This window comes from Micromonospora sp. DT47 (assembly GCF_049844475.1).
Lineage (GTDB): Bacteria > Actinomycetota > Actinomycetes > Mycobacteriales > Micromonosporaceae > Micromonospora.
The window spans coordinates 1-56,506 of record NZ_JBNCLC010000019.1; the positions used below are offsets into that span (position 1 = coordinate 1).

General features: G+C 74.5%; 49 protein-coding genes (1 of these 49 cut by a window edge). 29 read left to right on the forward strand and 20 right to left on the reverse strand.

What is annotated here, in order from left to right:
• Positions 1 to 99 precede the first annotated feature (99 nt).
• Positions 100 to 2,295, forward strand: a complete 2,196-nt coding sequence (locus tag ACLQ2U_RS24000; protein WP_425753002.1) for a bifunctional polysaccharide deacetylase/glycosyltransferase family 2 protein — start codon at positions 100 to 102, stop codon at positions 2,293 to 2,295.
• Positions 2,296 to 2,337: 42 nt separating this feature from the next.
• Here ACLQ2U_RS24000 and ACLQ2U_RS24005 read toward each other — a convergent pair whose 3' ends face one another.
• The 6 genes from ACLQ2U_RS24005 to ACLQ2U_RS24030 form a co-directional block, all read right to left on the reverse strand.
• Positions 2,338 to 3,375, reverse strand: a complete 1,038-nt coding sequence (locus ACLQ2U_RS24005; protein WP_425753003.1) for a glycoside hydrolase family 6 protein — start codon at positions 3,373 to 3,375, stop codon at positions 2,338 to 2,340.
• Positions 3,376 to 3,418: 43 nt separating this feature from the next.
• Entirely contained in the window at positions 3,419 to 3,598 is a 180-nt protein-coding gene (locus tag ACLQ2U_RS24010) for a DUF6104 family protein (protein ID WP_425753004.1), read from the reverse strand.
• Positions 3,599 to 3,689: 91 nt separating this feature from the next.
• Positions 3,690 to 7,409, reverse strand: a complete 3,720-nt coding sequence (locus tag ACLQ2U_RS24015) for a multifunctional oxoglutarate decarboxylase/oxoglutarate dehydrogenase thiamine pyrophosphate-binding subunit/dihydrolipoyllysine-residue succinyltransferase subunit (protein WP_425753005.1) — start codon at positions 7,407 to 7,409, stop codon at positions 3,690 to 3,692.
• Positions 7,410 to 7,667: 258 nt separating this feature from the next.
• Positions 7,668 to 8,480, reverse strand: coding sequence for an ABC transporter permease (locus tag ACLQ2U_RS24020; RefSeq protein WP_425753006.1), 813 nt, complete (start codon positions 8,478 to 8,480; stop codon positions 7,668 to 7,670).
• On the reverse strand, positions 8,477 to 9,409 hold the full coding sequence (locus tag ACLQ2U_RS24025) for an ABC transporter ATP-binding protein (RefSeq protein ID WP_425753007.1): 933 nt from the start codon (positions 9,407 to 9,409) through the stop codon (positions 8,477 to 8,479). Before ACLQ2U_RS24025 ends, ACLQ2U_RS24020 begins: the two co-directional genes overlap by 4 nt.
• A gap of 151 nt (positions 9,410 to 9,560) precedes the next feature.
• Positions 9,561 to 10,232 carry a hypothetical protein gene (locus tag ACLQ2U_RS24030; RefSeq protein ID WP_425753008.1) on the reverse strand — a complete coding sequence of 224 codons (672 nt, stop codon included), beginning with the start codon at positions 10,230 to 10,232 and terminating at the stop codon, positions 9,561 to 9,563.
• Positions 10,233 to 10,379: 147 nt separating this feature from the next.
• Here ACLQ2U_RS24030 and ACLQ2U_RS24035 point away from each other — a divergent pair, with 147 nt between their 5' ends.
• From ACLQ2U_RS24035 to ACLQ2U_RS24110, 16 genes are all read left to right on the forward strand, one after another.
• On the forward strand, positions 10,380 to 11,159 hold the full coding sequence (locus tag ACLQ2U_RS24035; protein ID WP_425753009.1) for a GNAT family N-acetyltransferase: 780 nt from the start codon (positions 10,380 to 10,382) through the stop codon (positions 11,157 to 11,159).
• Positions 11,156 to 12,073 carry a lysophospholipid acyltransferase family protein gene (locus tag ACLQ2U_RS24040; protein WP_425753010.1) on the forward strand — a complete coding sequence of 306 codons (918 nt, stop codon included), beginning with the start codon at positions 11,156 to 11,158 and terminating at the stop codon, positions 12,071 to 12,073. The genes ACLQ2U_RS24035 and ACLQ2U_RS24040 overlap by 4 nt, the downstream gene beginning before the upstream one ends.
• 104 nt (positions 12,074 to 12,177) lie before the next feature.
• The gene (locus ACLQ2U_RS24045) at positions 12,178 to 13,014 is read left to right on the forward strand and encodes a DUF4097 family beta strand repeat-containing protein (RefSeq protein ID WP_425753011.1); all 837 of its coding nucleotides are present in this window, start codon (positions 12,178 to 12,180) and stop codon (positions 13,012 to 13,014) included.
• Complete coding sequence (locus tag ACLQ2U_RS24050; protein WP_425753012.1) at positions 13,011 to 13,631, forward strand: PadR family transcriptional regulator; 621 nt, start codon at positions 13,011 to 13,013, stop codon at positions 13,629 to 13,631. The genes ACLQ2U_RS24045 and ACLQ2U_RS24050 overlap by 4 nt, the downstream gene beginning before the upstream one ends.
• 67 nt (positions 13,632 to 13,698) lie before the next feature.
• Complete coding sequence (locus ACLQ2U_RS24055; RefSeq protein WP_088646020.1) at positions 13,699 to 14,400, forward strand: response regulator transcription factor; 702 nt, start codon at positions 13,699 to 13,701, stop codon at positions 14,398 to 14,400.
• Entirely contained in the window at positions 14,397 to 15,956 is a 1,560-nt protein-coding gene (locus tag ACLQ2U_RS24060; RefSeq protein ID WP_425753013.1) for a sensor histidine kinase, read from the forward strand. The genes ACLQ2U_RS24055 and ACLQ2U_RS24060 overlap by 4 nt, the downstream gene beginning before the upstream one ends.
• Before the next feature lie 62 nt (positions 15,957 to 16,018).
• Positions 16,019 to 17,587 (forward strand): trypsin-like peptidase domain-containing protein, encoded by a 1,569-nt coding sequence (locus ACLQ2U_RS24065; RefSeq protein ID WP_425753014.1) that lies wholly within the window; start codon positions 16,019 to 16,021, stop codon positions 17,585 to 17,587.
• Between the two features lie 180 nt (positions 17,588 to 17,767).
• Positions 17,768 to 18,439 (forward strand): BON domain-containing protein, encoded by a 672-nt coding sequence (locus tag ACLQ2U_RS24070; protein WP_425753015.1) that lies wholly within the window; start codon positions 17,768 to 17,770, stop codon positions 18,437 to 18,439.
• Between the two features lie 151 nt (positions 18,440 to 18,590).
• Positions 18,591 to 19,646, forward strand: a complete 1,056-nt coding sequence (locus ACLQ2U_RS24075) for a glycosyltransferase family 4 protein (protein WP_425753100.1) — start codon at positions 18,591 to 18,593, stop codon at positions 19,644 to 19,646.
• A gap of 343 nt (positions 19,647 to 19,989) precedes the next feature.
• Positions 19,990 to 20,820 carry a patatin-like phospholipase family protein gene (locus ACLQ2U_RS24080; RefSeq protein ID WP_425753016.1) on the forward strand — a complete coding sequence of 277 codons (831 nt, stop codon included), beginning with the start codon at positions 19,990 to 19,992 and terminating at the stop codon, positions 20,818 to 20,820.
• On the forward strand, positions 20,820 to 21,881 hold the full coding sequence (locus ACLQ2U_RS24085) for a 1-acyl-sn-glycerol-3-phosphate acyltransferase (protein ID WP_425753017.1): 1,062 nt from the start codon (positions 20,820 to 20,822) through the stop codon (positions 21,879 to 21,881). The genes ACLQ2U_RS24080 and ACLQ2U_RS24085 overlap by 1 nt, the downstream gene beginning before the upstream one ends.
• A 10-nt stretch (positions 21,882 to 21,891) precedes the next feature.
• On the forward strand, positions 21,892 to 22,212 hold the full coding sequence (gene cutA, locus ACLQ2U_RS24090; RefSeq protein ID WP_425753018.1) for a divalent-cation tolerance protein CutA: 321 nt from the start codon (positions 21,892 to 21,894) through the stop codon (positions 22,210 to 22,212).
• Between the two features lie 47 nt (positions 22,213 to 22,259).
• Positions 22,260 to 25,883, forward strand: coding sequence for an SCO7613 C-terminal domain-containing membrane protein (locus ACLQ2U_RS24095; RefSeq protein ID WP_425753019.1), 3,624 nt, complete (start codon positions 22,260 to 22,262; stop codon positions 25,881 to 25,883).
• Between the two features lie 118 nt (positions 25,884 to 26,001).
• Positions 26,002 to 27,054: a fatty acid desaturase family protein gene (locus tag ACLQ2U_RS24100; protein ID WP_425753020.1), complete on the forward strand. Its 1,053-nt coding sequence runs from the start codon at positions 26,002 to 26,004 to the stop codon at positions 27,052 to 27,054.
• A gap of 118 nt (positions 27,055 to 27,172) precedes the next feature.
• Positions 27,173 to 27,466, forward strand: coding sequence for a 4a-hydroxytetrahydrobiopterin dehydratase (locus ACLQ2U_RS24105; RefSeq protein ID WP_425753021.1), 294 nt, complete (start codon positions 27,173 to 27,175; stop codon positions 27,464 to 27,466).
• The gene (locus tag ACLQ2U_RS24110) at positions 27,463 to 28,614 is read left to right on the forward strand and encodes an FHA domain-containing protein (RefSeq protein WP_425753022.1); all 1,152 of its coding nucleotides are present in this window, start codon (positions 27,463 to 27,465) and stop codon (positions 28,612 to 28,614) included. Before ACLQ2U_RS24105 ends, ACLQ2U_RS24110 begins: the two co-directional genes overlap by 4 nt.
• A 78-nt stretch (positions 28,615 to 28,692) precedes the next feature.
• Here ACLQ2U_RS24110 and rocD read toward each other — a convergent pair whose 3' ends face one another.
• The 3 genes from rocD to ACLQ2U_RS24125 form a co-directional block, all read right to left on the reverse strand.
• Positions 28,693 to 29,907, reverse strand: coding sequence for an ornithine--oxo-acid transaminase (gene rocD, locus ACLQ2U_RS24115; RefSeq protein WP_425753023.1), 1,215 nt, complete (start codon positions 29,905 to 29,907; stop codon positions 28,693 to 28,695).
• A complete protein-coding gene (gene ddaH, locus ACLQ2U_RS24120; protein WP_425753102.1) occupies positions 29,904 to 30,719 on the reverse strand; it encodes a dimethylargininase in 816 nt (271 codons plus the stop codon). Before ddaH ends, rocD begins: the two co-directional genes overlap by 4 nt.
• A 330-nt stretch (positions 30,720 to 31,049) precedes the next feature.
• The gene (locus ACLQ2U_RS24125) at positions 31,050 to 31,790 is read right to left on the reverse strand and encodes a thrombospondin (protein ID WP_425753024.1); all 741 of its coding nucleotides are present in this window, start codon (positions 31,788 to 31,790) and stop codon (positions 31,050 to 31,052) included.
• Positions 31,791 to 31,923: 133 nt separating this feature from the next.
• Between ACLQ2U_RS24125 and ACLQ2U_RS24130 the strand changes: the two genes are divergently transcribed.
• Complete coding sequence (locus ACLQ2U_RS24130) at positions 31,924 to 32,733, forward strand: Fpg/Nei family DNA glycosylase (RefSeq protein WP_425753025.1); 810 nt, start codon at positions 31,924 to 31,926, stop codon at positions 32,731 to 32,733.
• Between the two features lie 57 nt (positions 32,734 to 32,790).
• Here the strand turns inward: ACLQ2U_RS24130 and ACLQ2U_RS24135 are convergent, their stop codons facing one another.
• The 3 genes from ACLQ2U_RS24135 to ACLQ2U_RS24145 are packed head-to-tail and all read right to left on the reverse strand — an operon-like array spanning position 32,791 to position 36,225.
• Positions 32,791 to 33,657, reverse strand: a complete 867-nt coding sequence (locus ACLQ2U_RS24135) for an aminoglycoside phosphotransferase family protein (RefSeq protein ID WP_425753026.1) — start codon at positions 33,655 to 33,657, stop codon at positions 32,791 to 32,793.
• 12 nt (positions 33,658 to 33,669) lie between these two features.
• Positions 33,670 to 35,052 (reverse strand): FAD-dependent oxidoreductase, encoded by a 1,383-nt coding sequence (locus tag ACLQ2U_RS24140; RefSeq protein ID WP_425753027.1) that lies wholly within the window; start codon positions 35,050 to 35,052, stop codon positions 33,670 to 33,672.
• A 24-nt stretch (positions 35,053 to 35,076) separates the two neighbouring features.
• On the reverse strand, positions 35,077 to 36,225 hold the full coding sequence (locus ACLQ2U_RS24145) for a carboxylate-amine ligase (protein WP_425753028.1): 1,149 nt from the start codon (positions 36,223 to 36,225) through the stop codon (positions 35,077 to 35,079).
• Between the two features lie 209 nt (positions 36,226 to 36,434).
• Here ACLQ2U_RS24145 and lysX point away from each other — a divergent pair, with 209 nt between their 5' ends.
• The 5 genes from lysX (at position 36,435) to ACLQ2U_RS24170 (ending at position 42,498) form a co-directional block, all read left to right on the forward strand.
• Positions 36,435 to 39,794, forward strand: coding sequence for a bifunctional lysylphosphatidylglycerol synthetase/lysine--tRNA ligase LysX (gene lysX, locus ACLQ2U_RS24150; RefSeq protein WP_425753029.1), 3,360 nt, complete (start codon positions 36,435 to 36,437; stop codon positions 39,792 to 39,794).
• The gene (locus tag ACLQ2U_RS24155) at positions 39,791 to 40,492 is read left to right on the forward strand and encodes a DUF998 domain-containing protein (protein ID WP_425753030.1); all 702 of its coding nucleotides are present in this window, start codon (positions 39,791 to 39,793) and stop codon (positions 40,490 to 40,492) included. Before lysX ends, ACLQ2U_RS24155 begins: the two co-directional genes overlap by 4 nt.
• On the forward strand, positions 40,489 to 41,337 hold the full coding sequence (locus ACLQ2U_RS24160; protein WP_425753031.1) for an alpha/beta fold hydrolase: 849 nt from the start codon (positions 40,489 to 40,491) through the stop codon (positions 41,335 to 41,337). The genes ACLQ2U_RS24155 and ACLQ2U_RS24160 overlap by 4 nt, the downstream gene beginning before the upstream one ends.
• A gap of 10 nt (positions 41,338 to 41,347) precedes the next feature.
• A complete protein-coding gene (locus ACLQ2U_RS24165; RefSeq protein WP_425753032.1) occupies positions 41,348 to 41,662 on the forward strand; it encodes a DUF6412 domain-containing protein in 315 nt (104 codons plus the stop codon).
• A 92-nt stretch (positions 41,663 to 41,754) separates the two neighbouring features.
• Positions 41,755 to 42,498 (forward strand): YidC/Oxa1 family membrane protein insertase, encoded by a 744-nt coding sequence (locus ACLQ2U_RS24170; RefSeq protein WP_425753033.1) that lies wholly within the window; start codon positions 41,755 to 41,757, stop codon positions 42,496 to 42,498.
• Between the two features lie 146 nt (positions 42,499 to 42,644).
• Here the strand turns inward: ACLQ2U_RS24170 and ACLQ2U_RS24175 are convergent, their stop codons facing one another.
• The gene (locus ACLQ2U_RS24175; RefSeq protein ID WP_425753034.1) at positions 42,645 to 43,316 is read right to left on the reverse strand and encodes a DedA family protein; all 672 of its coding nucleotides are present in this window, start codon (positions 43,314 to 43,316) and stop codon (positions 42,645 to 42,647) included.
• 149 nt (positions 43,317 to 43,465) lie between these two features.
• Positions 43,466 to 44,080 (reverse strand): DUF1349 domain-containing protein, encoded by a 615-nt coding sequence (locus tag ACLQ2U_RS24180; RefSeq protein ID WP_425753035.1) that lies wholly within the window; start codon positions 44,078 to 44,080, stop codon positions 43,466 to 43,468.
• Positions 44,081 to 44,189: 109 nt separating this feature from the next.
• Between ACLQ2U_RS24180 and ACLQ2U_RS24185 the strand changes: the two genes are divergently transcribed.
• Complete coding sequence (locus ACLQ2U_RS24185; protein WP_425753036.1) at positions 44,190 to 45,842, forward strand: alpha-amylase family protein; 1,653 nt, start codon at positions 44,190 to 44,192, stop codon at positions 45,840 to 45,842.
• 162 nt (positions 45,843 to 46,004) lie between these two features.
• Complete coding sequence (gene fabG, locus ACLQ2U_RS24190) at positions 46,005 to 46,763, forward strand: 3-oxoacyl-ACP reductase FabG (protein ID WP_425753037.1); 759 nt, start codon at positions 46,005 to 46,007, stop codon at positions 46,761 to 46,763.
• A gap of 107 nt (positions 46,764 to 46,870) precedes the next feature.
• Here fabG and ACLQ2U_RS24195 read toward each other — a convergent pair whose 3' ends face one another.
• Positions 46,871 to 47,287 (reverse strand): hypothetical protein, encoded by a 417-nt coding sequence (locus ACLQ2U_RS24195; RefSeq protein WP_425753038.1) that lies wholly within the window; start codon positions 47,285 to 47,287, stop codon positions 46,871 to 46,873.
• Positions 47,280 to 47,675, reverse strand: a complete 396-nt coding sequence (locus tag ACLQ2U_RS24200; protein ID WP_425753039.1) for a hypothetical protein — start codon at positions 47,673 to 47,675, stop codon at positions 47,280 to 47,282. Before ACLQ2U_RS24200 ends, ACLQ2U_RS24195 begins: the two co-directional genes overlap by 8 nt.
• A 213-nt stretch (positions 47,676 to 47,888) precedes the next feature.
• Here ACLQ2U_RS24200 and ACLQ2U_RS24205 point away from each other — a divergent pair, with 213 nt between their 5' ends.
• A complete protein-coding gene (locus ACLQ2U_RS24205) occupies positions 47,889 to 48,788 on the forward strand; it encodes a Gfo/Idh/MocA family protein (protein ID WP_425753040.1) in 900 nt (299 codons plus the stop codon).
• Between the two features lie 353 nt (positions 48,789 to 49,141).
• Positions 49,142 to 49,972: an ErmE/ErmH/ErmO/ErmR family 23S rRNA (adenine(2058)-N(6))-methyltransferase gene (gene erm, locus ACLQ2U_RS24210; RefSeq protein WP_425753041.1), complete on the forward strand. Its 831-nt coding sequence runs from the start codon at positions 49,142 to 49,144 to the stop codon at positions 49,970 to 49,972.
• A gap of 13 nt (positions 49,973 to 49,985) precedes the next feature.
• Here erm and ACLQ2U_RS24215 read toward each other — a convergent pair whose 3' ends face one another.
• A complete protein-coding gene (locus ACLQ2U_RS24215) occupies positions 49,986 to 50,177 on the reverse strand; it encodes a DUF2795 domain-containing protein (RefSeq protein ID WP_425753042.1) in 192 nt (63 codons plus the stop codon).
• A gap of 80 nt (positions 50,178 to 50,257) precedes the next feature.
• On the opposite strand from ACLQ2U_RS24215, the gene ACLQ2U_RS24220 reads away from it, so the two are divergent.
• On the forward strand, positions 50,258 to 51,514 hold the full coding sequence (locus ACLQ2U_RS24220; protein ID WP_425753043.1) for an erythromycin esterase family protein: 1,257 nt from the start codon (positions 50,258 to 50,260) through the stop codon (positions 51,512 to 51,514).
• Positions 51,515 to 51,536: 22 nt separating this feature from the next.
• On the opposite strand, the gene ACLQ2U_RS24225 is transcribed toward ACLQ2U_RS24220, so the two are convergent.
• From ACLQ2U_RS24225 to ACLQ2U_RS24235, 3 genes are all read right to left on the reverse strand, one after another.
• Positions 51,537 to 53,726: an MMPL family transporter gene (locus ACLQ2U_RS24225; RefSeq protein WP_425753044.1), complete on the reverse strand. Its 2,190-nt coding sequence runs from the start codon at positions 53,724 to 53,726 to the stop codon at positions 51,537 to 51,539.
• Positions 53,727 to 53,739: 13 nt separating this feature from the next.
• On the reverse strand, positions 53,740 to 54,300 hold the full coding sequence (locus ACLQ2U_RS24230) for a TetR/AcrR family transcriptional regulator (protein ID WP_425753045.1): 561 nt from the start codon (positions 54,298 to 54,300) through the stop codon (positions 53,740 to 53,742).
• Between the two features lie 145 nt (positions 54,301 to 54,445).
• Complete coding sequence (locus ACLQ2U_RS24235; protein ID WP_425753103.1) at positions 54,446 to 55,852, reverse strand: PLP-dependent aminotransferase family protein; 1,407 nt, start codon at positions 55,850 to 55,852, stop codon at positions 54,446 to 54,448.
• Positions 55,853 to 55,904: 52 nt separating this feature from the next.
• Here ACLQ2U_RS24235 and ACLQ2U_RS24240 point away from each other — a divergent pair, with 52 nt between their 5' ends.
• Positions 55,905 to 56,506, forward strand: the 5' portion of a protein-coding gene (locus ACLQ2U_RS24240) for an isocitrate lyase/PEP mutase family protein (protein WP_425753046.1). The gene runs 160 nt beyond the window's last position; the window shows 602 of its 762 coding nt (coding positions 1-602); it begins with the start codon at positions 55,905 to 55,907; its stop codon lies off the right edge, out of view.

The window sequence follows — 56,506 nt, forward strand, 5'->3', positions numbered from 1 at the left end:
AGGAACCATGATCACTGATGTCTGTGCCCGTCTCCTACCCGCCCGATCCTCACTGACCTATTTGCGCGGCCTCTAAGCCGGGAACCGGCCCCGTAGCGGATGCCCACCACCTCTCCCACCGGTCAGCCCCGGGTGACGGCCCGGCCTGCGGGCCGGGGCCGACGCGTCGCGCCGCCGCCGAGCTGGACCGTGCTGGGCGTCCTGCTCGTCGTCCTGGCCGGTGTGCTCCTCGTCGGGGCGTACGCGAACGCCGCCTTCGTTCCGGACCGCCAGCAGGTCGAGGACGGTCAGGACCGGGTGCCCGCCGAGGTGGTCAACGGCGGTCCCATCATCAGCGCCGCCGCCGGGCAGACCCGCTCCTACCGGCTGCCACCGCGGACCATCGCGCTCACGTTCGACGACGGGCCCGATCCGACCTGGACCCGCGAGGTGCTGCGGGTCCTCGACGCCCACCAGGTCAAGGCCACCTTCTTCGTGGTCGGGTCCCAGGTCGCCCGGCATCCCGAGCTGGTCCGGGAGATGGCGGCCGGCGGGCACGAGATCGGCGTGCACACCTTCACCCACCCGGACCTGACCAACCTGCCCGGCTGGCGGCGACGGCTGGAGTACGCCCAGACCCAGCTGGTGGTCGCGAACGCGGCGGGGGTGCAGACCTCGCTCATCCGACCCCCGTACTCCTCGCACGCCGACGCGATCGACGACCGGGACTGGCCGCTGGTCACCGAGGCCGGCGAGCTGGGCTACCTCACGGTGCTCAACGACACAGACAGCCAGGACTGGGCGCTGCCCGGGGTGGACCGGATGATCGCCAACGTCATGCCGACCGGCTACTCCGGCGCGATCACCCTCTGGCACGACGCCGGCGGTGACCGGACGCAGACCGTCGCCGCCCTGGACCGCTTCATCCCGCTGATGAAGCAGCGGGGCTACCGGTTCACCACCACGACGGAGGGGCTGAACCTGACGCTGGCGGCCGCCGGGGTCGACCACCGGGTGACCGGGAACCCGGCCGCCTCGCGGTCGAACCGGTGGCAGGGGCAGATGCTGGTCTGGGCGGTGCAGGGCTCCGACCGCACGCTGACCGTGTTCGGGGCCCTCTTCGTGCTCGTCGGCCTGCTCACCATCGGGCGTACCGTCCTGCTGTTCGTGCTCGCCGGGCGGCACGCCCGCCGCCGTCGCTCCCCGGACTGGGCGTGGGGGCCACCGGTGACCGAGCCCGTGTCGGTGATCGTCCCGGCGTACAACGAGAAGGAGGGGATCGCCGCGGCGGTCCGGTCGTTGGCCACCGGCGATCACCCCGGGGGGATCGAGGTCATCGTCGTCGACGACGGCTCGACCGACGGGACCGCCGACATCGCCGAGGCGCTCGGCCTGCCGAACGTCCGGGTGGTCCGCAAGCCCAATGGTGGCAAGCCGAGCGCCCTGAACACGGGCGTGGCGCTGGCCCGCCACGAGCTGATCGTGATGGTCGACGGCGACACGGTCATCGAGCGCGACTCCGTCCGGCGGCTGGTCCAGCCGTTCGCCGACCCCCAGGTGGGGGCCGTCGCCGGCAACGTCAAGGTGGGCAACCGGGACAGCCTGATCGCCAAGTGGCAGCACATCGAGTACGTCATCGGCTTCAACCTCGACCGCCGCCTCTACGAGACCCTCCGCTGCATGTCGACGGTGCCCGGGGCCATCGGCGGGTTCCGGCGGCAGGCGCTGGTCTACGGCGGCGGGATGACCGACGACACCCTGGCCGAGGACACCGACATCACCATGGCCCTGGGCCGGGCCGGCTGGAAGGTCGTGTACGAGGAGACGGCCCGGGCGTGGACCGAGGCGCCGGCCACCCTGGGACAGCTGTGGAAGCAGCGCTACCGGTGGAGCTACGGCACCATGCAGGCGATGTGGAAGCACCGCCACTCCCTGCTCGACCGGGGCGCCTCCGGCAGGTTCACCCGCCGGTGCCTGCTGTTCCTGAGTCTGTTCGGGGTGCTGCTGCCGCTGCTGGCGCCGGTGATCGACCTGCTGGCCCTCTACGGCCTGTTCTTTCTCGACCGGACCGCGACGGCGGTGGCCTGGCTGGCCATGCTGGCGGTGCAGATGGTGACCGCAGTAGTGGCGTTCCGGCTGGACCGGGAGAAGCTGGGTGTGCTGTGGGTCCTCCCGCTCCAGCAGTTCGTCTACCGGCAGCTGATGTACCTGGTGATGATCCAGTCGGTGGTCACCGCCATGACCGGCGGCCGGCTGGGCTGGCAGAAGCTGCGGCGTACCGGTCTCCAACCGGCCGCGCGGAGCGGCCCGAGCTGACCGACGTCGGGTTCACCGGTCCGCGCCCGGCGCGTCAGCGGGTCAGCCGGCGCGGCGGGCGAGGTCGAGGGCGTACTCGGGCCACCAGACGCCGCTCTCCGGCTCCCCGGGGCGGCAGGCCCCGTCGGACTCGCCCGGGTACTTGATCCAGAGCAGGGCGTCCACCCGCGCGTGGCCGGGGTCGGCCGTCGGCTCCTCGCCGAGGACCCGGCCCGGCGGATTGCACCAGCTCGGCGCCCCGCCCACGGTGGCGCCCCGGTACGGACCGTTGCCGTTGCGGCTGGTGTCGATGACGAACCGCGTGTCCCCGCCGAGCGCCTCGGAGATCCGGTGACCGTAGCGGACGTTCTCCTCCGTACGCACGAAGTTGGCCACGTTCAGCGCGAAGCCGTCCGCGTCCGCGATCCCGGCCCGACCGAGGGCCGCCGCGAGCCGGGCGACGTCGGAGATCCAGGCGGGATGTCCCGCGTCGAGATAGACCCGGGCGCTGCCGGTGCTGCGGAGCACGGTGACCGCGTCGCGCAGCAGCGCGAGCCGTCCGTCGACGTCGCGGACACAGCCCTCGACGGCGTCCGGGACCGCGCCGGGTTCGAGGACCACGGTGACCGGCCGGCCGGCGACACCGGAGGCGAGGTCCCGGATCCAGCGCTGGTAGTCCGCCGCGCTCTCGGCGCCGCCGGTGCCGCGCCGCCCGCAGTCGCGCTGCGGCACGTTGTGCACGACGAGCACCGGCATCTGACCGGCGATGGTCGCCTGGTCCAGGAACGCGGCCACCTCGTCGCGGACTTCGACCGGCCCCCCGGTCAACCACTTCGCGCTCGGGCGGCTGCCGATCCGGCGTAGCGCCGCGGCGTCGGCGGTCCGCCCCTCGGCCTCCCAGCGGGTGGCCTGTTCGTCCGCCGGGTTGGCCGGATCGACGTAGAAGACGGGCGGCAGGGGCGGCGCGGACGCGTCGGCGCCGCCCTGCGCCGGCGTCGGCCGCGGCGGGGGCTCGCCGCCGCAGCCGGCAACCAGGAGCGCCAGGACGGCGCCGGCCGCTACGGCCGATCGGCGTACGGGCCGGGTGAGATGCGGCAACAACAGGGACGTCCGTTCTCGCAGGAGGGGTGTCGGAGCGGCCGGCTCAGTCGTCGTCCTCGTCGTCGAGGCGGGCCAGCCAGGTGGCGAAGCGCTCGATCGGGGTCTCGAACTCGGGGTTCAGGTCGACGAAGTCGCGGAGCCGCTCGCCGAGCCACTCCAGGGTGATCTGCTCGTCGCCCCGGCGCTCGACCAGTTCCTCGATGCCACGGTCGGTGAAGTACATCCGTACGTCCTTGTCAGGTCGCCGCCGACGGAACCGGGGCAGAGCCGTCGTGCTGACGGTCTCTGCCCCGGTCCTCGGCGGTGCGGTCAGGTCACGGGCGGGGGAGGGCCGCCTCGATCAGCGCGGTCTGCTCGACCTCGTGCATCTTGGCCGAGCCGACCGCCGGGGCCGCCGCGGCCGGGCGGGAGATCCGCCGCAGCCGGACGTCCGTCAGGTGCTCCAGCAGGTTGAGCGCGACGAACGACCAGGCGCCCTGGTTGGCCGGCTCCTCCTGCACCCAGGCGAAGTCCTCGGCGTTCGGGTACTGCGCCAGTGCGGCCCGGATCTCCTCTACCGGCAGCGGGTAGAGCTGCTCCATCCGGATGATCGCGGTGTTGGTGACGCCCCGCTCGGCCCGGGCCTGGAACAGGTCGTAGTAGATCTTGCCCGAGCAGAGCAGCACCCGCTTCACCTGCTCCGGCGCCACGGCGGCGGTGTCCCGCAGCACCGGCTGGAAGGTGCCGGTGGTGAAGTCCTCGACCGAGGAGACGCAGAGCTTGTGCCGCAGCAGCGACTTCGGCGTGAACACCACCAGCGGCTTGCGCTTCGACGACAGGGCCTGACGACGCAGCAGGTGGAAGTAGCTCGCCGGGGTGGTCGGGATGGCCACCCGCATGTTGTCCTCGGCGCAGAGCTGGAGGAACCGCTCCGGGCGGCCGGAGGTGTGGTCCGGGCCCTGGCCCTCGTGGCCGTGCGGCAGCAGCAGGGTGACCGCGGAGCGCTGGCCCCACTTCACCTCGCCGGACGAGATGAACTCGTCGATCACCGACTGGGCGCCGCTGACGAAGTCACCGAACTGAGCCTCCCAGCAGACCAGCGCGTTGACGTTCTCCACCGAGTAGCCGTACTCGAAGCCCATCGCGGCGTACTCGCTGAGCAGCGAGTCGTGCACGAAGAACCGGGACCGCTCGCCGTCGCCGGTGAGCGTCTTCAGCGGCAGGTAGTCGTCGCCGGTCCTGGCGTCCACCACCGAGGCGTGCCGCTGGACGAACGTGCCGCGGCGGGAGTCCTGACCGGCGAGCCGGACGGTGACCCCGTCGTGCAGCAGCGCGCCGAACGCGATGATCTCGCCGTAGCCCCAGTCGATGTTGCCCTCGACGGACATCTTCGCCCGCCGATCGAGCAGCTGCTGGATCCGCTTGTGCGGGGTGAAGCCCTCCGGCAGGTTGACGTGCGCCTCGCCGACGGCCTTGACCACGGCGGCGTCGGTCGCGGTCTCCACGAGCGGCTCCGGCTCATCCTGACGGGGCGGCCGGCTGAGCTGGCGCGGGGTGGTGGCGGCGTCGCGGGTGGCCTTGAAGACCCGCTCCAGCTGCGACTGGTAGTCGCGCAGCAGTTCCTCCGCGTCCTCCACGGTGATGTCACCCCGCCCGATGAGCTCCTCGGTGTAGAGCTTCCGGACCGACCGCTTCGAGTCGATGATCTTGTACATCTGCGGGTTGGACATCGACGGGTCGTCGCCCTCGTTGTGCCCGCGCCGGCGGTAGCAGACCATGTCGATCACGACGTCCTTGTTGAACGCCTGCCGGTACTCGAAGGCCAGCCGGGCGACCCGGACCACGGCCTCGGGGTCGTCGCCGTTGACGTGGAAGATCGGCGCCTGGATCATCCGGGCGACGTCGGTGCTGTAGAGGCTGGAGCGCGAGTACTCCGGGGCGGTGGTGAAGCCGACCTGGTTGTTGACCACCACGTGCACGGTGCCGCCGGTGCGGTAGCCGCGCAGCTGGGACAGGTTGAGCGTCTCGGCGACCACGCCCTGGCCGGCGAAGGCGGCGTCACCGTGCACCGCCAGCGGCAGCACGGTGTAGCCCTCCAGCTTGAGGTCGATCCGGTCCTGCTTGGCCCGGACGATGCCCTCCAGCACCGGGTCGACGGCCTCCAGGTGCGACGGGTTCGCCACCAGCGAGACCTTGACCGCGTGGTCGCCGTCCGGGGTGGTGAACTTGCCGTTCTGGCCGAGGTGGTACTTCACGTCGCCGGAGCCCTGCGTCGAGCGCGGGTCCAGGTGCCCCTCGAACTCGGAGAAGATCTTCTCGTACGGCTTGCCGACGATGTTGGCCAGCACGTTGAGCCGGCCGCGGTGGGCCATGCCGATGACGACCTCGTCCAGCCCGCCCTCGGCGGAGGCCTCCAGCACCTCGCCGAGCAGCGGGATCAGCGACTCGCCGCCCTCCAGCGAGAAGCGCTTCTGGCCGACGTACTTGGTCTGCAGGAAGGTCTCGAACGCCTCGGCGGCGTTGAGCCGGTTGAGCACGTGCTTCTGCTCGTCCGGGGCGGGCTTCTCGTACTTGCGCTCGATCCGCTCCTGGATCCAGCGCCGCTCCTCCGGGTCCTGGATGTGCATGTACTCGATGCCGACCCGGCGGCAGTACGAGTCGCGCAGCACGCCGAGGATCTCCCGCAGCTTCATCCGCTGCCGGCCGGCGAAGCCGTTGACCGGGAAGACCCGGTCCAGGTCCCACAGGGTCAGCCCGTGCTGGAGGACGTCCAGGTCCGGGTGCTTGCGGATCTTGAACTCGAGCGGGTCGGTGTCGGCCATCAGGTGGCCGCGCACCCGGTACGCGTGGATCAGCTCGTGCACCCGCGCGGTCTTGTTGATCTGACCCTCGGAGTCGACCGCGACGTCCCGCACCCACCGGACCGGCTCGTAGGGGATCCGCAGCGAGGTGAAGATCTGGTCGTAGAAGCCGCGCTCGCCGAGCAGCAGCTCGTGCATCACCTTGAGGAACTCGCCGGACTGCGCGCCCTGGATGATCCGGTGGTCGTACGTGCTGGTCAGCGTGATGATCTTGCTGACCGCCAGCTCGGCGAGGGTGGCCTCGCTCATGCCCTGGTACGGCGCCGGGTACTCCATCGCGCCGACGCCGATGATGGCGCTCTGCCCCTGCATCAGGCGCGGGATCGAGTGCACCGTGCCGATGCCGCCCGGGTTGGTCAGCGAGATCGTGGTGCCGGAGTAGTCATCCATGGTCAGCTCGTTGCGGCGGGCGCGCCGGATCACGTCCTCGTACGCCTGCCAGAACTGCCGGAAGTCCATCTGCTCGCAGGCCTTGATGGAGGGCACCACCAGGTTGCGGGAGCCGTCCGGCTTGGTCAGGTCGATCGCGATGCCCAGGTTGACGTGCTCCGGGCGGACCAGGGCCGGCTTGCCGTCGACCTCGGCGAAGGAGTTGTTCATCTCCGGGTGCTCGACCAGCGCCCGGACCAGCGCGTAGCCGATGAGGTGGGTGAAGCTGACCTTGCCACCTCGCCCGCGGGCGAGGTGGTTGTTGATCACGATGCGGTTGTCCACCAGGAGCTTGGCCGGGACCGCGCGGACGCTGGTCGCGGTCGGCACGGCCAGCGAGGCGTCCATGTTCTGGACGATCTTGGCGGCCACGCCGCGCAGCGGGGTGGTGCCGGCGCCGCCGGCCGCCGGGGCCTTGGCCGCCGGCTTCGCCGGGGCGGCCTTGGCGGGGGCCGGCTTGGCCGGGGCGGCCTTGGCCGGGGCCGGCTTGGCCGGCGCGGCCTTCGCGGCCGGCTGGGTCACGGTCGCGGCCGCCTCCTGCTGACCGGACGGCTCAGGCGCGGCCGGCTTCGGCGGGGCCTTCTCCTCGGCCGGGCGGGCGGTGGCGGCACCGGGCGCCGGCCGGTAGTCGGCGAAGAAGTCGTGCCAGGCCGAGTCGACGCTCGAGGGGTCGGCGAGATAGCGCTGGTACATCTCCTCGACGATCCACTCGTTCGGGCCGAAACCCGCCAGTGGGTTCTCCTGCGAAGTCTGCTGGGTTGACACGGCCGGTAATCGCCTCTTTCACGCGGGTTCGTATGTCACGCGGTACCCACCGGCACCCGGAAACGGGCGCACGGGACGGTCCCCAGGCTACGCCGTGAGAATGCGCCCGGCATTTCCGCCTCCGACGGGTGGTCCGTTTCACAGAAGATGCCAGAAGTTCAGCAAACCCGGCGTGTTCCGCCGACTCCTGTTACGGCGGGAACGGCCCCGGTGCGGCGGCGGTCAGCCGTCGCGCCGGGGCCGTCCGGGCCGCACCGGTCAGGAGATGTCCCGCCGCCGGGTGATCAGGACGCCGGCGACGCCGCTGGCCAGGGCGTACCCGACCAGCACCAGCGCGCCCACCCACCAGTCGGGGGTCAGCTCCGAGGCCGCGCCGCTGATCATCACCTGGGACGCCACGGCTGGCCAGACCACCTGCCACTTCACCACTGCCGCGCTGTCCAGCCAGCCGGAGAGCAGGAAGAACAGCAGCTGCACCACCTGGGTGCCGACGAGGTAGAGCACCGCGGCGGTGATCACCGCGCCGAGCTGGTTGGGGATCAGCGTGCCGATGCCCACTCCGAGGATCGTCCAGATCGCGTACGCCAGCAGGTTGAGCAGCAGCGCCCGGTGCACGGTCCACTCGCCGAGCTGGGTGCCGTGCCCGTCGAGGGTCAGGAAGATCGCCCCGGCGACCAGGTCGATCACCGTGGTGGCCAGCCAGAAGCCGAAGCCGAGCAGCGAGGCCGCGCCGAGCTTGGCCAGGATCACCGAGGTGCGTCGCGGGGTGGTGAGGAAGGTGGTGGTCGCCGTCTGGTGGAAGAACTCGTTGGTGACCATCAGGATGCCGATCAGCATCACGAAGAGCAGCCCCAGGTACTGACCCGAGGTGTACAGGTTGGCCGCCTGGGCGGGAGCGGTCGCCTGCTCGGCGGTGACTCCGAATTCCTCCGCGTTGCCGCCGAGAGCCACGTGGGCGAGCCAGGCGTTGAGCGCGAAGGCCAGGACGATCGACAGGAACGCCCCGAGACCCAGCAGCCACCACGTGCTGGTCGTACGGATCTTGAGCAGTTCGGACCGGACGAGGTTCATCGGATGCCCGCCTTTCCGGCCGTCAGCTCCAGGAAGACCCGTTCCAGGTCGGGTCGTTCCGAGGTGAGTTCGTGCAGTTCCACGCCGGCGGCCAGGGCGGCCCGGCCGACGGTCGGCGCGTCCACCCCGTCGACCAGCAGGGCGCCGTGCCCGTCCGGGGTGACGGTGGCCGACTGCGCCGTGAGCGCGCTGGTCAGCTCCTCGGCCTGCGGGGTGCGCACCCGCACCCGGGCGCCGGTGGCCATCGAGCCGATCACCTGCTCCACCGGACCCTGCCGGACCAGCTGGCCGGCCGCGATGATCACCACGTCGTCGGCGAGCAGCTGCATCTCGGAGAGCAGGTGGCTGGAGACCAGCACCGTCCGACCCTCCTGGGCCAGGCTCTTGAGGAACCCGCGCATCCACCGGATGCCCTCCGGGTCCAGCCCGTTCGCCGGCTCGTCGAGGACCAGCACCCGCGGGTCACCGAGCATCGCCGCGGCGATGCCGAGCCGCTGCTTCATGCCCAGCGAGTAGCCCTTGAACTTGCGCTTCGCCGCCGGGGTCAGCCCGACCAGGGCCAGCGCCTCGTCGGCACGCCCCTTCGGCAGGCCGGCGGCCGCGCAGATCACCCGCAGGTGGTTGAGCCCGGTACGGCCCTTGTGCGCGCTGGACGCCTCCAGCACCGCCCCGACGTGCCGCAGCGGGTCGGTGAGGTCGGCGTACCGGCGCCCGCCGATGGTCGCGTCGCCGCTGGTCGGGGTCACCAGGTTGAGCAGCATGCGCAGGGTGGTCGTCTTGCCGGCGCCGTTAGGGCCGAGGAAGCCGGTCACCCGACCGGGCTCGACGGTGAAGGACAGGTTGTCCACCGCCCGGACGTTCTTGTACTGCTTGGTCAGTCCGGACACGACGATCTGGCCGGTGCTGGGGCTCCACTGCCCGTCGGACATCGCTCTCCTCCCGTGCGGCGACGCGTCGCGCGCCGCGCTGTGCGGCGCCGTTGCGGACAGCGCCGTGGCACAGCCTGGCAAGCCCGGTCAACCCGGTCAATCGCCCGTGATCGGCAACCGGGTCTCCACCTCAGGCAGGAGGCGGTCGTCCTCAGGGACGAGACGCGGGCTCCGGCGGCAGCGCGATCCAGGTGGCCCGGGCCCGCCCGAGCAGCGCGCCGGTCGGGCCGTACAGGCTGGTGTGCACCAGCGCCTTGCGGCCCTGCGCCTCGACCAGCTCGCCGGTCACCACGCAGGCGTCGCCGGGGGCGGGCAGCGCGTCCACCACGGCGGCGATCCGGCCGAGGACGTACGGCCGGCCGGGGGCGATCACCGCCCAGCCGCCGGGGCAGTCCAGCGCCGCCCAGACCGTCGCCGGCGCCACCCGCTCCGGGACGCGGAACGGCGCGGCGGTCCGGCCGTCCGGCAGCCGGCCGGGGAAGATCCGCAGCCCGTCCGGGCGGTCCGGGCCGCAGACGTAGCAGTTGGGGAAGGGGTGGTCCACCAGCCCGGGGTACGCCGCCGAGGCGGCCGACGCCGTCGCGGCGTCGACCGGGGCGACCGCCGTCGGGAGCTCGTCGGTCGGCTGGACCCGCGCGACCAGCTCCCCGTCCGGGTCGAGGACGTCGCCGTCGGCCACGGTCAGCGGGGTGTCCAGCGGTGGCGGCCGGCGCAGGGTCACCTCGACCGGCCGGTCGCCGCCGTACCCGCCGGCGAACACCCCGGCGCTCCAGCCGCCGTTGCCCGATCCGGGCGGTCCGTTGTACCGGGACTCGATGATCATCGACGTACCTCCGTGCCGTCCGGCGCCGTCGCCGGTTCCGCCCGGCAGCCTCGCACGTCGCCACTCGGGGCGGACCGCCGACCGCCGTTCACCGGATCGACACCCTGGCCGGGCTGGCCGGCAACCCCGGGCCCCTACACAGGTCCCATGGCCGTTCTGCACGCCGCTGGCGCACCCCTCACGACCAGCGGATACACCCTTCTGATCGCCGACGACCCGACCCAGGTCGCGGCCGCGCAACGCCTGCGTCACGAGGTGTTCGCCACCGAACTCGGCGCCACGCTGCGCCCGGGCGAGGCCGGGCTGGACGCCGACGAGCTCGACGCCCACTGCGACCACCTGATCGTCCGCGATGAGCGCACCGGCCTGGTGGTCGGCACCTACCGGCTGCTGCCGCCGGGCCGGACCGACCGCCGGTACGCCGAGGGCGAGTTCGACCTGACGGCGCTCGACCCGCTCCGAGACATGCTGGTCGAGGCGGGCCGCTCGTGCGTCCACCCCGACCACCGCTCCGGCGCGGTGATCAACCTGATGTGGGCGGGCATCACCCGCTACCTGCATCTGCGGGGCTCGCGCTGGCTGGGCGGCTGCGCGTCGGTGCCGGTCGTCGACGGGGGCCGGGCCGCCGCCGAGGTCTGGGCCCAGGTGCGCGCGAAGCACCTGGCGCCGCCGCCGATGCGGGTCCGCCCGCTGCGTCCCTGGTTCGCCGAGCCCGACGCGTTCCCGGCGGACCGGGCGGGGGGCGGCGCCGCTGGTCGGGCCATGGTCCCGCCGCTGCTGCGCGGCTACCTCCGGCTCGGCGCCTGGATCGCCGGTGAGCCGGCGTACGACTCGGACTTCCGGTGCGCCGACTTCTACGTGCTCTTCTCCCTGGACCGGATGAACCCGCGCTACCTGCGGCACTTCCTGGGCGGGGGCGAGAAGTGAGCGCCGACCTCTGGCGGCCCTCCTCCGGCTGCGGGCCGGACTGCCTGCCGCTGCCGGGCGAGGTGCCGGCCGTACCGCCGCTGTGCCGGGCGGCCCGGCTGGTCGGCGTACTCGGGATGCTGCTGGCCGGGGCCGGGATGGCCGCGCTGCTGCCGGTGCTGCCCCCGGCGCAGCGGGCGGCGGCGGTGCGGGGCTGGGCGCGGGGGACCGCGCGCGCCCTCGGGGTACGGCTGGAGATCCGCGGCCGGCTGCCCCGCCGGCGGGCGCTGCTGGTCGCCAACCACGTCTCCTGGCTGGACATCCTCGCGGTGCTGGCCGTCGCCCCGGCCCGGATGCTGGCCAAGCGGGAGGTCCGGGACTGGCCGCTGGTGGGGTTGCTGGCCCGCATCGCCGGCGCGGTCTTCGTGGACCGGTCGCGGCCCCGGGAGCTGCCGGCGACGGTGGCGCGGCTCGCCGCCGCGCTGCGCGCGGGCGACCCGGTCGCGGTCTTCCCGGAGGGTACGACCTGGTGCGGCGCCGCCCGGTCGGCCGCCTGCCGGCCGGACCGGGGCTTCCGGCCGGCGGCCTTCCAGGCGGCGATCGACGCCGGGGCGCCGGTGGTGCCGGTACGGATCGGCTACCGCTGCGCCGCCACCGGTGAGTGGACCGCAGCGGCCGCCTTCCTCGGCGAGGAGAACCTCTGGCAGTCGGTACGCCGGGTGCTCGCCGCCCGCGACCTGGTGGTGGCCGTCTCGGTCGCCGCGGCCCTGCACCCGGCCCGGGACGCGGACCGGCGGCTGCTGGCCCGGGCCGCCGAGTCGGCGATCCACCTGGTGCCCGCCCCGGCCTCCGCGCCGGTCGCGGTGCGTCCGGTGCCGGTCCCGACGCCCCTGCCGATGCCGGTCGCCGAGCGGGAGCTCGATCTGGCCGCCTGATCCCAGACCACTCGCGACAGTCTTGTTCTATCGCGATGTATCGCGTTACACTTCCTCGTGAGGCGCGCCGCCCGGCCGCGCCGCAGGCGAAGGGAGGCGACGCCATGACCACCTGGACGATCGACGAGCCGCAACGGTTCACCCTGGACGATCCGGTCACCACGCTCGACGTGCGGCTGATCAGCGGCCGGCTCAACGTGGTCGGCACCGACGGCCCGACCCGGATCGACGTCACCCGGGCCGGCGGAGACCGCCGCCCGCTGCTGGTCGAGCACCGCGACGGGCGGCTCAGCGTCCGGCAGGAGCGGAAGTTCCGCTGGTCGGAGGTGCTCCGGTGGGTCGGGCCGTTGGCCCGCTGGCCCCGGGTCGACGTCTCGGTGGCGGTCCCGGTCGACGTGCTGGCCACCCTCCGGCTGATCGACGGCTCGCTGATCGCCTCCGGGCTGCGCGGGGAGACCCGGGCGGAGGTGACCTCCGGCCAGATCACCCTGATGGGACTGCGTGGCCGCACCACCGCCAAGATCACCTCCGGCCCGGTGGAGGCGCTCGGGGTGGGCGGCGAGCTGAGCCTCGAGACCGTCTCCGGTGAGGTGATCCTCGCCGACAGCGCGCCCGCCTCGGTCCGCGCGCACACCATCTCCGGCGCCATCACCTGCGACTTCGACAACCCCCGGCGCAGCGAGATCCGGCTCAGCACCATCTCCGGCGGCATCACGGTCCGGGTACGCGAGGACAGCGACCTCGCCGTCCGGCTGCACACCGCGTCCGGGCGGATCACCAGCGGCTTCCCTCAGGTGCGCTCCGGGACCCGCCTCGGGGCGGTGCACGACAGCGAGGGGGTGCTCGGCGCCGGCGAAGGTAGGCTCTGGGCGTCCGCGACGTCGGGCAGCATCGCGCTGCTCGCCCGCCCGGTGGACGACGACCAGGAGGAGCTGCCGTGACCGCCGTGTTCAGTCACGGGCGGCTCCGGCTCTACCTGCTCAAGCTGCTCGACGACGGCCCGAAGCACGGGTACGAGCTGATCCGCCTGCTGGAGGACCGCTTCCTCGGCCTGTACGCCCCCAGCGCCGGCACCATCTACCCCCGGTTGCAGCGGCTGGAGGTCGAGGGCCTGGTCACCCACACCGCCGCCGGCGGCCGCAAGGTCTACGAGATCACCGACGCGGGCCGGGCCGAGCTGCGGCAGCGGGCCGACGAACTGGCCACCCTGGAGTCCGACATCAGCGCCTCGGTGCAGGACCTCTCCGCCCTGGCCGGCGAGATCCAGACCGAGGTACGCGGCTCGGTGCGCGACCTCAAGCGGGAGCTGCGCGACGCGGCCCGGCAGACCCGGCACACCCGCTTCGAGCGCCCCGGCCCCGGTCCGGCGCACGGCCCCGGTCCGGCGCCCACCGCGAACGGGTCGCCCCTGCTGACCGAGTTCGACCAGCGGCTCGCCGCGTTCACCGTGGAGGTCGGCGCCCTGGTCCGGGCCGGCCGGCTCAGCGACAACCAGCTCCGGACCGCCATCCGGGTCCTCGACGGCGCACTGGACGGGCTGCGCCGGCTGCTGCGCTGAGCAGCTCACAGCCTTTTTCCAGGAATCGTCCAGCGCCGGCGCAGCGAGGTCACGGATGATGGCGTCCATGGCCGCTACCCAGACCGAGGCGCGACTGCTCGTCGTCGAGGACGACCCGAACATCCTCGAACTGCTCTCCGCCAGCCTGCGCTTCGCGGGTTTCGACGTGGCGACCGCCACCAGCGGCAGCGCGGCGTTGCACGCCGCCAAGGACCACCGTCCCGACCTGGTCGTGCTCGACGTGATGCTGCCCGACCTGGACGGTTTCGAGGTCATCCGGATGCTCCGCGAGGGCGGCACGCGTACCCCGGTGGTCTTCCTGACCGCCCGGGACGCCACCGACGACAAGATCCGCGGGCTGACCCTGGGCGGCGACGACTACGTCACCAAGCCGTTCAGCCTGGAGGAGCTCACCGCCCGGATCCGGGCGGTGCTGCGGCGTACCGCCACCGGTGAGCACGCCCCGTCCCGGCTCACCTTCGCCGACCTCGAGCTGGACGAGGAGACCCACGAGGTGCACCGGGCCGGCCAGCGGGTGCAGCTCTCGCCGACCGAGTTCAAGCTGCTGCGCTACCTGATGCTCAACGCCAACCGGGTGCTCTCCAAGGCGCAGATCCTCGACCACGTCTGGAACTACGACTTCCGGGGCGACGACAACATCGTCGAGTCCTACATCTCCTACCTGCGCCGCAAGGTGGACAACACCCAGCCGCGGCTGATCCACACCCTGCGCGGGGTCGGCTACGTGCTGCGCAAGCCGGCGGCGTGAGCGTCGTCCACGAGGCGAAGGGCCGGCTCCGGAGCGTCCCGCTCCGGATAAAGCTGGTCGCGTCCGTCCTCGCGCTGGTGGCCGCGGCGCTGGTGGTGATCAGCTCGCTGACCACGTACTTCCTCCGCGACTACCTGGTCGGGCAAGTGGACGGCGAGCTGCGCGGGGCCAGCGAGTACCTCGGCGGCCGGGTGCTGCCGGCGTTGGAGAACGGCAGCGCCCGCTCAGCCACCCTGCCCACGGACTACGTCGTGGCGCTCGCCAACGACCAGGAGACCCGGTTCATCGGGTGGGACCCCAACCTGGAACAGGACGACCTGCCGGCGGTCCCCGCCGACCTGGCCGGCTTCCGGGCGGACGAGGGGGGCCCGTTCACCGTCCGCTCCCAGGACGGCCGGGACCGCTGGCGGATGTTCTACCGGGAGCTGCCCGACGGCCGGGTGCTCGCGGTCGGGCAGCACCTCACCGACGTCGACCTGGCGGTCAAGCGGCTGGTCTGGATAGACCTGCTGGTCGGCGGCGCGGTGCTGATCCTGCTCGCCTCGATCGGCGCGGCGATCGTCCGGACCAGCCTGAAACCGCTGGTGGAGATCGAGCGTACGGCCGCCGCGATCGCCAGCGGCGACCTCACCCGGCGGGTCCCCGACCCGGAGGAGGGCCAGCCCTGCGCCACCTCCGAGCTGGGTCGGCTCTCCCGGGCGCTGAACGCGATGCTGGCTCAGATCGAGGCCGCCTTCACCGCCCGCGCCGCCTCGGAGACCGCCGCCCGGTCGGCCGAGTCCAGCGCCCGGGACGCCGCGTACGCCGCGCAGGCCTCCGAGGCGCGAGCCCGACGCTCCGAGGAGCGGATGCGGCAGTTCGTCGCGGACGCCTCGCACGAGCTGCGTACCCCGCTCACCACCATCCGCGGCTTCGCCGAGCTGTACCGGCAGGGCGCGGCGCGGGCGCCGGAGCAGATCGCCGCCCTGCTGCGCCGGATCGAGGACGAGGCGGCCCGGATGGGACTGCTGGTGGAGGACCTGCTGCTGCTCGCCCGGCTGGACCGGGAACGCCCGCTCTCGCTGGCCCCGGTGGAGCTGCCGGTGCTCGCCTCCGACGCGGTGCAGGCGGCCCGGGTGGTCGCCCCGGACCGCCGGATCGAGCTGGAGATCGAGCCGGGTTCCGGTCCGCTGGTGGTGCACGGGGACGACGCCCGCCTGCGGCAGGTGATCGGCAACCTGATGACCAACGCGCTCACCCACACCCCGCCCGAGGCGTCGGTGACCCTGCGGCTGCGGACCGAGCCGGGCAACCTGGCCGTGGTCGAGGTGGCGGACACCGGTCCCGGGCTCATCCCGGAGCAGGCTGAACGGGTCTTCGAGCGCTTCTACCGCGCCGACGCCGCCCGGACCCGCCGGGCGAGCGGGATCACCAGCACCGGGCTGGGGCTGGCCATCGTCGCGGCGCTGGTCGCCGCCCACCACGGCATGGTCGAGGCCGCCGAGACCCCGGGCGGCGGGGCGACCTTCCGGGTCCGGCTGCCGCTGCTGCCCGACGCCGGCAGCGAGGCCGAGTGACTTTCAGAAAACTTCCAGGTGGGCCCCAGGCTCGTGACAGTGCGAAGAGAGAGGCTGGCTCCATGACCGAGTTCGAGACCGACCCCCAGCGGCGGCCGGCCGCCTCCGACGCCGAGCCGTCGTACCCCACCGCCGAGCTGTCCCGCGTCGAGCACGGGCAGTCCGACCCCACCGCCGCCTTCCCGGCCACCACGGCCGACCGACCGGGCGACGTCGCTGGCGCCGCGGGGGAGCCGGCCGGCTCCCCGTCCGTCCCGGCCTCCGGTTCGCCGTCCGCGCCGGCCTCCGACGCCCCGTATGCGCCGGGCGTCCCGTACGCCCAGACCTCCGCCGCGCCGTACCCGTCGGCCGGCGCCACGACCTCGGCCGCGTACCCGGCCGGCGGGGCACCCGGCGCCGACCAGGGGTACCGGGCCGGCTACCAGCCCTACCCGGTTCCCGGCCAGCACGGCCAGTACCCGGCCGCCGGCTACCAGCCCGGCTGGGCCGCCGGCCACCCGGGCGGCCCCGGCGGCCCGGTGCCGCCGCAGCACGGCGGCCAGCCGATGCCGCCCTGGGCCGCCGGCCCGGCTCCCCGCCCCTCGAAGGTGGCCAAGTTCGTCGGCGCCGGCGTGGCCGTCTTCGCCCTGATGCTCGGCTCCGGCGTGGCCGGCGGCGCGCTCGCCCTGGCCGTAGACGGCGACTCGGGCGGCATCACCCGCACCTACTCGGCCGCCCCGGTGATCAACAGCGCCGACCTGCCGAAGATCGCCGCCGCGGTGCAGGACAGCGTGGTCTCCATCCTCACCGACAACGGTGAGGGTTCCGGTGTGATCCTCAGCGCCGACGGCTACGTGCTCACCAACAACCACGTGGTCGCCTCCGCCTCCGGCGACACCGTCCGGGTGGTCTTCGCCGACGGCAAGACCGCCCAGGCCAAGATCGTCGGCACCGACCCGAAGACCGACCTCGCCGTGGTCAAGGCGAGTGGCGTCGACAACCTCAAGGCGGCGAAGTTCGGCGACAGCGACGGGATGCAGGTCGGCGACCAGGTGCTCGCCCTGGGCAGCCCGCTGGGCCTGCAGGGCTCGGTGACCGCCGGCATCCTCAGCGCCCGCGACCGGACCATTCAGGCCGGCGAGAACGGGCAGCAGCAGACCCCGCAGCAGGGCGCCAGCTCGATCTCCGGCCTGCTCCAGACCGACGCGCCGATCAACCCCGGCAACTCCGGCGGTGCCCTGGTCAACACCCGCGGCGAGGTGATCGGCATCAACACCGCGATCGCCACCGCGGGGCAGGGCGGCAGCGGCAACATCGGCGTCGGCTTCGCCATCCCGAGCAACAAGGCCAAGGACGTCGCCGAGAAGCTGCAGCGCGGTGAGAAGGTCAGCCACCCGTCCCTCGGGGTCAGCGTCAACGCGGCCGAGGACGGCGGTGCGCTGGTCGCGGCGGTCACCCCGGGCAGCGCCGCGGAGAAGGCCGGCCTGCAGCGGGGCGACGTGATCACCAAGTTCGGCGACAAGGTGATCAACGACTCCAACGACCTGGTCGGCGCCGTCCAGGCCGGCAAGGTCGGCGACCGGGTCGAGGTGACCTACAAGCGAAACGGATCCCAGGCGACGGCAACCGTCACGCTCACCGAAACGTCATAACAACAGACCTGCCTCCTCCGGGGCGGCGGGTGACGGGGCCAAGGGGGTTGGCTCCGTCACCCGCCGCCTTTTTCCGTACCCGTCCGTATGGCCGCGGCCGGTTCACCCCGCCCGGGTGAACCGGCGTCACCCGGTGCGGGGCGATCCTCGCCAGGAGCCGACCGCACGGGAGGGGACGCGATGACGACGGCAGCGGGCACCCGGACCGATCCGGAGATCCAGCGTGACGTCCTCGACGAGCTGGCCTGGGATCCCGAGGCCCAGCCGAACGAGATCGGGGTGAGCGTCGCCGACGGCGTGGTCACCCTCACCGGCCGGGTGGACAGCTACGCCCGCAGGTGGGCGGCGCAGCGCTGCGCGCACCGGTTACGCGGCGTCCGGGCGGTCGCCGACGACGTCGAGGTACGCCTGCCCGGCCTGGACGGTCAGGACGACGCGGAACTCGCCCTCGCCGCCGTCCGGGCGCTGGAGTGGGACAGCTTCGTGCCCGCCGAGCGGCTGGACGTGACGGTCTCCGACGGCTGGCTGATGCTCCGCGGCGAGGTGGAGTTCGGCTACCAGCGGCGCACCGCCGAGCGGGAGCTGCGCCGGCTGCGCGGCGTACGCGGGGTGACCAACCTGGTCGAGGTGGTGCCACCGGCCCCGCCGAGCGCCGAGCAGACCGGCCGGGACCTGCGCCGGGCGCTGGGCCGTCGGACCGGCACCGAGGAGGTCACCGTCGAGGTGGCCGGAGACACCGTGGTGCTGGGCGGGACGGTCCGCTCGTGGTGGGAGCGGGACGAGGCGGAACGGGTCGCCTGGTCCGCCCCGGGCGTACGGGCCGTGGACGACCGGCTGGTCGTCACCGGGTGAGCCGGCCGGTGGCCCGCCGGGAGGCCCGTTTACCACCGCCGGGACGGGGAAGTCGCCCCCGATCCCGCTCACCGGGGACCAACGGGGAGGACTCGTGGCCGTGACCCACCGTCCGTCGGAACGCCCGCCCGAGCGGCCGCTGCGGATCGCGATGGTGGTCCCGCCGTGGCTGTCGGTGCCCCCACCCGGCTACGGGGGGCTGGAGCAGGTGGTGCACGGGCTGGTGGACACCCTGGTCGCGCACGGCAACGCGGTGACCCTGTTCGGCGCCGGCCGGCAGAACGGCACCGCCGCCGACTTCGTCTCCACCGTCCCGGACCTGCAGTACGACCGGCTCGGCGAATCGCTGCCCGAACTGGCCCACCTGGCCCGGGTGAAGCACCTGGTCACCGCGGCGGACTTCGACGTCATCCACGACCACACCACCATCGGGCCGCTGGTGGCGGGCCGGCGCGCGGTGCCGACCGTGGCCACCGTGCACGGCAACCCGGTCGGCGAGTACGGCGCGGTGCTCAGCGACACCGACCAGGGCGTCGGGTTGGTGGCCATCTCGCACGCCCAGCGCCGGGCCAACCCCGAGCTGCCCTGGGTCGGCACGGTGCACAACGCGATGGACGTGCGGGACGTGCCGCGCAAGTCCGCCCCCGGTCGGGGCGCGGTGCTCTGGCTGGCCCGGTTCAGCCCGGACAAGGGGCCCGACCTGGCGATCCGGGCCTGCCGGGCGGCCGGCCTGCCGCTCATCCTGGCCGGCAAGTGCAACGAGCCCGCTGAGCGCCGCTACTTCACCGAGGTGGTCGAGCCGCTGCTGGACGAGGACGTCACCGTGGTGTTGAACGCCGACCGGGAGGCGACGCTGCGACTGCTGGTCGACGCGCGCTGCCTGATCATGCCGATCCAGTGGGAGGAACCGTTCGGCATGGTGATGGTGGAGGCCATGGCGACCGGTACGCCGGTGGTGGCGCTGCGCCGCGGTGCCGTATCGGAACTGGTCCTGGACGGGGTGACCGGGCTGGTCCGTGACCGGGTGGAGGAGCTGCCGGCGGCGCTGAGCGAGGCGGTGCGGATTGACCCGGCGGCCTGCATGGCACACGCGGCGCGGAACTTCTCCACCGAGCGGATGGCGCTCGGCTACGAGGAGGTCTACCGGCGGTTCGCCCTGGGTGCGGCGGCGCCGGTCCGGGAACCGGTCCCGATCGCCGCCCGCTGACCTCAGGCCCGGCTGGCGCCGAACTCCACGATGGCGGCGTCGAGCCGGCGGGCGTACCCGGGGGTGATGCCGTCCTCGTCGACCCGACGGGTGACCTTCTGCCGCAGCAGGGCGCGGTCGGCCGGTCCCGCGGGTCGCGGGCCAGGCAGCGCAGGCAGGTCCGGGCCACCGCTGGCGGCAGCCCGGGTACGCCGTCCAGGGACGGCGGCTCGCCGTCCTGCAACGCCGCGCCCCGATCACCCTCCGCGCCCGCCGGCTCGCGCCCCGCCACGCCTGGCCGGGCCGCCGCCGGCGACCGCCGGCTCCGCCGGGCCGCCGGCGGCGCCATGCCAGGATGAGCGACATGAGTGGCGGTCCGGTGGCGTTCGTGCTCGGCGGCGGGGGAGTGCTCGGCGCGGTCGAGGTGGGCATGCTCCGGGCCCTGTTCCGCGCCCGGATCCGCCCCGACATCGTGCTCGGCACCTCGATCGGCGCGGTCAACGGCGCGCTGGTCGCCGCCGACCCCTCCGAGGCGGTCACCGACCGGCTGGTCCGGCTCTGGGCCTCGCCGGAGGCGAGCGAGGTGTACGGCGACTCGGTGGCCCGGCAGCTGCGCCGGTTCGCCGCCCGTACCCATCTGCACTCGCCCCGGCCGCTGCGCAAGCTGCTGGAGAACGAGCTGGGCGCGGAGACCACCTTCGCCGACCTGAAGGTGCCGTTCCGCTGCTGCGCGGCGAACATCGAGCGGGCCGCCGAGCACTGGTTCCACAGCGGACCGCTGGTGCCGGCGGTGCTCGCCTCCGCCTCGGTGCCGGGGCTGCTGCCGCCGGCCCGGATCGGCGACCAGCACTACATCGACGGCGGGATCGTCAACTCGATCCCGATCGGCGAGGCGGTCGCGGCGGGCGCCCGCCGGATCTTCGTACTCCAGGTGGGCCGGATCGAGCGGGAGCTGACGCCGCCCCGACGGCCCTGGGAGATCGCCCAGGTCGCGTTCGAGATCGCCCGACGGCACCGGTTCGCCCGGGAGATGTCCGCCCTGCCCGACGGGGTGGAGGTGCACGTGCTGCCGACCGGTGGGCTGGAGCCCCGGGACGACAGCCCGTGGGCGTACCGGGACATGGCCGCGGTGGGGCGCCGGATCAGCCGGGCCTACACCGCCTCCCGCCGCTACCTGGCCGAGCTGGACCGCTGATGCCGCTGCCACCGCGGTGGGTACGCCGGTTGCTGCTGGCACCCGGCGTGGTGCTGCTCGCGGTCGCGGTGGTGACCACGGTGCCGGTCTGGGTGCTGCTCGCCCTGGCCGTCTCGCCGTTCGTGCCAGGCCGGCTGCGGCCGCTGCGGCTGCTCTGGATCGGCGCCGTCTTCCTGGTCTGGGACGCGGCGGCGCTGATCGCGCTCTTCGGGCTCTGGCTGGCCTCCGGTTTCGGCTGGCGCAAGCGGTCGCCGGCCTTCCAGCGTGCCCACTACGTGCTGGCCGGCCGATTCCTCCAGGTGCTCTTCTGGCAGGCCCGGTGGACCCTGCGGCTGAGCATCGACGTGGTCGGCACCGACCCGGACACCGCCCTGCCCGGCCGGCCGGAACTGGTGCTCTGCCGGCACGCCGGCCCGGGCGACTCGTTCATCCTGATCCACGCCCTCGTCAACTGGTTCCACCGCGAGCCGCGGATCGTGCTCAAGGAGAGCCTGCAGTGGGACCCGGCGATCGACGTGCTGCTCAACCGGTTGCCCAACCGCTTCATCGCCCCCGGCGGCGACGGCCGGGACTCGGTGACCGCGCAGATCGGCCACCTCGCCACCGGCCTGGACGACGACGACGCGTTCGTGATCTTCCCGGAGGGTGGCAACTTCACCCCGAAGCGCCGGCTGCGGGCGATCGCCCGGCTGCGCGCGCTCGGGCTGGAGCGGATGGCGCTGCGCGCCGAGCGGATGCGGCACGTGCTCGCCCCGCAGCCCGGCGGCCTGCTCGCCGCGCTGGACGCCGCCCCGGACGCCGGGGTCATCTTCGTGGCGCACACCGGGCTGGACCGGATGCTCACCGTCACCGACGTGTGGCGGGAACTCCCGATGGACAAGCGGATCGTGATGCGCTTCTGGTCGGTGCCCCCGGAGGAGGTACCGACCGGCCGGCAGGAGCGCATCGACTGGCTCTTCGACTGGTGGAGCCGGATCGACGCGTGGATCGCCGCCAACCGCGACGGCGTCGGGACCGACGCGGGTGCCGGACCGGACCGCAGCGCCGCCGGTCCCGCGTAGGGTGCGCTTCGTGGAGCAGATCTGCGTGGTGACGACGGTGGTGGACGCGCGGGCGGTCGCCGACGTCCTGGCGGCCGCGGCGGTCGCCGGGCGGTTGGCGGCCTGCGCGCAGGTCGGCGGCCAGGTCGACAGCACCTACTGGTGGCGGTCCGGGGTGGAGACCAGCACCGAGTGGTCCGTGCAGTTCAAGACCGCCCCCGACCGGGCCGGCGCGCTGGTCGACCAGATCCGCGCCACCCACCCGTACGACGTGCCGGAGATCCTGGTGACCCGGGTGGAGAGCGGCAACCCGGCGTACGCCGCCTGGGTGCACGAGAGCACCCGTACGTAGGTACGCGCACTCTGGGCGGGGCTTGACCGGGCCGTGAGGATGGCCGGGTGGAGAACACCGCGTACCCCTGCCCCCGCTGCGGCGCACCCGCCGACCTCACCCGGGGGTGCTCCGGCTGCGGCCTGTCGCCGTACCCGCCGGCCGCCGAGGTGGTCCGGCTGGACCGGGAGATCGTCGCGCTCGGCCGGGAGGTGGAGCGGGCCCGCGGTGCGTACCAGGAGGTGTCGTCCCGGCTGCTCGCGGCGCAGCGCCGGCGGGCGGAGCTGGCGGCCCGGGTCCGCACCGAGGTCCCGCCGGTGTTGGCCGGCCGCCCGCCGAGCGGGCCGGTGCCGCCGGTCCCGGTGGCGTCCGGACCCCGGCCGGTGCCGGCGGTGCCCGGGCGGCCGGAAACCTCGACCCGGACAGTGCAGGGGCTGCTCTTCGTCCTCGGCGGGCTGCTGCTCGGCACCGCGGCGGTGGTCTTCACCGCCGTCGCCTGGGCGGCGGTCGGGGTCGCCGGCCGGGCGCTGATCCTGGCCGCGTTCACCGCGCTCGCCCTGGCCGTGCCGCTGCTGGCGGCGCGCCGCGGGCTGCGCGGCACCGCCGAGACGTTCGCCGCGGTGGGGCTGCTGCTGGTGGTCCTCGACGGGTACGCCGCCTGGGCGGCGGACCTGCTCGGCACGGCCGACTGGCCGGGCACCCGGTACGCCGCGCTGGTCGGAGGGGTCAGCGCGGCGGTCGCCGCCGGGTACGCCCGGCTGACCCGGCTGGCCGTGCCGTGGTTCGCGGCGCTGCTGGTCGCCCAGCCGGTGCTGCCGTTGGCCGCGGTCGAGGCCCGGCCCGGGGCGGGCGGTTGGACGCTGGTCCTGCTCGGGGTGGCGCTGCTCGACCTCGGGGTGGTGGTCGCGCTGCGCGGCCGGTCCGCGGCCGCTCCGGTTCCGGCCGGATCCGGTCCGGCCGGATCCGGTCCGGTCGGCCCCGCCTCGGCGGGTCCGGCGCCGGTCGTGACGGCAGGTCCGGCGCCGGCCGTTCCGGCCGCCACGGGTCCGGTTCCGGCCGGTCCGGTCCCGGTCGGGGCGGTCGGCGGCTCGGCGGCGGCCGGCGGGGGGCCGGTCGCCGACCCGCGCGTCCCGTCGGTGGTGGACGCCGGCCGGGTGCTCGCCTGGCTCGGCTTCGGCGTCGCGTCCACGCTCGCCGCCGGCTGCGCCCTGGTGCCGCTGGCCTGGGGGCGGGCCGCCGGCCAACCGGTGCTGGCCGGGCTGCCGATGCTGCTGGTGGGGCTGGTCCTGCTCGGCGCGGCGCTGGCCGCCGGCGGCCGGGCGTTCCGTCAGGTCGCGGCGGGGTTGCTGGTGCCCGTGCTGGCCGCCGCGCTGCTCCGGCCGGTGGCCGAGCTGCGGGCCGGGTTCCTGCTGCTGACGGCGGGTGTGGTGGGGGCCGGGCTGGCCGGGGCGGTCCGGCTGCTGCCGGCGCGGTTCCGCCCCGGTCCCCGGGTGGGTGCGCTGGTCGTCGTGGGCGGCCTGGTCCAGCTGGGCGCGCTGGCCACCGTGCTGCTCGCCGGCGGGGCGGTGGCCCGGTCGCTGCCCCCGTGGCACGGTGCCCCGGCCGGTCCCCAGCTGCCCTGGGGGTGGCAGCTCCCGATCGCCGTCGCGCTGACCGTCGGCGCGGTGGCGCTGCTGCTGCCCCGGGCGGCCCGCCCGGTGACCGCGCTGGCCGGTGTGGCGCTGACCGCGTCCGCCCTGCCGGCGGTGCCGGCCGCCACCCCGTGGCGGGCGGCGCTGGCGGTGGACCTCCTGGTCGGCGCGGCACTGCTGCTGGTCGCGGTGCGTCCGGGCCGCCGTACCCCGACCGTGCTGGCCGGCTCGCTGGCCGCCGCCGCGCTGCTCGGGCACGGGCTGCTGGTGGGGCTGGCCGCACCGGGCGGGACGCTGGCGGCGCTCGGCGTCGTGCTGGCCGTCGGGCTCGCCGCGCCGGTCCTCGCCAGCCGGGATGCCGCCGCGCCGCAGCGGGTCGCCGGGATCGCGCTGGTCGCGGCGCTGCTCGCGGTACCGGCCGGGGTGACGGTCGCGCTCCACGCGGCCGGGGCTCCGGGGTGGTGGCAGCTCCGGGGCGGGTTCGCCGCCGCCGCGCTGGTGCTCGGCGCGCTCCTCGCCGTCCGCCGGCTCCGGCCCGACCTCGACGGGTACGCCTCGACCGCGCTCGCCCTGTCGCTGGCCGTGCTCGGCCCGGCGGCGCTGGTCGTACCGGGCGGGGAACCCGTGGCGCTCTACGCCGCGCTCGCCGCGCTGCTGCTGGCGGTGGCTGATCGGGGAGCCGTCCTCGGGCGGCTGGTCGGCGGCGGGTCGACGGCGCTGGCGGTGCTGGCCGCCGCGCCGGTGACCGTGCGGGCGCTGACCTCCCCGTACGGCGGGCCGGTCCGGCCCTGGTCCGGTGCGCCCGCGCCGGTCGCCGTCCCCGGCGCGCCGGCCGTCGCGGCGGCCCTGCTGGTGCTGGCGGTCGCCGCCGCCCTCGTCGCCCGGCGCGCCGCCGGCGGCCGGGCCATCCCGGGACTGGCCGCGCTGCCCTTCGGGGCCGCCGCGCTGCCGGTGCTGCTGGTGACCGCCCGCACACCCTGGCCGACCGTGCCGGCGGCGGTGCTGCTGACCGGAGTCGCCGCGTTGCTGGTCGCCGCGCTGGCCGAGCCGGTCGGGCCACAGGCCCCGCCGGGGCTGGTCACGGTGCCGGTCGGGCTGGTCTGGACCGGTTGCGGGCTGGTCGGGCTGCTCGCCACCCGGGCCGGCACCCTCGCCGGGCTGGCGCTGCTGGTGGTCGCGGCGGCGGTGACGGGCGCCGCCGCGCGGCGGGCCGAGGTCCGGCTGCTCGGCTGGCTGGCGGCGGTCACCGCGGCGACCTGCTTCGCGGTGACCGCGCCGCTGGCCGCCGGGCTGCCCGTGCGGACGGCCGGCTTCGCGGTGCTCGCGGTGGCGGTGGTGGTGCTCTTCGCCGCGCCGCTGCTGGGTCGGCGCGGTCCCGGTCACCCCGCCGAGCTCCGGCTCGGCCGCCGGGCGCTGGAGGCGGCCGCGCAGGCGGTGGCGCTGGTGGCGCTGCTGCTCACCACCGCCGCGCCGCGGCACGCGGCTGCGGTCTGCGTCCTCTGGGGCGCCGCCGTCGCGCTGCGCGTGCTGCGGCGGGGCGAGTCCACCGCCGGCCGGTGGGCCCTCGCGGGCATCGCCGGCGGCAGTGAACTGCTCGGCGCCTGGCTGCTGCTCGCCGCCGGCGGCGTGGTGCTGCTGGAGGCGTACACCCTGCCGGCGGCCGGGCTGGCGCTGGCCGCGGGCCTCGTCGCGCTGCGTAGCCGCCCGGGGCTGACCAGCTGGCTGGCGCTCGGCCCGGGGCTCGCCGCCGGGCTGCTGCCCAGCCTGGCGTCGGTCCTGGGGGCACCCGAACCGCAGCCGTGGCGGCGGCTGCTGCTCGGCGCCGCCGCGCTGGGCGTGGTGCTGGCCGGCGCGACCCGGCGCTGGCAGGCTCCGGTCCTGCTGGGCGGGGCTACGCTTGTGTTGCTGGCGCTGTACGAGCTGGCCCGTGGTTGGGACCTGCTGCCCCGGTGGATCTATCTGGCGGTCGGTGGCCTCGCGTTGATCGCGTTGGCCGCCACGTACGAGCGGCGTCGCCGTGACCTGACCCGGCTGCGTGCCGCGGTGGGAAGCATGAGCTGAGGTAGGGCCAGCACCACCCCCGGTCCGGGGGTGGTCAGGATTACTCAGCGCGACGGCCGTGGCCAGAATCGATGATGGGCCCGCCGTTGGGGCGCGGCCCACCAAGATAGGGGCTCAGATGACGGCTTCGACGTTGGCTGACCGGCCGGCGCAACGCGGCAGCGACTACGCGGTGTTGTCCCGGCGGATCAGTGCGGCGGGACTGCTGCACCGGCGGCCGGGCCGGTACGCCGCCCGGATCGCGCTCACGACGGCGCTGTTCCTGGCGGGCTGGGCCGCGGTGCTGGTGGTCGGCGACTCGTGGGCGCAGTTGCTGCTGGCGGTGGTATTGGCGGTCGCCACCACCCAGGTGGCCTTCCTCGGCCACGACGCGGGGCACCGGCAGATGTTCCGCCGTCGCGGCCCGAGCGAGCTGGCCGGCCTGCTCGCCGGCAACCTGGCGGTCGGGATCAGCTACGGCTGGTGGGTGGACAAGCACAACCGGCACCACGCCAACCCCAACCACGAGGACGAGGATCCGGACGTCGGGGCCGGTGCCCTGGTCTGGACGTACGAGCAGGCGGCGGCGACCCGGGGCGTCGGGCGCTGGCTGGCCCGGCGGCAGGCGTGGCTGTTCTTCCCGATGCTGCTGCTGGAGGGGCTGAGCCTGCACGTGGCCAGCGTGCGGGCGCTGGTCGGCCGGGAGCCGGACGGCCGCTGGCGGACGCCGGTCCGGCACCGGGCCGTCGAGGCGGTGCTGCTCGCCGCGCACGGCGTCGGCTACCTGGCGCTGCTGCTCGCCGTGATGTCCCCGGTCAAGGCGCTCGCCTTCGCCGCCATCCACCAGGCTCTCTTTGGGCTCTACATGGGTTGCGCGTTCGCCCCGAACCACAAGGGCATGCCGATGCCGACCGCCGACGACGACCTGGACTACCTGCGTAAGCAGGTGCTCACCGCGCGCAACGTCCGGGGCGGCCGGTGGGTGGACCTCGCGCTCGGCGGCCTCAACCACCAGATCGAGCACCACCTCTTCCCCAACATGCCCCGGGGGAACCTGCGCCGGGCCCGGCCGATCGTGCGGGCGTACTGCGCCGAGCGGGGGATCGGGTACGCCGAGACCGAGCTGGTCGAGTCGTACCGGATGGCGCTGGGCCACCTGCACGAGGTCGGGCGGCCGCTGCGCGCCCGGTGACCCCGGTACCCGGGACGGGGCGGCACCGAGCGGTGCCACCCCGTCCCGTTCCGTGACCGGACCCTCGCCGCCGGTGGCGCGTCAGGCCCGCTGACCGGGGCACCGGTAGGGTCGTGTCATGGCAGACCTGCTCACCGCGGAGGCGGTGCGAGAAGAGCTGGGCGGGTTGACGGACTGGTCGGGCGACCCGACCGGCATCAGTCGTACCGTGCAGCTCGGCAGTTTCCCCGACGCCGTCGGCGTGGTGGACCGGGTGGCGGTGGTGGCCGAGGAGCTCGACCACCACCCCGACATCGACATCCGCTGGCGGACCCTGACCTTCCGCTGCGTGACCCATTCGGCCGGCGGGGTCACCCACCGTGACTTCGACCTGGCCCGTCGGATCGACGAGATCGTCCGGAGCGCCCGATGAGATTCGAGATCAGCAAGGTGCTGGACGCCATCGAGGGGCGGGTCTGCACCGATCCGTCCCTGGCCCGGGCCGTCCTCGACCTCGCCGAGGTGATCCGCTACCAGGACCTCGACGGTGGCCGGCCGGCCAGCCTGCTCCGCCTCGGCATGGTGATCGACGCCCTCTCCAGCGAGCTGGAGGAGGACAGCGTCCCGGTCTACGCCGTCGTGCACCGGGCCCTGCTCTCCGACGCCGACCTCACCTCCAACGAGCGGATGGTGGTCCGGCGGTGGGCCGACGACGGCCTGGTCGAGGTGCTCGACAACCCGGGCGACCGGATGCTGGAGGTGGCCGACCTGCTCGGGCTGCCGGTGCTCAGCCGGGTCCGCTTCGACGGCCTGCGCGGCCGGTTCCCGTGGCTGGTGGAGCAGCCGGGCCGGCTCCTCGCCCCGGTGCCGGGGGCCGGCGGGCCGGTCTTCGTCGCGCACGTCGGCGGCGGGCACACCCCGGTCGAGGGGGATCGCTCACCGGTCGGCGTGAAGCTGCTGGCCCGGCAGTGGCGCTGCCCGGAGCCGGGCTGCGCGCTCTTCGGCGGCGGCGGGGGCGGCGGTGCCTTCGCCGACCTGGCCCGGGTGGAGCGCGCTCCGGCCGGCCAGCCGCCGCCCGCGCTGCGCAACGGCGTGCCGACCTGTCCCCGGCACGGTGCCCGCCTCGGCGACGCCGGCCCGCGGCCGCGTACCGAGGTGCTCGCGGTCCGCATCGGCGGACTGATCCGGCGCCGGTTCGTGCTGACCGAGGAGCAGCCGGTGGTGGTCGGGCGGGCGCCCGAGCAGAGCGGCGGGATCGTGCTCGGCCAGTGGCTCAACGACGAGGCCCGCCGGTGGATCAGCCGCGGCCACGTCCGCTTCGAGCTGCGGGTCGGCGAGGTCATCGTGACCGACACCAGCACCAACGGCTCCGGCATCCGGCCGAACGGCTCGATGACCGAGTCGGACCGGATCCCGCTCACCCCCCACCAGTCCCGGGTGCTGGCCGGCGCGGACATGGTCGAGCTCTATCCCGGCGTCCAGGTCGGCCGGGCCGGCGAGCTGCCGACCGGCGCGCCCTTCACCCCCACCTCGGTGATGGCCGAGGCGCCCACGATGACGATGCGCCTGCCCCGCGCCTGACCGCTGCCGTCGCGGGCGGGGCAGACGAAGGCGGGCGCCGGGACCGTGGTCCCGACGCCCGCCTTCCGGGTACGGAGGTCAGCCGGCCAGCACGGCGGCGAGCTGGGCCACCGCGTGGTCGATCTCCTCTTCGGTGATCACCAGCGGCGGGGCCAGCCGGATCGTCGAGCCGTGGGTGTCCTTGGCGAGCACCCCGCGCTCGGCCAGCCGCTCGCAGGCCTCCCGGCCGCTCATCAGCGCCGGGTCGATGTCCAGGCCGGCCCAGAGGCCCCGACCCCGGACGGCGACCAGACCCTTGCCGATCAGCGACTGCAGGCCGGCGTGCAGCCGGGCGCCCAGCTCGGCGGAGCGGCGCTGGAACTCGCCGGTGGCCAGCAGCCGGACCACCTCGGTGGCGACCGCGCAGGCCAGCGGGTTGCCGCCGAAGGTCGAGCCGTGCTGGCCCGGCTTCAGCACACCCAGCACGTCGGCGTTCGCGGCGACCGCCGAGACCGGCACGATGCCGCCGCCGAGCGCCTTGCCCAGCAGGTACATGTCCGGCACGACGCCCTCGTGCTCGCAGGCGAAGGTGGCGCCGGTCCGGCCCAGGCCGGACTGGATCTCGTCGGCGATGAAGAGCACGTTGCGCTCGGTGCAGACCCGGCGGACGCCCGGCAGGTAGTCCTCCGGCGGCACCACGACGCCCTGCTCGCCCTGGATCGGCTCGAGCAGCACGGCGACGGTGTTCTCGTCGATCGCGTCGGCCAGCGCCGCCAGGTCGCCGTAGGGGACGATCGTGAAGCCCGGGGTGTACGGCCCGAAGTCGGCGCGGGCGTCCTCGTCGGTGGAGAAGCTGACGATGGTGGTCGTCCGGCCGTGGAAGTTGCCCTCGGCCACCACGATGTTCGCCTGGCCCGGCGTGACGCCCTTGACCTGGTAGCCCCACTTGCGGGCCACCTTGATGCCGGTCTCCACCGCCTCGGCGCCGGTGTTCATCGGCAGGACCAGGTCCTTGCCGCAGAGCTCGGCCAGCTCCCGGCAGAAGTCGGCGAACTGGTCGTGGATGAACGCCCGGCTGGTGAGGGTCAGCTTGTCGAGCTGCGCGTGCGCGGCGTCGATCAGCTTCGGGTGCCGGTGGCCGAAGTTCAGCGCCGAGTAGCCGGCGAGGCAGTCCAGGTAGCGACGGCCATCCACGTCCGTCAGCCAGGCGCCCTCGGCGGAGGAGATCACCACCGGCAGCGGGTGGTAGTTGTGCGCGGTGTACCGCTCCGCGTCCCGTACCGCGTCCGGAGTCCGCAACATGTCCTCGATCACTTGGTCGCCTTTCCCTGACGGAGTCGCAACGTGCAGCACTTCGGTCCGCCGCCGGCCTTGCGCAGCTCGGACAGGTCGATCCCGATGGTCTGGTAACCCCGGTCCCGCAGCTTGGCGGCCAGCTCGGTCGCCTGCGCCGGCAGCACCACATTCCTACCGTCGCTGACCGCGTTGAGGCCCAGCACCTCGGCGTCGGCCATGGTGGCGTGCACCGCGTCCGGGAAGAGCCGGCGCAGCACCGCCTGGCTGCCGGGGGAGAACGCCTCCGGCAGGTACGCCACGGTCCGCTCGTCCAGCACAGTGAGCGCGGTGTCCAGGTGGTAGAAGCGCGGGTCCACCAGCTGCATCGTGATCACCGGGTAGCCGAAGACCTCCTGCAGCTGGGCGTGCGAGGCGTGCGCGGTGCGGAAGCCGGTGCCGGCGAGCAGGTGGTCACCGACCAGCAGGACGTCACCCTCGCCCTCGTTGACGTGCTTCGGGTCGTACATCTCGAAGCCGGCGGCCTCGAACCAGGCGCGGTAGGCGGGGGCCTCGTCGGCGCGCTGCGGGTCGCGGAACTGCACCGCCATCGCCCTGCCGTCGATCACCGTGCCGCCGTTGGCGGCGAAGACCATGTCCGGCAGGCCGGCGACCGGGTCGATCAGCTCGACCTCGTGGCCCAGCTCCAGGTAGGTCTGGCGCAGCTGCTCCCACTGCCGGATGGCGAGGTCGGCGTCGACCGGCGCGGTTGGGTCCATCCACGGGTTGATCGCGTAGTCGACGGCGAAGTACGTCGGCCGGCACATCAGGAAGCGCTGGCTGGTGGCGTCCATCGTCATGTCCTGCTCCTGGGGGTCGGGCGCGCCCGGCCACCTCGGCCGACGGGCTGGCGCCGTTGGTCAACGGTATGCGGCCCGGTCGACGACATCCACCGCCAAGGCTTGCGTACGCCGATGGATCGTTGCGTCTGCCGACGGCCGAGCGGTGATTCGTTGCGTTGACGCTCACAGCGACGGGGCCGCCACCTCCGCTGGAGGGGACGGCCCCGGATGCGCTTCGGGGGCGGCGAAGCCGCCGCCGCCGAGAGAGTGCGTGCCCGGCTGGTGAACCACCAGGCTGGTCGGGCGTCGCCGGCGCACCGCCGGCGGGCAGGAAGATGCCCGTCAGAACCGGTCGACAAACTGTGAGTCGAGCCACTCGCGGAACCGGGCCACCCAGTCGCCGTCGGTGGTCGGCCAGTCGAACTGGCCGGTCATCGCGACGACGCCCAGCACCACCGCGGCCAGGCCGACCAGCACGCCGATCAGCGCGTCGGTCTTGCCGGCGATGTGCCGGCGCCGGGTCGCCATCAGGCCGAGCACGGAGAGCACCGCGCCGACCGCGCCGAGGCCGATGCCGTACCCGGCCAGCGTGCCGGTGAGGACGAACAGCGCGCCCGCCACCGCGACGATCAGGCCGAGGGTGGCCAGCAGGCTGGCCCGCGGCTTCGGGCCGGCGACCACCGGCGTCGGGGCCTTCACGGCGTCGGCGGGGTCCGCCGCCCGTTTGGCGGCCCGGTCCAGGTCGACCGTCCCCTCCTCGCCGGTCCGTACGGTGTCGTCGTCGACCGCCGCGACCGGCCGTACCGGCGTACGCGGCTCGTCGTCGATCGGGGCGACCCGGCCGGACGGTCCGCGCAGCGTGTCGTCGGCGGACCGCGCGGTGGCGGAGCGGGCCAGCGCGGCCCGGCGCTCCGCGTCGGCGTCGCGCTCGCCGTCGGTGGCCGCCGCGTTGCTGCGGTACGTCGCCCGGTCGGCGTCCCGGCCGGTCACCACCGGCTGCTCGTCGCGCCCGTCGATCCGTCCGTCGCCGTTGCTGTCCTGCGCCGGCTCGGTCCGGCGACGCGACAGTGAAGGAATGTTCATCACAACACCTCCTCGTCTATGCGTGGAGGCCTCGAAAGGGTCGGTGGCTGCCACGCGGGGTAACAATGGACAGTTACCCCGTCCGGTGATCGGCCACACTCAGCGTCCCGGCGCGCCCGGCTACCGTTGACCGGTGCCAGAGGGACACACCATCCACCGCCTGGCGGCCCGGCACGCCGAGCTCTTCGCCGGCGACAAGGTGACCGCCACCAGCCCGCAGGGCCGCTTCGCCGACGGCGCCGCCCGGCTCTCCGGCACCGTCCTCGACCGCACCGAGGCGTACGGCAAGCACCTGCTGCACCACTACGCCGACGAGCTCACCCTGCACATCCACCTCGGCCTGTACGGCAGGTTCACCGACGGCGCGGGGGAGCCGCCGGCGCCGGTCGGCCAGGTCCGGCTGCGGCTGACCAGCGACCGGCACTGGCTCGACCTGCGCGGCCCCACCGCCTGCGAGCTGCTCACCCCGCCCGAGGTGGCGGCGCTGCACGGCCGGCTCGGCCCGGACCCGCTGCGCGCCGACGCCGACCCCGAGCGGGCGTACGCCCGGATCCGGCGCAGCCCCACCCCGCTCGCCGCGCTGCTGCTGGACCAGTCGGTGGTGGCCGGCACCGGGCTGATCTTCGTCACCGAGGCGCTGTTCCGGGCCGGGCTGCCGCCGACCCTGCCCGGACGGGAGCTGACCCGGGCCGGCTGGGACGCGCTCTGGGCCGACCTGGTCGAGCTGATGACCCTGGCGGTGACGCGCGGCCGGATCGACACCGTGCGCGACGCCCACCTGCCCGAGGCGATGGGCCGTGCCGCCCGGGTCGACCGGCACGGCGGCGAGGTGTACGTCTACCGCCGCCCCGGCGCCGCCTGCCACGCCTGCGGGGGCGCGGTCAGCCGCGGCGAGCTGGCCGGCCGCAACCTCTACTGGTGCCCCACCTGCCAGCACGGCTGACCCCGCCCCGGCGGCGCCCGCCGCCGTTGCCCGCGGCCTCGCCGGTCGGCACGGTGCTCATCGGCCCTCGACCAGCCAGCGGACCACCTCGACCTGGTTGGTGAAGACGGTGTCCCCGTCGAGGCTCCAGGCCAGCGTCTGCCCGATCGTCCAGCCGAGCACCCGCTCCCGGTCCAGCCCCAGCGCACCCGTGATCCGGTCCAGCCGGCGTCGTACCGCCGCCGGCGAGTGTCCCAGCTGGGCGCCGCGCACGATCGGCGCCACGGCGAACTCCCGCTCGCCGACCAGCGGTTTCGGGTCGATCACCAGCCACGGCTCCCGGGTGGCCCGCAGCACGTTGCCGGCGTGCAGGTCCTGGTTGACCAGCACCTGTTCGCCCTGGCTGTCGACCAGTTCGGCGAGCCGGCCGAGCGCCGCGTCGAGCAGCCGCCGCTCGTACGGCCGGCCGGCCCGCTCCCACTTCGCCGGCAGCCGCTCCATCCAGCCGGCGGCCTCCTCGGCGAGCGGGGTGAACGGCGCGCCGGCCGTTCGCCACAGCCGGGGCAGCAGCCCGGCGACCACGTCCAGCGCCTCCTCGGGGGCGATGTGGTGCAGCGGGGAGCCGGGTACGCACCGCTCCACCAGCAGCGCCCGTCGTCGCGGGTCGTGGGCGAGCAGCAGGACCACCCCGCCACCGTCCCAGTGCGCCAGCGCGTCCGGCTCGTGAAGGCTGTCCGGTTCCGGGTACTGCAACTTCAGCACCGCCGGGGTGCCGTCGGGCAGCTCGGCGGGCATCGCCAGCGACGCGAAGGCGTACCCGAAGGGCGGGCCGAGCCGCAGCTCCCAGCGCGCGGCGCACTCGTCGCGCCACCGGGGCAGCACGGCCAGCCACTCCCGTCCGGCCGGCACCCGCCGCACCCACGACAATCCCTCCGGAATCTCCACCCGGCCAGCGGGTCAGCGGCGGCCGGAGTCGGCGAGGGCGTCGACGGCCTTGCGGGCGGCGATCAGCACCGGATCCCAGACCGGCGCGTACGGCGGGGCGTAGCCCAGGTCGAGCGCGGTCATCTCGTCCACGGTCATCTCGTTCCACAGCGCCACCGCGAGCGCGTCGATCCGCTTCGCCGCCTCGGAGCCGCCGACGATCTGCGCGCCCAGCAGCCGACCGGTGGGACGCTCGGCGATCAGCTTGATGGTCATCGGGCGGGCACCCGGGTAGTAGCCGGCCCGGCTGGTGGACTCGGCGACCACCGAGACGAACTCGAAGCCGGCGGCCGCCGCGTCCCGCTCCCGCAGGCCGGTCCGCCCCACCTCCAGGTCGCAGACCTTGGTCACGGCGGTGCCGATCACGCCGGGGAAGGTGGCGTACCCGCCGCCGATGTTGATCCCGGCCACCCGGCCCTGCTTGTTGGCGTGGGTGCCGAGCGCGATGTGCACCGGCAGGCCGCTGACCCGGTGCAGGGTCTCCACGCAGTCGCCGGCCGCCCAGACGTCCGGCATCCCGGCCACCCGCATCCGCCGGTCCACCCGTACCCCGCCGCTGGAGCCGAGGGGGAGTCCGGCGGCCTTGGCGAGCACGGTGTTGGGGCGTACCCCCAGGCCCAGGACCACGACGTCGGCCGGCACCGGCCCGTCGGCCGTGGTCACCGCGGACACCCGGCCGTCCCGCTCCTGGACGCCGGTCACCTCGGTGTCGGTACGGATCTCGATGCCCAGCCCGCGCATCGCCGTGGCGGCCAGCGCGGCCATTTCCGGGTCCACGGTGGACATCGGCTGCACGGCCTGCTCGATCAGGGTGACCGCCAGCCCGCGTTCGATCAGCGCCTCGGCCATCTCGACGCCGACGTAGCCGCCGCCGACCACCACCGCGCGGCGCGGGGTCGGCTCGCCGTCCAGCCAGGCGCGCAGCGCGGCCCCGTCGTCGAGGGTCTGGATGCCGAAGATGCCGTCGACGCCGCCGGTCGCCCACTCCGGCCGCACCGGCACCGCGCCGGTGGCGTACACCAGGGTGTCGAACCGCTCGCGGACCTCGCCGCCGCCGTCGAGCTGGCGGGCGACCACCTCGCGGCGCTCCAGGTCGATGCCGGTGACCTCGGTGCGCAGCCGCACGTCGATGGCGAAGTCGTCGCGGAAGGTGGCCGAGTCGCGGGCGATCAGCGCGTCCCGCTCCGGCACCACCCCGCTGATCCAGTACGGGATGCCGCACGCCGAGTACGACGTGAAGTGCCCCCGCTCGAAGGCGACGATCTCCAGGTCGTCGCGGCCGCGCCGGCGACGGGCCTGGGAGGCCGTCGCCATTCCGGCGGCGTCCCCGCCGATGACGATCAGCCGTTGCGTCACGGTGCCCAGTCTTCCACGGAAAGATCAGCCACGGGTCTGCCGCGCGACGTCGGCGACCACGTCCTCCAGCCGGCCGGTCCGGGCGTGGACGGCCCGCTGCCGGGCGGCCCCGGTGCCGTGCCGGCGCAGCCCACCCAGCAGACCGGTCACCTCGTCGAGGTCGCCGTGCTCCGCCAGGGCCGGCCGGACCCGGTCGACCAGCCGGTCCAGCAGCTCCCAGGCCGGCCGCAGCTCGCCGTTGGACAGGTCGACGCCCTCGCCCTCCAGCCCGTCGTGGGCGGCCCGCCAGTGCGCGGCGACCAGCAGGTGGTGGTCGGTGTTCACCGCCGGACGGCCCTCGGCGATGTCGGTCATCGCGGTCGCCACCAGGGCCCGCACCAGGGCCGCCACCAGCACGGTGTCATCCACCGTGGGGCAGACGTCGCCGATCCGGATCTCCACCGTGGGGTACTTCGCCGACAGCCGGGCGTACCAGTAGAGCATCCCCTCGTCGAGCATCACGCCGCTGGCGATCAGCTGCCGGATCAGCCGCTCGTAGTGCTCGTACGACTCCAGCCAGGGGGTGGGCGACACCGACGGCCAGTGTTCCCACTCGACGGAGCGCCAACTGGCGTAGCCGGTCTCCTCGCCCCGGGCGAAGGGGGAGTTGGTGGTCGCCGCGTGCAGCACGGGCAGCCAGGGCCGGACGTGGTTGAGCACCTGGACGCCGGTCTCCGGGGCGGGGACGCCGACGTGCACGTGCATGCCGTTGTTGCCGGGGCCGGGCACCAGCAGCCGGAACCGTTCGATCATCCGGTCGAAGCGGGGCTTGTCGACCACTGGCGGGACCGGGCCGTCCGCCGGGCCGGTGCCGATGGCGAGCAGCCGTACGCCGGCCCGCTCGGCGGCGTCGGCCAGCGCGGCGCGCAGCACGCCCAGCGAGTGCCGGATCGAGCTCAGCTCCAGCCCGGGCGGGCTGCCGATCTCGATCTGGCTGGTCTGGAACTCCCGCTCCACCTGGCCGCGCAGCTCGGCCGGCACCTGCTCCATCACCAGGTCGACGGCGGGCACCGCGGCCCCGGTGTGCGGGTCGACGAGCAGGAACTCCTCCTCCACCCCGACCGTGCGCAGGTCGGTACCGGCCTTCGCCGGGGTCTGCGCCCGCGCCGCCACGCCCCCGGACATCGCCATCACCGTCCCGATCCGTGCCGGTCGCGGCGGATCCGCCGCGGTGTCGACCGGTCAATTACCCACAGTGTCCGACGGGGGAAACGCGACACCCGGAACACACCGGCGGATGCTTACGATGGCCCGGTCCGCCGACGGTGCCGCCCCGGCACTCCCGCCGGTGACCGGCACCGAGGCGCTGCCGGGCGCCGGGGACAGGACGCGAGGGAGGCCAGGTGACCCCGACGACCGCGCCGCACTCTGTGACGACGCCGGCCACCCGCCGTGACGGCGGCGCCGGGCCGTCCGGCCGGGACTGGCGGCGTCAGGTCCCCCGGATCTTCGCCACGATGCTCTGGGCGATCGCCGCGGTCTGCGCGCTGGCCGCGCTGAGCAGCGCGGTCCGCTCCGACATCCAGCCGGTCCGCACCACCATCGACACGCTGCTGCTGCCGGCACCGGCCAACCTGGCGTACGCGGTCTTCATCGGCATCCTCGCCTCGGCGGTGCTGCGTCGCAAGCGGTTGGCCTACTGGGTGCTGGTCGTCTACTTCACGCTCAGCCTGGTGGTCGGCGCGCTGGCTGGCCTGCTGCTGGTGGCGATCGGTGCGGAGCGGCTCACCGACGACGCCGGGCAGCGGATCTTCAACATGGTCGAGACGGTCGGCGTCTGGGTCGGCACCGGCTTCGCCGCCGGCGCGCTGGCCCTGCTGCTGGCCGCCCGGCGGGAGTTCTACGCCCGGGTCCGCAGCGGCAGCACCCGCCGGGCGCTGGCGGTCTTCTTCGGGCTGGCGGCGGCCGCGGTCGGCGTCGGCTACCTGCTGCTCACCGCGGTCCCGGGCACCCTGCGGACCTGGCTGGACCGGCTCGGGTACGCCATCGAGAAGGTCTTCGGCGGCGCGATCACCCTGGACGTCACCCGGCAGGGGCAGGCCCCCGGCTGGGTCAACCTGCTGCTCGGCGCGATGGGCGCGGCGGCCATCCTGGCCGGGCTGTTCACCCTGCTCCGCTCGCAGCGGGCCGCCGCCGTGCTGCACCCGGAGGAGGAGCAACGGATCCGCTCGCTGCTGGCCCGGCACGGCGGGCGGGACTCGCTCGGCTACTTCGCCACCCGTCGGGACAAGGCGGCGATCTTCTCGGCCAGCGGCAAGGCCGCGATCACCTACCGGGTGGTCAACGGGGTGAGCCTGGCCAGCGGGGACCCGGTGGGCGACCCGGAGGCCTGGGGGCCGGCCATCGAGGCCTGGCTCGACCAGGCCCGGGAGTACGCCTGGACGCCGGCGGTGATGGGCGCGAGCGAAGCCGGCGCGCGGGCCCACCACCGACACGGGCTCAAGGTGCTGCAACTGGGCGACGAAGCGATCCTGCTGGCCCGGGAGTTCGACCTGGACGGGCGGGACATGCGCCCGGTACGCCAGGCCGTGCACCGGGTCGAGCGAGCCGGCTACACCGCCCGGGTCCGCCGGCACGCCGAGATCCCGGCGGAGGAACTGGCCACCCTCGCCGGCCTGGCCACCAGTTGGCGGGACACCGAGCACGAGCGGGGCTTCTCGATGGCTCTGGGCCGGCTCGGCGACCCGGCCGACGGCGACTGCGTGCTGGTCGAGGCGCACGACGGCACGGGCCGGGTGCGCGCGCTGCTGTCGCTGAGCCCGTGGGGCGCCGACGGGCTGTCGCTGGACCTGATGCGCCGCGACCGGACCGCCGACAACGGAGTCACCGAGTTCATGGTCGTGGCGCTGCTGGGCGCCGCGTCCCGGCTCGACGTCGAGCGGGTGTCGCTGAACTTCGCGGTCTTCCGCTCGGTCTTCGAGCAGGGCGCCCGGATCGGCGCCGGCCCGATCATCCGGCTCTGGCGGCACGCCCTGCTCTTCTTCTCCCGCTGGTGGCAGCTGGAGTCGCTGTACCTGTCCAACGCCAAGTATCAGCCGCACTGGACGCCCCGCTACCTCTGCTTCGGGGAGCGCCGGGAACTCGCCCGGGTGGGTCTCGCCGCGGCGGTCGCCGAGGGCTTCCTCGCCCTGCCCGGTGGCCGTCCCGCGCCGCTGCACGGGGTGCCGCGCGCTGGCGGAGGGGTGGACTTCGTCCCGCCGGACGCCGGCGCGGTGCACGCGGTCACCCCCGAGCGGGCCGCGGAGCACCGGCCGGAGCAGGTCCGGGTACGCCTGGCCAAGCTGGACCGGCTGCGCGCCGAGGGAGTCGACCCGTACCCGGTGGGCTACCCGCGTACCGACAGCTGCGCGGCGGTGCGCGCCCGGCACGCCGGGCTGGCGCCGGACAGCGGGACGGGGGAGACCGTTGCGGTGGCCGGCCGGGTGCTGCTGGTCCGCGACTTCGGCGGGATCTGCTTCGCCACCGTCCGGGACGGCAGCGGCGACCTGCAACTGGTGCTGGAGCACGACCTGGACCGGTGGCGGGGCGCCGTGGACATCGGCGACCACGTCGGCGCGACCGGCGAGGTGTACGCCACGAAGCGCGGCGAGGTGTCGGTGCGGGTGGCGGACTGGCGGCTGACCGCCAAATGCCTGCGCCCACTGCCGGACAAGCACCGCGGGCTGGCCGACCCGGAGGCCCGGGTCCGGCAGCGCTACCTCGACCTGGCCACCAGCACCGAGGCGCGGGACCTGCTGCGGGCCCGCGGCGCCGCCCTGCACAGCCTGCGGCAGTCCCTGGTCGCCCGGGACTTCCTCGAGGTGGAGACCCCGATCCTGCAGCGCGTGCACGGCGGGGCCAACGCCCGCCCGTTCGTCACCCACAGCAACGCCTACGACCTGCGGCTGCACCTGCGGATCGCGCCCGAGCTCTATCTGAAGCGGCTCGCCGTGGGCGGGGTCGAGCGGGTGTACGAGCTGGGTCGGGCGTTCCGCAACGAGGGCGTCGACTACAGCCACAACCCGGAGTTCACCGTGCTGGAGGCGTATCAGGCGTACGCCGACTACCACGACATGCGGGAGCTGGCCCGGGAGTTGATCGTCGCGGCGGCGGTGGCGGTACACGGCGCGCCGCTGGCCCGCCGTCCCGGCACCGGGGAGCCGGTGGACATCGGCGGCCGGTGGCCGGTGCGGACGGTCAACGAGGCGGTCTCCGCCGCGCTCGGCGAGGAGGTCACCGCCGACACCGAGCTGGCTACGCTGCGCAAGCTCTGTGACACGGCCGGGGTGTCGTACGACCCGCGCTGGGAGCGCGGCGCGGTGCTGCTGGAGCTCTACGAGCGGCTGGTCGAGGCGCGGACCGAGGTGCCCACGTTCTACCTGGACTTCCCGACCGACGTCTCGCCGCTGACCCGGCAGCACCGGGACGACCCACGGCTGGCGGAGCGGTGGGACCTGGTGGCGTTCGGGATGGAGCTGGGCACCGCGTACACGGAGCTGGTGGACCCGACCGAGCAGCGGCGCCGGCTGACCGCGCAGTCGCTGAAGGCGGCCGGCGGCGACCCGGAGGCGATGGAGCTGGACGAGGACTTCCTCACCGCGCTGGAGTACGCGATGCCGCCGACCGGTGGCCTGGGTCTGGGCGTGGACCGGCTGGTGATGCTGCTGACCGGCCGGTCGATCCGGGAGACGCTGCCGTTCCCGCTGGTCCGCGAGTCCTCGTGAGCCCGTCCCGGCCGGCCCGGGCGCTGCCGGCGGCGGCGCTCGCGCTGGCGGCGGTGCTCTACTGTTCCTGGCTGCTCGGCCCGCTGCTGAACCCGGCGCTCGGCCTCACCCACGGGTACGCCAGCGAGCTGGCCGCCCGGGACCAGCCGTGGCACCTGGTCTTCGGGCTGGGTGACGTGCTGACCGGGGTGGTCGCGGTGGTCGTCGGGGCGCTGCTGGCGGTGACCTCCCGGGGCGCGCCCCGGGTGGCCTGGCTCGGGTTGGTGTTCTTCGGGGCGGCCACCGCGCTGGACGGCGGGGTGACCCCGATGGACTGTTCCCCGTCGACCGACGCGCAGTGCGCCCGGCTGGAGGGGCTGGGCGGCCTCTCCTGGCGGCACGAGGCGCACTCGGTCACCTCGTCGCTGGCGGTGGCCGGCGGCGTGGTCTCCCTGATCGCGATCCTGGCCGTGCTCCGCACGCCGGCGTGGCGGCGGTGGGGGATCGCGGTGGCGGTGGTCCTGCTGGCCGGCACGGTGGTCACGCTGGTCGAGACCATCGACCCGGACGCCACTCTCGGGGCCTGGCAGCGGGTCCAGCTGGTGGGCCTTTCCGGCTGGTTGCTGCTCGCCGCCGCGGTCGCCGCCCGACCGGGCAGCCGCGCGCCGCGCCGCGACCGGCCGCGGCCGACGACGGACGCCCCGGGCGGGTCCGGTTGAACGGCCCTTCGGGCGGGCCTGCCGGCCTGGGCGGCGGCACCGGCGGACCCGGCCCGGCCGTGCTGCTCTGCGCGGGGATGGGGGAGGGCGCCGGCACCTGGGCCGCCCTCGTCCCGTTGCTCGCCGGCCGGCACCGGGTGGCGCTGCTCGACCGGCCCGGGCTGGGGGTCGTACCGGACGACGGGCGGGTGCCGACGCTGGCCGGGGAGGTGGCTCGGATCGCTCCGCTGGTCGAGGAGCTGGGGAGGCCGGTGCTGGTGGCGCACTCGGCGGCGGCGCTGCCCGCCGAGGCGTACGCGCGATGCCACCGGGGGCGGCTCGCCGGCCTGGTGCTGGTCGATCCGAGCCTGGTCGAGGTGCCGGGCCCGGCGTGGGGCGCGGCACGGGCGGCCCGTCTCGTCGCCGCCGGGGCGCCGGCCCTCGGCGCCGCCCTCGACCGGGTCGGGCTGGCCCGCCGCCTGGGCCCGTGGGCGTGGACCCGGGCGGTCCGCCGGATGAGCGTGCTGCCGCCCGATCCGGCCCGGGCGGTGCCGTACCGCTCGGGGGCGGTGCTGGTCCGGGTGCTGGTGGAGTGGCTGGCGTACCCGGCGATGGCCGCGGAGCTGGTGGCCCTGCGCCGGCGTACCGCCCCGCCGGCGGTGCCGGTGGTGGTGCTGACCGCCCTCGGCGACGTGGCCACGGCCTCCGGACGGGCGGCGTGGCGGGCCGGGCACGCGCGGCTCGCCGCGAGCTTCCCGGCGGGTCGGCAGGAGGTGCTGCGGGACGCCCGGCACCTGGTGCACCGGGACCGTCCGGAGGTGGTGGCCGCCGCCGTTGCGGCCGTCGGGCGTGACAGCGGGTCCTAGCCTGGTCCCCGTGCCGGGTCCGCTGGTGGTGACGGGTCTGTGGGCGTACACGCTCACCGGGTTGACGCTGCTCGGCGAGCGCCCGGCCGAACTCCTCGCCGGCGCGGCCGTGGTGGCCGCGCTGCTGCTCGCGGCGCTCCTCGCGGTGCGCGCCGGGGTGGCCGGGGCCGGTGCGCCCCGGACCGGCCGGCGGGCCACCGGCCTGCGAGCCCGGGCCCGGGCCCGTCGGGTGCCCCGTCAGGTCGACCCGGACGCGGCGGGCCGGCCGCGCCCGCGCGCGCCGGGGTGGTGCCTCCCGGTCGGGTGGCGGCCGCTCGCGGGCTGACCCCGCGCCCCGCCGCCCGGCCGGTTCCGTCGTCATCCGTCCCACCGGGGCGACCCGGTGGGACATCCGGAACCGGACCGAGGGGTTCACCCATGCTCGCCTTCTCACCCGTGCACGACGCGGTCGGCGCCGCCGGCGCCGCCGTCAGCTGGCTCTCCGACGCGCTCACCCCGCTCTCGGGAGGGGCCGCCACCGCCGTCGCGATCGTCCTGTTCACCGTCGCCGTCCGTCTGCTGATCTCACCGCTCACCCTGGCCCAGGTCCGCGGGGAGCGGCGCCGCGCGGCGCTCGCGCCCGAGGTCCGCGAGCTGCAGCGGAGGTACGCCGACGACCCGGCCCGGTTGCAGTCCGAACTGTTCGGGCTCTACCGGCGGGCCGGCGCCAATCCGGTCGCCGGCTGCCTGCCGGCGCTGCTCCAGGCGCCGTTCTTCCTGGTCATGTACCGCCTCTTCGCCACCGGCGAGGGCGGTTCCGGGCTGCTCGACGAGCGGCTGGCCGGGGTGCCGCTGGGCTGGCACCTCGGCGACGGGCTCTCCGGCCCGGTGGTGCTGGTCTTCGGGGTGCTGCTCGCGGCGCTGCTGGGCCTGGCCTGGTTGCAGTCCCGGCGGGCCCGGCAGGCGGCGGCGACCGGGACGGTGGCCGGCGCGCCGACCGAGGGACCCGGGGCGGCCACCCTGGGCCGGCTGATCCCGCTGCTGCCCTTCACCACCGTGCTGGTCGCGCTGGTGGTGCCGCTGGCGGCGGTGCTCTACCTGGTCACCACCACCGGGTGGACGGCGCTGGAGCAGTTGGTGCTGCGCCGGCCCCGGCCGGCAGACATCGGCGTACGGCGCTGAGTCGGGTCTACCGGGGCCTCTTCTCGCCGCGTCGACGGGCGGGAGGAGCCCCTTCCCCGTCAACCGTGAAGCCACACCTGGCCACCCTGCCCTGACCGGCACGGGCCGTCGCCGCCGGTACGCCGGGCGGCGGCGGCCCCGCGTGATCAGCGACCGGCGGTCACCGACTCCCGGTCGCGCCGCGCGCGGCGCTTCCGGATCTTCTTGCCGCCCCAGCTGACGACCATGATCCCGAAGACGGCGAAGATCGCGTAGTTGAACCAGTTGCTGTACTGCTCCACCTGCTGCCAGCGGGAGCCGAGGGCGAAGCCCAGGCCGATGATCAGCGAGTTCCACACCCCGCTGCCCAGCGTGGTCAGCAGGACGAACTCGCCCAGCGGCATCCGGTTCGCCCCGGCCGGTACGGAGACCAGGCTGCGGACCACCGGGACCACCCGGCCGATCAGCACCGCCCACCGGCCGTGCCGCTCGAACCAGCGGTCGGCCTTCTCCAGGTCGTCCCGGTCAACCAGGGGGACGTGGTCCAGCCAGCGCTTCAGCCGCTCCTCGCCGAGCGCGGCGCCGAGCCAGTAGAGCACCAGGGCGCCGAGCAGCGAGCCGGCCGTGGCGGCGAGCACGATCAGGACGACGTTGAACCGGCCCTCCGCGGCGAGGTAACCGGCCATGGCCAGCACGATCTCGCTGGGGATCGGCGGGATGATGCTCTCCAGGGCCACCAGCAGGGCCACCCCGACGGCACCGAGGGAGTCGATGATGCCGGCCACCCAACCGGTCAGCCCGCTGAACTGGTTCGGGTCGACGTTCTGGGCGAGTGCCATGGGCGTCCTTCCGAGGGCTGTCGGGGAGACTGAGGTGGTACCCCCGCTGCCAGCCCTCACACCTGCCGGTGACCCGGCCCACTGACCGTCCGCTCAGCCCGCGGCGCCCGGCCCGTTCCGGGACAGGCCGCCCACCCGGTGCCGCGCGCTCAGCCCTCCGGATGCAACTCCCGGTCGGCCGGGCCCTGCCGCCAGCCGGTGAACCGCACGGTCAGCCCGCCCCGGGTCGGCGAGCAGCAGAACGGGCCGGCGAGCGCCGCGGCGTCCGGCCCGAGCGGGGCGAGCCGGACCAGCCGCCACGCCTCCCCGTCCACCCGGGCCCGCACGGTCAGCGCGTCGCCGTCCCGGCTGACCCGCACGGTGACCTCCCGCCCCGCCCACTCCGGCACCGGGGCCACCGACCAGTCGGAGACCTCCCGGGTCACCACCGCGCCGAGCTGCGGGGACCCGTCGCTGACCTCCACCCCGGCCTTGACCCAGTTCCGCTCGTCCACCCGGACCAGCACGCCGGCCTGGTCGAACTGCGCGCCGTAGTCCAGCCGGAAGCTCACCTCGACCGCGCTGCCGCCGGGCAGCGGCGCGAGCAGCGCCGGGCCGTCGTCGTGGACGAACCCGTAGCTGGTGTGCCGCCAGTAGTCGCTCTCGGCGCCCGGCTCCACCAGCAGGTGACCCTCGCCGGTCCGCTCGACCCGGACCGGCGCGTGCAGCCACTCACCGGAATCCCAGTCCACGTCCCGCGCCGCCTGCGCCGCCTGCTCAGCCATGCCGGCACGGTACCGCCGCCGTGCGCGCCACCCCAGCGGCGACGTGAACGCCGACCCGGGGCCGTCCCGCGTGTTTGCCGGAGCGGTCGATCGGAGACATAAAGCCGGCATGGGTGACAGGTGGTACTCCGAGGCGGTCGTCTACTGCCTCGACATCGACACGTACGCGGACTCCGACGGCGACGGGGTCGGTGACATCAGAGGGCTGATCGGCCGGCTCGACTACCTGGCGCGACTCGGCGTCACCTGTCTCTGGCTGCACCCGATCCACCCGTCGCCCAACCGGGACGACGGCTACGACGTCACCGACTTCTACAACGTGGACCCCCGCTTCGGCACCCTCGGCGACTTCGCCGAGCTGCTGCACCAGGCGCAGAACCGGGGCATCCGGGTGATCATCGACCTGGTGGTCAACCACACCTCGGACGAGCACCCGTGGTTCCAGTCCGCCCGATCCTCGCCGGACTCGCCGTACCGGGACTGGTTCGTCTGGTCCGACCACGAGCCGGACGACCGCCACCAGGGGATGGTCTTCCCGGGCGAGCAGGACGACACGTGGAGCTACGACCGGACCGCGAAGGCCTGGTTCTACCACCGGTTCTACGAGTACCAACCGGACCTGAACTTCGCGAACCCGGCGGTCCGCGCCGAGGTCAAGAAGATCATGTCGTTCTGGCTCCAGCTCGGCGTCTCCGGGTTCCGGATGGACGCGGTGCCGTTCATCATCGAGCTGACCGAGCCGGGCAACCCGAACTCCCCGAAGGACTTCGAGTTCATCACCGAGATGCGCCAGCACGTGCAGTGGCGCCGCGGCGACGCCGTCCTGCTGGCCGAGGCGAACGTCGAGCCGGACCAGCTGCCCACCTACTTCGGCGACAGCGGCGGCTCCGGCAACCGGATCCACATGCTCTTCGACTTCATGCTCAACGGCCGGCTCATGCTGGCGCTGGCCCGGCAGGACCCGGAGTCGGTGATCGAGGCCCTGCGCGACACCCCGGCCCTGCCGGTCGGCGGGCAGTGGGCCACCTTCCTGCGCAACCACGACGAGATCGACCTGTCCCGGCTCACCGCCGAGCAGCGCAACCAGGTGTACGCGCAGTTCGGCCCGGACCAGGACATGCGGATCTACGACCGGGGCATCCGCCGCCGGCTCGCCCCGATGCTCGGCAACGACCGGCGCCGCATCGAGCTGGCGTACGCGCTGCAGTTCTCGCTGCGCGGCACGCCGGTGCTGCGCTACGGCGAGGAGATCGGCATGGGCGAGGACCTGTCGCTGCCCGGCCGGCAGGCGATCCGTACCCCGATGCAGTGGTCGTACAAGGAGAACGCCGGCTTCTCCACGGCGGACCCGGAGAAGCTGGTCCGACCGGTGATCGACAAGGGTGACTTCGGCTACCAGCAGGTCAACGTGACCCGCCAGCGCGGCGACACGAAGTCGCTGCTGGCCTGGTTCGAGCGGATGATCCGTACGCTGCGCGAGGCGCCGGAGATCGGGTCCGGCTCGACGAAGCACATCGACGTGCCGATGCCGGCCGGGGTGCTGGCGCACCGGGCGGACGGGCCCACCGGGACCATGGTCTTCCTGCACAACCTGGGCACCGAGGACGTCGAGGTGGACCTGAGTTCGCTCGCCGCCGAGGCGGACCTGCCGACGGACGTCCTCACCGACCGCGGCTACGCCGAGGTCGGCAAGCTGGACAGCCTCAAGCTGGCCGGCTACGGCTACCGCTGGATCCGGCTCTGCCGGGGCGCGGCCGTCTGACGGGCTGATCCACACGCTTCGCGGCATGTCGCGGTGTCCGGTGCCCGGGACACCGCGACATCCCGCATCCGGCGTCGGTCGCGCCGGTGCGAGGGGCGGTCCGGTGGGCGTACCCCTGGGTTAAGCTCCTTCGATCGAGCCACAAGTTACCGGGAGGTAATCATGTCGGAGGAGCCCCGCGTCGCCATCGTGACCGGAGCCGCGCGCGGCATCGGCGCGGCCACCGCCCGCCGGCTGGCCGCCGACGGCATGGCCGTCTCCGTGGTCGACATCGAGGAGTCGGCGACCAAGGAGACGGTGGACGCGATCGCCGCCGGCGGCGGCCGGGCCCTAGGGGTCGGCGCCGACGTCTCCGACCGGACCCAGGTGGAGGCCGCCGTCGAGCGGGTCGCCGCCGAGCTGGGCGCGCCGACCGTGCTGGTCAACAACGCCGGCGTGCTCCGCGACAACCTGCTGTTCAAGATGACCGACGCCGACTGGGACACGGTCATGGGCGTGCACCTGCGGGGCGCGTTCCTGTTCAGCCAGGCCGCGCAGAAGCACATGGTCGAGCGGAAGTGGGGCCGGATCGTCAACCTCTCCAGCACCTCGGCGCTGGGCAACCGGGGCCAGGCGAACTACTCGGCGGCCAAGGCCGGCCTGCAGGGCCTCACCAAGACCCTCGCCATCGAGCTGGGCCCGTTCGGCGTGACGGTCAACGCGGTGGCGCCCGGCTTCATCGTCACCGACATGACCGCCGCCACCGCCGCCCGGATGAAGGTCGACTTCGACGACCTGCAGAAGCACGCCGCCGCCGAGATCCCGGTCCGCCGCCCCGGCCGGCCGGACGACGTCGCGCACACCATCTCGTTCCTGGTGAGCGAGGGGGCGTCGTTCGTCTCCGGCCAGGTCATCTACGTCGCCGGAGGCCCGAAGGACTGACCGCGCGCCGCGTCCCGCGCCACGAATGGCCACTCTTTTAGAGAAGGAGTGGCCATTCCGCGTTCCATGGCCACTCTTTCTCTGAAAGTGCTCGCGCTCGCGACGGGTCAGGTGGGGTCGTTGCGGGTGCGCCAGAGCCAGAGGAGGCCCAGGATCGGTAGGACCAGGGGGATGTAGCCGTAGCCGCTGCCGAACTGCGACCAGACCGTCTCGTCCGGGAAGAGCTCCTTGTCGGCCAGGCTGAGGATGCCGACCGCGACCACCCCGACCAGCTCGACCGAGCAGCAGGCCAGGGCGACCCGCCGGCCGGTGTGACCGGCCCGGGCCAGCCCCACCGCGGCCACGATGTAGATCACCGCGGCCAGCGCGGAGAGCAGGTAGGCCACCGGCGCCTCGTCGAACTTCGTGGCGATCTGCAGCCCGGCCCGCGAGGTGGCGGCGATCGCGAAGAGCAGGTAGACCGCGATCAGCAGCCGGCCCGGCCCCTTGTTGGTGGCGCGTTCGGGCGCCCTGGCCTCAACCACCCAGGACCTCCCAGGTCTGCTGGAGCCGCACCACGACCACCGGGGTGACCAGGCAGACCGCGCAGACGATCGCCGAACCCCAGCGGGTCGGCTCCATCCGGGCCAGCACCCAGGCCAGCGGCGGCAGGCAGACCAGCGTCACCAGGTAGCCGAAGAACGCGCCGGGCTCGCCCGGCCGCTCGCCGACGCCGAGCGCGACCAGCGCCACCACGGCCAGCGCGAGGAGCGCGACCTCCAGCACGGCCAGGCCGACGAACTGGAGCCGGTCCGGCGGCCGGTGGCGCACCGCGGCCACCAGGGCCCAGAGCGCGAGTACGAGCGACAGCACGATCGCTGCCGTCGGGAGGAGCCCGTCCACCGGCGAGCCGGCCGTGGCCGCGCTGGTCATCGAGGGCATCCGAACGGAGTGTCGGTCACCGGCACAGCCTACTAACCGTCGTAGTACTAGCCGCCGTCCCGGTCCGTCGGCGCGCGTCGCGTCCCGGCCGGCCGGCGCTCTCCGCGCTGGCCCGGCCACGTCGCCTGCGCGGACGCGGGTGGGAGACTAGCGTGGATCACGGCCACGGCGTCGCCGTGGCCCACGACGACAGCGGGGGTACTCGTGCTGCGGTTCGGCTTGTTCGGCACCGGTCACTGGGCGGCGGAGACGCACGCCGCCGCGCTCGACGCGCACCCGCGCGCCGAGCTGGTCGGGGTCTGGGGACGCAACCCGGAGCGGGCCGCCGAGCTGGCCGCCCGGCACGGGGTGCCGGTCTTCGGCGACGTCGACGCGCTGCTGGACGCCTGCGACGCGATCGCCGTCGCGCTGCCGCCGGACGTGCAGGCCGACATCGCCGTCCGGGCCGCCACCGCCGGCCGGCACCTGCTGCTGGACAAGCCGCTGGCGCTCAGCCTCGCCGACGCCGACCGGGTGGTCGCCGCCGCCGAGGCGTCCGGGGTCGCCTCGGTGGTCTTCTTCACCCAGCGGTACCACCCCAACATCACCGGGTTCCTTGCCGCCACCGCCGCGGCCGGCGGCTGGCAGCACGCGCGGGCGACCATGTTCGCCTCCATCTACCAGCCCGGCAGCCCGTACGGAGCATCGCAGTGGCGGCGGGACCGGGGCGCGTTGTGGGACATCGGCCCGCACGCCCTGTCGCTCATCCTGCCGGTGCTCGGCCGGGTGAACCGGGTGGCCGCGATGGACGGGCCGAGCGGCCTGGTCCACCTGCTGCTCACCCACGACGGGGGCGCCACCAGCTCACTGTCGCTCACCCTGGACGCGCCGCGCGAGGCGATGACCCGCGACTTCGTCTTCTTCGGCGAGAACGGCACGGAGACCGTCCCGCCCGGTGACGGCGACCCCCTCGCCGCCTTCGGCACGGCGATCGACCAGCTGCTGGAGGAGGTCGAGGCCGGCACCCGGGACCACCGCTGCGACGTGCGCTTCGGCCGGGAGGTGGTGGCCGTGCTGGCCGCCGCCGAGACCGCCCGCACCGAGGGCCGCACCGTCGACATTTGATCCTGCGCCGTCCCGTCACCCCGAAAAGCCGTCGCGGGGCGACCGGTGCCCCACTAGCCTGGCCGGCATGTTCACGCACGCCCTGATCGACGCGGCCGTCACGCCGGCCGCGTGGGGCCCGCTGCTGGTGGCCCGCCCGCGAGTCCGGCGTCCGGCCCTGGCCGGCCGGGACGCCCCGCGCGCCTGACTTGAACCGCCGCACCGCCGCCGCCTCATCGCGGCCGGCGGGTGCGTCGCGCCCGCGTACCCACGCCGACTTCCAGGGTCGTCCGAGTCCCGATCCGCTCGGACAGGCCCCGCCGTGCGCTGCCTGTCCGTACCGTCGCCGACCGGCGACAGACAGGACGATCCCCGTGGCGCCCCGCCGACACCGCACCACCGCACGCGACCGGTCCCGTCGCGTACTGTCCCAGAACTTCCTCGCCGACCCGGCCGCCGTCGCGCGGATGGTCCGGGCGGCCCGACCCGGCCCGGACGACCTGCTGCTGGAGGTGGGCGCCGGGCGCGGCCAGCTGACCCGGCCGCTCGCCGCCCGGTGCGGCCGGCTGGTCGCGTACGAGGTCGATCCCGCCGTCACCGCGCAGCTGGCCGCCGTCTGCGCGGAGCTGCCGCACGCCCACCACCGCCAGGCCGACTTCCTGGCCGCGAGCCCGCCGGACGAGCCGTTCGCCGTGGTCGGGAACATCCCCTGGTCGCTGACCGCCGCGGTGGTCCGCTGGTGCCTCGCCGCGCCCGGGCTGCGCGCGGCGACCCTGCTCACCCAGCTGGAGTACGCCCGCAAGCGCAGCGGCGACCACGCCCGGTGGAGCCGGCTCACCGTGCTCACCTGGCCGGAACACCACTGGCGGTTGGCCGGCCGGATCTCCCGTACCTCGTTCCGCCCGGTGCCCGCCGTGGACGGCGGCATCCTGCGCATCGAGCGCCGGCCGGAGCCGCTGCTGCCCCGGGCGGCGCTGCCGGCGTACCGGAGGATGGTGGAACTCGGCTTCGGCGGGGCCGGCGGCTCGCTCGCGGCCTCGCTGCGCGCGGCGCATCCCCGGGCCCAGGTGGACGGCGCGCTGCGGGCGGGCCGGGTCGACCCGGCCACGCCGGTCGGCCTGGTCTGGCCGGAGCAGTGGTTGGTGCTGTTCCGGCTGCTGCACCCCGCCGACCCGCGCGCCGCCGACCCGGACCGGTCAGCGTGACGGTCCGGTGAGCTCAGGCGAGGCTGGCGAGGGACTCGTTCAGCTCCGCCGGGTCGTCGAACTGCTCGGCGGGCAACGCCTTCAGCATCTGCAGCAGCTCGGTGCTGGCCCCGTTCTCCTGGGCCCAGCGGACCAGGTCCTCGCGGGAGACCGGGTAGTCGAGCCCGGCCAGGTACTCCCGCAACTGCACCCCGGTGACGGTCATGCCGCCCGGCTACCCGCCCTGGTGGGGGCCACACCTCCGGGTCCGCGGTTTGCCCGGCAGTGCGCCGGGTAGCCGCGGACATGCTGGTTCAGCGGCTCGGCGCGCCGAGCGACTTCGATCCGGTGCTGGAGCGCGTCCGGGACGCCCGGGTGGTCATGATCGGTGAGGCGACCCACGGCAGTCACGACTACTACCGACTGCGCGAGCAGCTCACCCGACGGCTCATCGCCGAGCAGGGCTTCGACTTCGTGGCGGTGGAGGGGGACTGGCCGGACTGCGACCGGGTGCACCGTGCGGTGGTGGGGGCGCCCGGCGGCGCCGCCGACCCGCGTATCGCGCTGGAGCGCTTCGAGCGCTGGCCCACCTGGATGTGGGCGAACGCCGAGGTGGACCGCTTCTGCCGCTGGCTGAAGGCGTGGAACATGGAGCGCCCGGAGGGGGAGCGGGCCGGCTTCCACGGGTTGGACGTCTACAGCCTCTGGGAGTCGATGCAGGCCATCTTCGACTACCTCGGCGAGGAGGACCCGCGGTCGCTGGAGGCGGCGCAGGAGGCGTACCGGTGCTTCGAGCCGTACGGCAAGCGGGTCGAGGAGTACGGCGCGGCCAGCCGGTTCGTCTCGGCCCGCTGCGAGGAGGAGGTGGTACGCCTGCTGGCGCGTACCCGGGCGCACGCCCTGGCGGACGGCCCGGCGGCCTTCTCTGCCTGGCAGAACGCGGAGGTGGTGGCCGGCGCGGAGCGCTACTACCGGGCGATGGTGCACGGCGGCCCGGAGTCGTGGAACGTGCGGGACATCCACATGGCGGACACGCTGGATCGCCTGCTGGACCGGTACGGCCCGGATTCCCGGGGGATCGTCTGGGCGCACAACACGCACGTGGGGGACGCCCGGGCCACCGACATGGCGGCCGACGGGATGGTCAACATCGGCCAGCTGGCCCGGGAGCGGATGGGCCGGGACGCGGTCGCGCTGATCGGATTCGGCGGCTACCGGGGGACGGTGGTCGCCGCGCCGCGCTGGGGTTCCCCGGCCGAGGCGATGGTGGTGCCGCCGGCCCGGGAGGGTTCGGTGGAGCGCCGGCTGCACGAGCTGATGCCGGAGCGGGCGGTGCTGGTCTTCGGCGGGCCGGACGAGCCCGAGTGGGTGACCGGCACCGCCGACCACCGGGCGATCGGGGTGGTCTACGACCCGACCTTCGAGTCCTGGGGCAACTACGTGCCGACCCGGCTCGGCGACCGGTACGACGCGTTCATCTGGTGCGACGAGACCACCGCGCTGCACCCGCTGCCCGCCCTCACCGCGTTCGGCGAGATGGAGACCTACCCGGCCGGCGTGTGACCGGCCGGGCAGGCCCGCCAGGTCAGACGTTGGCCGGCTGCCGGTCGAGGTGGGCGCGCAGCCCCTCGCCCTCGATGTCCACGTTGGGCAGGACCTTGTCCAGCCAGCGGGGCAGCCACCAGGCCTTCGTGTTGAGCAGCGACATCACCGCCGGGACGATGGTCATCCGGACCACGAAGGCGTCGATGGCGACGCCGATCGCGAGCGCGAAGCCCATCGACTTGATGACCGGGTCGTCGAGGAAGACGAAGCCACCGAACACCGAGATCATGATCAGCGCGGCGGCGGTGACCACCCGGGCGCCGTGCCCCATCCCGTTGATGGTGGCCTGCCGGGCGGTGTCGCCGTGCACGAAGTCCTCCCGCATCCGGGAGACCAGGAAGACCTCGTAGTCCATCGCCAGTCCGAACAGGATGCCGATGAGCAGGATCGGCAGGAAGCTGATCAGCGGCCCCGGGGTGTCCAGGCCGACCAGGTCGGCGAGGTGGCCCTGCTGGAACACCGCGACCGTGATGCCGAAGGTGGCCGCCACGGTGAGCAGGAAGCCCAGCGCCGCCTTGACCGGCACCAGGACCGAGCGGAACACCAGCATCAGCAGCAGGATCGACAGGCCGACCACGAGCAGCAGGTAGACCGGGAGCGCGTCGGAGAGCTTCTCGGAGACGTCGATGCCGATCGCGGTGACACCGGTCAGCAGCACCTCGGCGTTGGCGATGCCGCCGACGTGGTCCCGGATGTCGTGCACCAGCGTCTCGGTGGCCGGGTCGGTCGGCCCGGTCTTCGGGATGACGCCGAGCAGCGCCGTCCGGCCCGAGGGGTCGACCTGCGGCGGGGCCACCGCCAGCACGCCCTCGGTGCGCTGGATCAGCGCGGTGACCTGCGGTACGGCGGCGGAGGTGGCCTGCGGCGAGTCGGAGGTGACGACCACCGCGAGCCGGCCGGTGAAGCCGGGGCCGAAGCCCTCGCGGATCAGGTCGCTGCTCACGCGGGCGGGGGTGCCTCCCGGCGCGGCGCCGGCATCCGGCAGGGCCAGCCGCATGTCCTGGGCGGGCAGCGCGAGCAGCCCGAGGCCGAGCAGCCCGACCAGGATGACGGGCAGCCGCAACTTCGTCACCCAGTGCGCCCAGCGGAACCCGAAGCCGGAGCGGTCCTCCACGCGGGCGGGGGCGGCCTGGTCGGTGCCGGGAGCGGTCCCGGCCCTGCGCAGCTTCCGGGGGAGCACCTTGCGGCCGGCGAAGCCGAGCAGCGCCGGGGCGAGGGTGATCGCGACCAGCACGGCCACGGTCACCGTGCCGGCGGCGGCCAGACCCATCACGGTGAGGAACGGGATGTCCACCACGGCGAGGCCGGCCAGCGCGATCACCACGGTGGCGCCGGCGAAGACCACGGCGGAGCCGGCGGTGCCCACGGCCCGGCCGACGGCCTCCTCCGGGCTCAGCCCGTCGAGCAGGTTCTGTCGGTGCCGGGAGGTGATGAAGAGCGAGTAGTCGATGCCGACCGCCAGGCCGAGCATCAGGGCCAGGATGGGCGCGGTGCTGGTCAGCTCGACCACGCCGCTGAGCGCGAAGAGGCCGGCCATGCCGACACCCACGCCGATCAGCGCGTTGAGCATGGTCATGCCGGCCGCGACCAGCGAGCCGAAGGTGACGATCAGGACGATCGCGGCGACCGCCACGCCCAGCGCCTCGGTCGAGCCGACCTCGGGCTCGGAGTTGAGCACCTCACCGCCGGGCGCGACCTGCCAGCCCGGCGCCGCGGCCGCCGCGCCGACCTTCTCGTACGCCTCCCGCTGGTCGTCGGTGACCTCGTCCGCGCGGCTGGCGAACTGCACCTGGACCAGGGCGTACCGGCCGTTGGGGGAGATCGCCTGGACCTGGAACGGGTCGACCGCGCCGACCACGCCGGGCAGTGTCGCCGCCTCCTGGACGACGCCCCTGACCACGGTCTGCCCCTCCGGCGTGACGAGCTGGCCGTCCGACGGCGCCTTCACCGCGATGGTGCCGGTGGCGCCGCTGGCCGCCGGGAACCGCTCGGCGAGCAGGTCGATGGCCTGCTGCGACTCGGTGCCGGGCATGGTGAAGTTGCTGGCCGTCGGGCCGCGCAGGGTCGCCGCGGCGAAGCCGAGGCCGACGAGTACGACGAGCCAGACGGCGACGACGAGTCGCCGGCGGCGCAGTGAGGCCCGGCCGAGCCGGTACAGCAGGGTCGCCATCAGGTCCTTGTCCTCAATCGTTGACGGGTGGGTCGGTCGGGGCCAGCACCCGCCGGGCGATCGCCAGCAGGGCGGGGCGCAGCTCGTCGTCGGGCACGTCGACGAACTCGGCGCACGCCTCCGGGATCCCGGCGAGTACGACCAGCGCCGCGATCCGGGCGGCGGGACGGTCGTCGTGGCCGGCCAGCGCGTCGAGCAGCCGTTCGGAGATGCGTTGGACGTGCGCGAAGGCCGGCTGCTGGAGCAGCTCGGGGAACTCGCCGCGGAGCAGCGCGATCTCGCGGCGGAAGCGCACCGCGAGGTCGACGAAGCCCTCGGCGGCGACGCGTCGGGCGTCGACCCCGTCGAGTGCCACGATCCGCTCGTCGAGCTCCCGCAGCACGCCGATCGGCTTCGCCATCAGCTCGGCGAGCAGGGCCTCCTTGTTGGCGAAGTGGTAGAGCACGGCGGCCTTGGAGCAGCCCACCTCGCGGGCGATGTCCTGCAGGGAGGTGCCCTTGTAGCCGGTCACCGCGAACCGGCGGGCGGCGGCGGCCAGGATCTCGCCGTGCGTCTGCGGGGTCGTCCGTGCCATGCGTACCAGCATGCCTGACCGATCGGTCAGACCCTGACCGATCGGTCAGGGCACTCCGGTGGCGTTCGCCACACCGGTTCAGTCCTGGGCGTGCTCCCCTGGTCACGGCCGCGCTACTGGTCGCCGTGCTCACCCTGCGCCGCGGTCAGCGCCGCGAGGCGGCGGCACGCAGCACCGTCGCCAGCTCGTCCAGCGCGGCCGGATAGGCGTGCGACGGTGGGGTGGCGTACCCGACGACCAGGCCGGGCGGGCCCGCCCCGGGGTGGTGCCGGTGGGCGTCCAGCCCGGTCAGCGCCAGCCCCCGGGCGGCGGCCCCGGCCAGCACCTCCGCCTCGGTCGGCCCGCCCGGGGGCAGCGCGACGGTGGCGTGCAGCCCGGCGGAGACCCCGCCCACGGCCGCCCGCCGGCCCAGCCGGTCGAGCAGCAGGTCCCGCCGTTGGCGGTAACGGCGGCGGACGGTACGCACCTGCCGGTCGTACCCGTGGCTGGTGATCAGGTCGGCGAGCGCGAGCTGCCCGACCACCTCGGTCTGCACGTCCAGGTGGCGCTTGGCCTCCACCACCGGCTCCACCAGCCGGGCCGGCAGGACCAGCCAGGCCAGCCGCAGCGCCGGCCCCAGGGTCTTGGCCGCGGTGCCCACGTAGGCGACCTGCTCCGGCGCGGTGCCCTGCACCGCGCCCACCGGCTGCCGGTCGTAGCGGAACTCGCCGTCGTAGTCGTCCTCGACCACCAGGGCGTCGGCGTCCCGGGCCCAGCCGGTCAGCGCGTGCCGGCGGGCCGGGTGCAGGGTCACCCCGGTCGGGTACTGGTGGGCCGGGGTCACCACCGCCGCCCCGACGTCGGCCAGGTCGCCCGCGCCGAGCAGCCCGGTCCGGGCGCCCTGGTCGTCCACCGGCAGCGGCAGCACCCGACCGCCCTGGCGGCGCACCACCTCCCGGTGGAACGGCAGCCCCGGGTCCTCCATCGCCAGCGCCGGGCGGCCGGCGTCCCGGAGCACGGTGGTGAGCAGGACGAGGGCCTGGACGTATCCGGTGGTGACCACGATCCGCTCCGGGTCGGTCAGCACACCCCGGGCCCGGCCCAGGTAGCCGGCCAGCGCCTCCCGCAGCTCGGGTCGGCCGCGCGGGTCGCCGTAGCCGTACGCGGTCGCCGGGGCGGTGGCCAGCGCCCGGCGGGTGGCCCGTAGCCACGCGGCGACCGGGAAGGCGCCCACGTCCGGGCTGCCCGGGCGCAGGTCGTACCGGGGTGGGGCGGGGGCCGGAACCGGGGCGGGCCCCGGTGGCGCGGGCCGTCGCAGCGGGCTCACCTCGGTGCCCGCGCCGACCCGGGCCACCAGCCAGCCCTCGGCGACCAGTTGGTCGTAGGCGGCGCTGACCGTACCCCGGGCCATGCCCAGCTCGGCGGCGAGCGCCCGGGTCGCCGGCAACCGGGCCGACGGCGGTAGCCGACCGTCGCGGATAGCCGCGCGCAACGCGCGTTCCAGGCCGGACCGCCGGCCGCCCGCCGCGTCCAGCTCCAGGTGCAGGTCGACGCCGAAATCGGCCCAGTCCATCGGCACGGGATTGGAGCTTAGGTGCGGGCACCCGCCGGACGACAATCGGGCCATGACCGACACCTCTTCCGCCGCCGCACTGCGCGCCCTGCACCGCCCCGGCGACCCGCTGGTCCTGCCGAACGCCTGGGATGCCGGGTCGGCCCGGACGGTCGCCGCCGCCGGGTTCCCCGCCGTCGCCACCAGCAGCGCCGCGGCAGCCGAGTCGCTCGGCCACGCCGACGGCGAGACCACCCCGGTCGCCGAGATGCTCGACGCGGTGACCCGGGTGGTCCGGGCGGTCGCGGTCCCGGTCACCGCCGACCTGGAGCGGGGGTACGGGCTGCTCCCGGCCGAGCTGGTCGAGCGGCTGCTGGCCACCGGGGCGGTCGGGCTCAACCTGGAGGACTCCGACCCGCGTACGAAACAGCTGTGCGATGTGGACGAGCAGGCCGAGCTGCTCGCGGCGGTGCGGGCGGCGGCCGGGCCGGACCTGGTGGTCAATGCCCGGGTGGACGTCTTCCTGCGCGGGACCGGCGACCACGCCGGGGAGTTCGACGAGGCGGTCCGCCGGGCCCGGCGCTACCGGGAGGCCGGCGCCGACTGCGTCTACCCGATCGTGCTGGCCGACCCGGAGCTGGTCGGGCGCTTCGTCGCCGCGGCCGGCGGCCCGGT

Excerpts from the sequence above, each read along its gene's own strand:
- ACLQ2U_RS24230 (WP_425753045.1), bottom strand. The coding sequence starts at position 54,300 with ATGGCACGGACGACCCCGCAGACGCACGGCGAGATCCTGGCCGCCGCC.
- ACLQ2U_RS24220 (WP_425753043.1), top strand. The coding sequence starts at position 50,258 with ATGCTGGTTCAGCGGCTCGGCGCGCCGAGCGACTTCGATCCGGTGCTG.
- ACLQ2U_RS24110 (WP_425753022.1), top strand. The coding sequence starts at position 27,463 with ATGAGATTCGAGATCAGCAAGGTGCTGGACGCCATCGAGGGGCGGGTC.
- ACLQ2U_RS24235 (WP_425753103.1), bottom strand. The coding sequence starts at position 55,852 with ATGGACTGGGCCGATTTCGGCGTCGACCTGCACCTGGAGCTGGACGCG.
- ACLQ2U_RS24045 (WP_425753011.1), top strand. The coding sequence starts at position 12,178 with ATGACCACCTGGACGATCGACGAGCCGCAACGGTTCACCCTGGACGAT.
- fabG (WP_425753037.1), top strand. The coding sequence starts at position 46,005 with ATGTCGGAGGAGCCCCGCGTCGCCATCGTGACCGGAGCCGCGCGCGGC.
- ACLQ2U_RS24055 (WP_088646020.1), top strand. The coding sequence starts at position 13,699 with ATGGCCGCTACCCAGACCGAGGCGCGACTGCTCGTCGTCGAGGACGAC.
- ACLQ2U_RS24100 (WP_425753020.1), top strand. The coding sequence starts at position 26,002 with ATGACGGCTTCGACGTTGGCTGACCGGCCGGCGCAACGCGGCAGCGAC.
- ACLQ2U_RS24125 (WP_425753024.1), bottom strand. The coding sequence starts at position 31,790 with ATGAACATTCCTTCACTGTCGCGTCGCCGGACCGAGCCGGCGCAGGAC.
- ACLQ2U_RS24200 (WP_425753039.1), bottom strand. The coding sequence starts at position 47,675 with ATGACCAGCGCGGCCACGGCCGGCTCGCCGGTGGACGGGCTCCTCCCG.
- ddaH (WP_425753102.1), bottom strand. The coding sequence starts at position 30,719 with ATGGACGCCACCAGCCAGCGCTTCCTGATGTGCCGGCCGACGTACTTC.
- ACLQ2U_RS24030 (WP_425753008.1), bottom strand. The coding sequence starts at position 10,232 with ATGATCATCGAGTCCCGGTACAACGGACCGCCCGGATCGGGCAACGGC.
- ACLQ2U_RS24065 (WP_425753014.1), top strand. The coding sequence starts at position 16,019 with ATGACCGAGTTCGAGACCGACCCCCAGCGGCGGCCGGCCGCCTCCGAC.
- ACLQ2U_RS24215 (WP_425753042.1), bottom strand. The coding sequence starts at position 50,177 with ATGACCGTCACCGGGGTGCAGTTGCGGGAGTACCTGGCCGGGCTCGAC.
- ACLQ2U_RS24225 (WP_425753044.1), bottom strand. The coding sequence starts at position 53,726 with ATGGCGACCCTGCTGTACCGGCTCGGCCGGGCCTCACTGCGCCGCCGG.
- ACLQ2U_RS24180 (WP_425753035.1), bottom strand. The coding sequence starts at position 44,080 with ATGGCTGAGCAGGCGGCGCAGGCGGCGCGGGACGTGGACTGGGATTCC.
- ACLQ2U_RS24080 (WP_425753016.1), top strand. The coding sequence starts at position 19,990 with ATGAGTGGCGGTCCGGTGGCGTTCGTGCTCGGCGGCGGGGGAGTGCTC.
- ACLQ2U_RS24105 (WP_425753021.1), top strand. The coding sequence starts at position 27,173 with ATGGCAGACCTGCTCACCGCGGAGGCGGTGCGAGAAGAGCTGGGCGGG.
- ACLQ2U_RS24035 (WP_425753009.1), top strand. The coding sequence starts at position 10,380 with ATGGCCGTTCTGCACGCCGCTGGCGCACCCCTCACGACCAGCGGATAC.
- ACLQ2U_RS24020 (WP_425753006.1), bottom strand. The coding sequence starts at position 8,480 with ATGAACCTCGTCCGGTCCGAACTGCTCAAGATCCGTACGACCAGCACG.
- ACLQ2U_RS24070 (WP_425753015.1), top strand. The coding sequence starts at position 17,768 with ATGACGACGGCAGCGGGCACCCGGACCGATCCGGAGATCCAGCGTGAC.
- ACLQ2U_RS24175 (WP_425753034.1), bottom strand. The coding sequence starts at position 43,316 with ATGGCACTCGCCCAGAACGTCGACCCGAACCAGTTCAGCGGGCTGACC.
- ACLQ2U_RS24025 (WP_425753007.1), bottom strand. The coding sequence starts at position 9,409 with ATGTCCGACGGGCAGTGGAGCCCCAGCACCGGCCAGATCGTCGTGTCC.
- ACLQ2U_RS24085 (WP_425753017.1), top strand. The coding sequence starts at position 20,820 with ATGCCGCTGCCACCGCGGTGGGTACGCCGGTTGCTGCTGGCACCCGGC.
- ACLQ2U_RS24185 (WP_425753036.1), top strand. The coding sequence starts at position 44,190 with ATGGGTGACAGGTGGTACTCCGAGGCGGTCGTCTACTGCCTCGACATC.
- ACLQ2U_RS24000 (WP_425753002.1), top strand. The coding sequence starts at position 100 with ATGCCCACCACCTCTCCCACCGGTCAGCCCCGGGTGACGGCCCGGCCT.
- ACLQ2U_RS24170 (WP_425753033.1), top strand. The coding sequence starts at position 41,755 with ATGCTCGCCTTCTCACCCGTGCACGACGCGGTCGGCGCCGCCGGCGCC.
- ACLQ2U_RS24010 (WP_425753004.1), bottom strand. The coding sequence starts at position 3,598 with ATGTACTTCACCGACCGTGGCATCGAGGAACTGGTCGAGCGCCGGGGC.
- ACLQ2U_RS24075 (WP_425753100.1), top strand. The coding sequence starts at position 18,591 with ATGGTGGTCCCGCCGTGGCTGTCGGTGCCCCCACCCGGCTACGGGGGG.